The 56,404-nt window shown below is 68.5% G+C and carries 50 protein-coding genes, 3 tRNA genes and 1 other RNA gene (2 of these 54 running past the window's edge); 29 read left to right on the plus strand and 25 right to left on the minus strand.

Features of this window, described 5'->3' with window-relative positions:
- A protein-coding gene (locus tag RWQ91_RS01665; protein ID WP_314502191.1) for an ATP-binding cassette domain-containing protein crosses the window boundary here: on the plus strand, positions 1-760 show its 3' portion. It extends 29 nt beyond the left edge of the window; the window shows 760 of its 789 coding nt (coding positions 30-789); its start codon lies beyond the left edge, outside the window; the stop codon is at positions 758-760.
- A 61-nt stretch (positions 761-821) separates the two neighbouring features.
- Positions 822-894, plus strand: a tRNA-Asn gene (locus RWQ91_RS01670).
- 57 nt (positions 895-951) lie between these two features.
- Here the strand turns inward: RWQ91_RS01670 and def are convergent.
- On the minus strand, positions 952-1,518 hold the full coding sequence (gene def, locus RWQ91_RS01675; RefSeq protein WP_314502193.1) for a peptide deformylase: 567 nt from the start codon (positions 1,516-1,518) through the stop codon (positions 952-954).
- A 45-nt stretch (positions 1,519-1,563) separates the two neighbouring features.
- On the opposite strand from def, the gene RWQ91_RS01680 reads away from it, so the two are divergent.
- Entirely contained in the window at positions 1,564-2,649 is a 1,086-nt protein-coding gene (locus RWQ91_RS01680; protein ID WP_399545847.1) for a DMT family transporter, read from the plus strand.
- Positions 2,650-2,652: 3 nt separating this feature from the next.
- On the opposite strand, the gene RWQ91_RS01685 is transcribed toward RWQ91_RS01680, so the two are convergent.
- Positions 2,653-2,937 carry a hypothetical protein gene (locus tag RWQ91_RS01685; RefSeq protein WP_314502195.1) on the minus strand — a complete coding sequence of 95 codons (285 nt, stop codon included), beginning with the start codon at positions 2,935-2,937 and terminating at the stop codon, positions 2,653-2,655.
- Between the two features lie 58 nt (positions 2,938-2,995).
- Between RWQ91_RS01685 and RWQ91_RS01690 the strand changes: the two genes are divergently transcribed.
- A tRNA-Ile gene (locus tag RWQ91_RS01690) sits at positions 2,996-3,069 on the plus strand.
- 198 nt (positions 3,070-3,267) lie between these two features.
- Here RWQ91_RS01690 and RWQ91_RS01695 read toward each other — a convergent pair.
- The gene (locus RWQ91_RS01695) at positions 3,268-5,286 is read right to left on the minus strand and encodes a DUF262 domain-containing protein (RefSeq protein ID WP_314502196.1); all 2,019 of its coding nucleotides are present in this window, start codon (positions 5,284-5,286) and stop codon (positions 3,268-3,270) included.
- A gap of 139 nt (positions 5,287-5,425) precedes the next feature.
- Between RWQ91_RS01695 and RWQ91_RS01700 the strand changes: the two genes are divergently transcribed.
- Positions 5,426-6,199, plus strand: coding sequence for a hypothetical protein (locus tag RWQ91_RS01700; RefSeq protein WP_314502902.1), 774 nt, complete (start codon positions 5,426-5,428; stop codon positions 6,197-6,199).
- A 198-nt stretch (positions 6,200-6,397) separates the two neighbouring features.
- Positions 6,398-6,901, plus strand: coding sequence for a DUF3145 domain-containing protein (locus RWQ91_RS01705; RefSeq protein WP_314502198.1), 504 nt, complete (start codon positions 6,398-6,400; stop codon positions 6,899-6,901).
- 194 nt (positions 6,902-7,095) lie between these two features.
- Here RWQ91_RS01705 and RWQ91_RS01710 read toward each other — a convergent pair whose 3' ends face one another.
- From RWQ91_RS01710 to aceE, 6 genes are all read right to left on the minus strand, one after another.
- Complete coding sequence (locus tag RWQ91_RS01710) at positions 7,096-8,334, minus strand: beta-ketoacyl-[acyl-carrier-protein] synthase family protein (RefSeq protein WP_314502199.1); 1,239 nt, start codon at positions 8,332-8,334, stop codon at positions 7,096-7,098.
- A gap of 91 nt (positions 8,335-8,425) precedes the next feature.
- On the minus strand, positions 8,426-8,674 hold the full coding sequence (locus RWQ91_RS01715; protein ID WP_091706648.1) for an acyl carrier protein: 249 nt from the start codon (positions 8,672-8,674) through the stop codon (positions 8,426-8,428).
- Between the two features lie 67 nt (positions 8,675-8,741).
- Complete coding sequence (locus tag RWQ91_RS01720) at positions 8,742-9,743, minus strand: beta-ketoacyl-ACP synthase III (RefSeq protein ID WP_314502203.1); 1,002 nt, start codon at positions 9,741-9,743, stop codon at positions 8,742-8,744.
- Positions 9,744-9,757: 14 nt separating this feature from the next.
- Positions 9,758-10,672 (minus strand): ACP S-malonyltransferase, encoded by a 915-nt coding sequence (locus RWQ91_RS01725; protein WP_314502205.1) that lies wholly within the window; start codon positions 10,670-10,672, stop codon positions 9,758-9,760.
- 85 nt (positions 10,673-10,757) lie between these two features.
- Entirely contained in the window at positions 10,758-11,954 is a 1,197-nt protein-coding gene (locus tag RWQ91_RS01730; protein ID WP_314502207.1) for a helix-turn-helix domain-containing protein, read from the minus strand.
- A 29-nt stretch (positions 11,955-11,983) separates the two neighbouring features.
- Positions 11,984-14,710, minus strand: coding sequence for a pyruvate dehydrogenase (acetyl-transferring), homodimeric type (gene aceE / locus RWQ91_RS01735; protein ID WP_314502209.1), 2,727 nt, complete (start codon positions 14,708-14,710; stop codon positions 11,984-11,986).
- Positions 14,711-14,859: 149 nt separating this feature from the next.
- On the opposite strand from aceE, the gene RWQ91_RS01740 reads away from it, so the two are divergent.
- The 5 genes from RWQ91_RS01740 to rnpB all read left to right on the plus strand — a co-directional run bounded on the left by RWQ91_RS01740 (position 14,860) and on the right by rnpB (position 18,281).
- A tRNA-Val gene (locus RWQ91_RS01740) sits at positions 14,860-14,932 on the plus strand.
- A gap of 37 nt (positions 14,933-14,969) precedes the next feature.
- Positions 14,970-15,701, plus strand: a complete 732-nt coding sequence (locus RWQ91_RS01745) for a C4-type zinc ribbon domain-containing protein (protein ID WP_314502210.1) — start codon at positions 14,970-14,972, stop codon at positions 15,699-15,701.
- Positions 15,698-16,141, plus strand: a complete 444-nt coding sequence (locus RWQ91_RS01750; RefSeq protein ID WP_314502212.1) for a reverse transcriptase-like protein — start codon at positions 15,698-15,700, stop codon at positions 16,139-16,141. Before RWQ91_RS01745 ends, RWQ91_RS01750 begins: the two co-directional genes overlap by 4 nt.
- Positions 16,128-17,858: a bifunctional 3'-5' exonuclease/DNA polymerase gene (locus RWQ91_RS01755; RefSeq protein WP_314502214.1), complete on the plus strand. Its 1,731-nt coding sequence runs from the start codon at positions 16,128-16,130 to the stop codon at positions 17,856-17,858. The genes RWQ91_RS01750 and RWQ91_RS01755 overlap by 14 nt, the downstream gene beginning before the upstream one ends.
- Before the next feature lie 56 nt (positions 17,859-17,914).
- Positions 17,915-18,281: RNase P RNA component class A (gene rnpB, locus RWQ91_RS01760), an RNA gene on the plus strand.
- A 12-nt stretch (positions 18,282-18,293) separates the two neighbouring features.
- Here the strand turns inward: rnpB and ppgK are convergent.
- Positions 18,294-19,055: a polyphosphate--glucose phosphotransferase gene (gene ppgK / locus RWQ91_RS01765; protein WP_314502215.1), complete on the minus strand. Its 762-nt coding sequence runs from the start codon at positions 19,053-19,055 to the stop codon at positions 18,294-18,296.
- A 91-nt stretch (positions 19,056-19,146) separates the two neighbouring features.
- Here ppgK and RWQ91_RS01770 point away from each other — a divergent pair, with 91 nt between their 5' ends.
- Genes RWQ91_RS01770 through RWQ91_RS01780 form a run of 3 tightly spaced genes read left to right on the plus strand, consistent with a single transcriptional unit; the run spans position 19,147 to position 23,765 of the window.
- Positions 19,147-19,374 (plus strand): SPOR domain-containing protein, encoded by a 228-nt coding sequence (locus RWQ91_RS01770; RefSeq protein WP_314502216.1) that lies wholly within the window; start codon positions 19,147-19,149, stop codon positions 19,372-19,374.
- A 33-nt stretch (positions 19,375-19,407) separates the two neighbouring features.
- Entirely contained in the window at positions 19,408-20,745 is a 1,338-nt protein-coding gene (glnA, locus tag RWQ91_RS01775) for a type I glutamate--ammonia ligase (protein WP_314502218.1), read from the plus strand.
- Positions 20,746-20,762: 17 nt separating this feature from the next.
- Complete coding sequence (locus RWQ91_RS01780; protein WP_314502220.1) at positions 20,763-23,765, plus strand: bifunctional [glutamine synthetase] adenylyltransferase/[glutamine synthetase]-adenylyl-L-tyrosine phosphorylase; 3,003 nt, start codon at positions 20,763-20,765, stop codon at positions 23,763-23,765.
- A 1,117-nt stretch (positions 23,766-24,882) separates the two neighbouring features.
- On the opposite strand, the gene RWQ91_RS01785 is transcribed toward RWQ91_RS01780, so the two are convergent.
- The 5 genes from RWQ91_RS01785 to RWQ91_RS01805 form a co-directional block, all read right to left on the minus strand.
- Entirely contained in the window at positions 24,883-25,323 is a 441-nt protein-coding gene (locus RWQ91_RS01785) for a hypothetical protein (protein ID WP_314502222.1), read from the minus strand.
- A gap of 630 nt (positions 25,324-25,953) precedes the next feature.
- On the minus strand, positions 25,954-27,540 hold the full coding sequence (locus tag RWQ91_RS01790; protein ID WP_314502224.1) for a multicopper oxidase domain-containing protein: 1,587 nt from the start codon (positions 27,538-27,540) through the stop codon (positions 25,954-25,956).
- Positions 27,533-27,763, minus strand: a complete 231-nt coding sequence (locus RWQ91_RS01795; RefSeq protein ID WP_314502227.1) for a hypothetical protein — start codon at positions 27,761-27,763, stop codon at positions 27,533-27,535. The genes RWQ91_RS01790 and RWQ91_RS01795 overlap by 8 nt, the downstream gene beginning before the upstream one ends.
- Positions 27,764-27,825: 62 nt before the next feature.
- Complete coding sequence (locus tag RWQ91_RS01800) at positions 27,826-28,254, minus strand: hypothetical protein (protein WP_314502229.1); 429 nt, start codon at positions 28,252-28,254, stop codon at positions 27,826-27,828.
- Between the two features lie 21 nt (positions 28,255-28,275).
- Complete coding sequence (locus RWQ91_RS01805; RefSeq protein WP_314502231.1) at positions 28,276-28,698, minus strand: hypothetical protein; 423 nt, start codon at positions 28,696-28,698, stop codon at positions 28,276-28,278.
- A 155-nt stretch (positions 28,699-28,853) separates the two neighbouring features.
- Between RWQ91_RS01805 and RWQ91_RS01810 the strand changes: the two genes are divergently transcribed.
- From RWQ91_RS01810 to RWQ91_RS01825, 4 genes are all read left to right on the plus strand, one after another.
- A complete protein-coding gene (locus tag RWQ91_RS01810) occupies positions 28,854-30,059 on the plus strand; it encodes a sensor histidine kinase (RefSeq protein WP_314502233.1) in 1,206 nt (401 codons plus the stop codon).
- Positions 30,056-30,760, plus strand: a complete 705-nt coding sequence (locus tag RWQ91_RS01815; protein ID WP_314502235.1) for a response regulator transcription factor — start codon at positions 30,056-30,058, stop codon at positions 30,758-30,760. Before RWQ91_RS01810 ends, RWQ91_RS01815 begins: the two co-directional genes overlap by 4 nt.
- Positions 30,761-30,805: 45 nt before the next feature.
- Positions 30,806-31,718, plus strand: a protein-coding gene (locus RWQ91_RS01820; RefSeq protein ID WP_314502237.1) for an IS5 family transposase whose coding sequence is annotated in 2 segments (ribosomal slippage) — positions 30,806-31,177 and positions 31,179-31,718 — 912 coding nt in all. Because the reading frame shifts where the segments join, the coding sequence is not laid out codon by codon here.
- 338 nt (positions 31,719-32,056) lie between these two features.
- Positions 32,057-32,413, plus strand: coding sequence for a hypothetical protein (locus tag RWQ91_RS01825; protein WP_314502239.1), 357 nt, complete (start codon positions 32,057-32,059; stop codon positions 32,411-32,413).
- A 324-nt stretch (positions 32,414-32,737) separates the two neighbouring features.
- Here the strand turns inward: RWQ91_RS01825 and glnA (RWQ91_RS01830) are convergent, their stop codons facing one another.
- On the minus strand, positions 32,738-34,162 hold the full coding sequence (gene glnA, locus RWQ91_RS01830) for a type I glutamate--ammonia ligase (RefSeq protein ID WP_314502241.1): 1,425 nt from the start codon (positions 34,160-34,162) through the stop codon (positions 32,738-32,740).
- 146 nt (positions 34,163-34,308) lie between these two features.
- Here glnA (RWQ91_RS01830) and RWQ91_RS01835 point away from each other — a divergent pair, with 146 nt between their 5' ends.
- A complete protein-coding gene (locus tag RWQ91_RS01835) occupies positions 34,309-34,710 on the plus strand; it encodes an RDD family protein (protein WP_314502243.1) in 402 nt (133 codons plus the stop codon).
- Positions 34,711-34,729: 19 nt separating this feature from the next.
- Here the strand turns inward: RWQ91_RS01835 and RWQ91_RS01840 are convergent, their stop codons facing one another.
- Positions 34,730-35,440, minus strand: a complete 711-nt coding sequence (locus tag RWQ91_RS01840; protein WP_314502245.1) for a DUF4191 family protein — start codon at positions 35,438-35,440, stop codon at positions 34,730-34,732.
- A 123-nt stretch (positions 35,441-35,563) separates the two neighbouring features.
- Here RWQ91_RS01840 and RWQ91_RS01845 point away from each other — a divergent pair, with 123 nt between their 5' ends.
- Positions 35,564-36,886 (plus strand): hypothetical protein, encoded by a 1,323-nt coding sequence (locus tag RWQ91_RS01845; protein ID WP_314502247.1) that lies wholly within the window; start codon positions 35,564-35,566, stop codon positions 36,884-36,886.
- A gap of 5 nt (positions 36,887-36,891) precedes the next feature.
- On the opposite strand, the gene sucB is transcribed toward RWQ91_RS01845, so the two are convergent.
- The 3 genes from sucB to RWQ91_RS01860 all read right to left on the minus strand — a co-directional run bounded on the left by sucB (position 36,892) and on the right by RWQ91_RS01860 (position 41,690).
- Positions 36,892-38,694, minus strand: coding sequence for a 2-oxoglutarate dehydrogenase, E2 component, dihydrolipoamide succinyltransferase (sucB, locus tag RWQ91_RS01850; RefSeq protein ID WP_314502249.1), 1,803 nt, complete (start codon positions 38,692-38,694; stop codon positions 36,892-36,894).
- A gap of 108 nt (positions 38,695-38,802) precedes the next feature.
- Positions 38,803-40,176, minus strand: coding sequence for a dihydrolipoyl dehydrogenase (gene lpdA / locus RWQ91_RS01855; RefSeq protein ID WP_314502251.1), 1,374 nt, complete (start codon positions 40,174-40,176; stop codon positions 38,803-38,805).
- Complete coding sequence (locus RWQ91_RS01860; RefSeq protein ID WP_314502253.1) at positions 40,176-41,690, minus strand: leucyl aminopeptidase; 1,515 nt, start codon at positions 41,688-41,690, stop codon at positions 40,176-40,178. Before RWQ91_RS01860 ends, lpdA begins: the two co-directional genes overlap by 1 nt.
- Before the next feature lie 93 nt (positions 41,691-41,783).
- Here RWQ91_RS01860 and RWQ91_RS01865 point away from each other — a divergent pair, with 93 nt between their 5' ends.
- The 3 genes from RWQ91_RS01865 (at position 41,784) to RWQ91_RS01875 (ending at position 45,053) form a co-directional block, all read left to right on the plus strand.
- Positions 41,784-42,707 (plus strand): PAC2 family protein, encoded by a 924-nt coding sequence (locus tag RWQ91_RS01865; RefSeq protein WP_314502255.1) that lies wholly within the window; start codon positions 41,784-41,786, stop codon positions 42,705-42,707.
- A gap of 217 nt (positions 42,708-42,924) precedes the next feature.
- A complete protein-coding gene (locus RWQ91_RS01870; RefSeq protein ID WP_314502257.1) occupies positions 42,925-44,358 on the plus strand; it encodes an RNA polymerase sigma factor in 1,434 nt (477 codons plus the stop codon).
- Positions 44,358-45,053 (plus strand): coenzyme F420-0:L-glutamate ligase, encoded by a 696-nt coding sequence (locus RWQ91_RS01875; RefSeq protein WP_314502259.1) that lies wholly within the window; start codon positions 44,358-44,360, stop codon positions 45,051-45,053. Before RWQ91_RS01870 ends, RWQ91_RS01875 begins: the two co-directional genes overlap by 1 nt.
- 86 nt (positions 45,054-45,139) lie before the next feature.
- On the opposite strand, the gene RWQ91_RS01880 is transcribed toward RWQ91_RS01875, so the two are convergent.
- Positions 45,140-46,162: a sugar-transfer associated ATP-grasp domain-containing protein gene (locus tag RWQ91_RS01880; protein WP_314502261.1), complete on the minus strand. Its 1,023-nt coding sequence runs from the start codon at positions 46,160-46,162 to the stop codon at positions 45,140-45,142.
- 70 nt (positions 46,163-46,232) lie between these two features.
- On the opposite strand from RWQ91_RS01880, the gene RWQ91_RS01885 reads away from it, so the two are divergent.
- The gene (locus RWQ91_RS01885) at positions 46,233-46,961 is read left to right on the plus strand and encodes an alanine racemase C-terminal domain-containing protein (protein WP_314502263.1); all 729 of its coding nucleotides are present in this window, start codon (positions 46,233-46,235) and stop codon (positions 46,959-46,961) included.
- Complete coding sequence (locus tag RWQ91_RS01890) at positions 46,958-47,986, plus strand: alanine racemase (RefSeq protein ID WP_314502265.1); 1,029 nt, start codon at positions 46,958-46,960, stop codon at positions 47,984-47,986. Before RWQ91_RS01885 ends, RWQ91_RS01890 begins: the two co-directional genes overlap by 4 nt.
- Here RWQ91_RS01890 and RWQ91_RS01895 read toward each other — a convergent pair whose 3' ends face one another.
- The gene (locus RWQ91_RS01895) at positions 47,987-48,208 is read right to left on the minus strand and encodes a hypothetical protein (RefSeq protein WP_314502266.1); all 222 of its coding nucleotides are present in this window, start codon (positions 48,206-48,208) and stop codon (positions 47,987-47,989) included.
- 180 nt (positions 48,209-48,388) lie between these two features.
- Between RWQ91_RS01895 and RWQ91_RS01900 the strand changes: the two genes are divergently transcribed.
- A complete protein-coding gene (locus RWQ91_RS01900; RefSeq protein ID WP_314502268.1) occupies positions 48,389-50,467 on the plus strand; it encodes a DNA topoisomerase IV subunit B in 2,079 nt (692 codons plus the stop codon).
- A gap of 21 nt (positions 50,468-50,488) precedes the next feature.
- Here RWQ91_RS01900 and RWQ91_RS01905 read toward each other — a convergent pair whose 3' ends face one another.
- Positions 50,489-52,939, minus strand: coding sequence for a DNA topoisomerase IV subunit A (locus tag RWQ91_RS01905; RefSeq protein ID WP_314502270.1), 2,451 nt, complete (start codon positions 52,937-52,939; stop codon positions 50,489-50,491).
- A 77-nt stretch (positions 52,940-53,016) separates the two neighbouring features.
- Between RWQ91_RS01905 and RWQ91_RS01910 the strand changes: the two genes are divergently transcribed.
- Positions 53,017-54,141 carry an alkaline phosphatase family protein gene (locus tag RWQ91_RS01910; RefSeq protein ID WP_314502271.1) on the plus strand — a complete coding sequence of 375 codons (1,125 nt, stop codon included), beginning with the start codon at positions 53,017-53,019 and terminating at the stop codon, positions 54,139-54,141.
- Between the two features lie 6 nt (positions 54,142-54,147).
- Here the strand turns inward: RWQ91_RS01910 and sepH are convergent, their stop codons facing one another.
- Positions 54,148-55,182 (minus strand): septation protein SepH, encoded by a 1,035-nt coding sequence (gene sepH / locus RWQ91_RS01915; protein ID WP_314502273.1) that lies wholly within the window; start codon positions 55,180-55,182, stop codon positions 54,148-54,150.
- A 210-nt stretch (positions 55,183-55,392) separates the two neighbouring features.
- On the opposite strand from sepH, the gene RWQ91_RS01920 reads away from it, so the two are divergent.
- Positions 55,393-55,686: a DUF4193 domain-containing protein gene (locus RWQ91_RS01920; RefSeq protein WP_314502275.1), complete on the plus strand. Its 294-nt coding sequence runs from the start codon at positions 55,393-55,395 to the stop codon at positions 55,684-55,686.
- On the opposite strand, the gene RWQ91_RS01925 is transcribed toward RWQ91_RS01920, so the two are convergent.
- Positions 55,661-56,158, minus strand: coding sequence for a DUF3093 domain-containing protein (locus RWQ91_RS01925; RefSeq protein ID WP_314502277.1), 498 nt, complete (start codon positions 56,156-56,158; stop codon positions 55,661-55,663). The two genes, RWQ91_RS01920 and RWQ91_RS01925, sit on opposite strands and share 26 nt — an antisense overlap.
- Before the next feature lie 12 nt (positions 56,159-56,170).
- Here RWQ91_RS01925 and dut point away from each other — a divergent pair, with 12 nt between their 5' ends.
- On the plus strand, positions 56,171-56,404 hold the 5' portion of the coding sequence (gene dut, locus RWQ91_RS01930) for a dUTP diphosphatase (RefSeq protein ID WP_314502279.1). It continues 219 nt past the right edge of the window; 234 of the gene's 453 nt are visible here — the first part of the coding sequence; its start codon is at positions 56,171-56,173; its stop codon lies beyond the right edge, outside the window.

The raw sequence follows: 56,404 nt of genomic DNA on the forward strand, positions 1-56,404 counted from the left end.
GATCCGTTCCACCGACCTGTCCATCGCGCGTGCGACGCGGGGTGGACCCGACCTGCGGGTGATCGACGGGGTGTCCTTCGATCTGCCGCACGCCGGCACTCTGGCGGTCATGGGCCCGACCGGCTCGGGCAAGTCGAGCCTGCTGGCGGTCCTGGCGGGGGCCGACGAGCCCGGCCTGGGCGTGGTGGGCGGCAGTGCACACGTCGAGGGGATCGCGGTTCGTCATCCCGGCCGCGCCCATCGCACGCTGACCTACCTCACCGGCTACGTCTCGCAGTCCGCCGGCGCCCGGCTGCCCGCCCGTCTCACCGTCGCCGACGTGATCGGGGAACCGATCACGAGCCGCGACCGGCGCGTGAATCAGCGCGCGCTCGCCGTCCGGGTGGCGACCCTGCTGGACGAGCTCATGCTGCCGCTGGGCGCATCGGCGAAGTACCCCTATGAGCTGAGCGCCGGGATGCGCCAGCGCGTCGTCCTGGCCAGGGCGCTCGTCCTGCAGCCTCGCGTGCTCATCGCAGACGAGCCGTTCTCCAACATGGACATCGAGGTTCGCCGCGCGGCCCGCGATGCCATCCTCCGGCGGCGCGAGGACTACGGGATGTCGGCCGTGCTCGCGACCAACGAGGCCGAGGTCGTGCGCGATCTTTCGGCCGATGTGCTGGTTCTGCGCAGCGGTCACGCGATCGCATACGGCCACGGGACGGCCGACCTGCTGTGGACTCCGAGCGCCGAGGCCGACCGCGGACTGATGGCCTCCTGAGGTCACGAGCACGGCGAACGATTTGCTAAGCTATTCGGGTTGCCTGCTCCGGCGGGCATTTTCCTCGGTAGCTCAATTGGCAGAGCAATCGGCTGTTAACCGATAGGTTCTTGGTTCGAGTCCAAGCCGGGGAGCGAACGGCCCTGGACTCCACTCCGGGGCCGTTCTTCATGCGGCAGGGGAGTGTGCCCTCAGGCGTCGATGTCGTCGACGCCCGGCATCCACGACGCCCCTGGTCTGCCCCAGCCGCGTTTGCGGGCGATCTTCTGCACCGTCTTCCAGTCGCCGTCGTCCAGCCGGTCGACGTACAGCACTCCGTCGAGGTGGTCGAACTCGTGCTGCAGGATGCGGGCACGCCATCCGTCGACCTCGACGCGTACCGGGGCACCGTCCAGGTCGACGCCGGTCACGACCGCCCGGTCGGATCGCCGCAAGGCGAAGCGTTCGCCGGGAAAGGACAGGCAGCCCTCCGACTCCTCATCGGGGTCCGGGTCGCCGGGCTCGAGCGGGATCATCCACAGCTGAGGATTGATGAGGACACCTCGCCACGGCGATCCGTCATCGTCGGGGTAGCTGAACGTGAAGATGCGCAGCGGCACACCCACCTGCGGTGCGGCGAGGCCGACGCCGGGAGCGGCATCCATCGTCTCGAACATGTCCGAAACCAGCCGGCGGACATCGTCCGTGATCTCGTCCACGACAGCGGCGGGTGCGTGCAGCACCGGGTCACCCATGATGCGAATCGGCAGAACGGCCACGCCTTCAGCCTATCGAGAGGCCCGTGCGGTTAGTGTCGAACAGTGCTGTGGCTGAGCGGAGAGATCGACAACATCCAGGACGTCGGCGACGTCCTGGTCGGTGTCTTCGAGAACCCGAAGCTGCTGATCGGCATCCCGCTCGCCCTGCTCGGCGCGGTGTTCATGTCCTTCGGCGCCCAGTACCAGCACCGGGGAGTCACGAAGGTCGAGCGGCTGTCCGGAGGCGCGTCCTCCGGCGGGCTCACACTCGCACAACTGGGCCGCCTTCTCACGCGGCCTTCCTGGGTCGTCGGCTCACTCATGCTCGGCCTCGCGATCATCTGTCAGCTGGGTGCTCTGGCCGTCGCACCGCTCATCGTCGTGCAGCCCCTCGGCGCCATCGCGCTCGTGATCACGACCCTCTTGAATGCGCGCATCAGCGGCCATCGCCCCACCAAGAAGTCCATCCGGGCCATCGTCGAATGCGTCGGCGGGATCTTCATCTTCGTGACGATCGCCGCGTTGGTCGCGACCGACGAGCCGGTCTCCACGCGTCAGCTCATCACGATCCTCATCATCCTGGCGGTGGTCACGGTGGTCTTCGGCGCTCTGTGGCTCTGGCTGCGCAAGCGGATGACCGCGCTGTTCTACATCATCGGCGCCGGCGTCATGTACGGGTTCGTGGCGACGCTGGCGAAGGTCGTCATCAGCCGCATCCAGAGCGGCGACTTCGAGTGGCTCACCTTCGTCTGTCTCGTCGCACTGCTTCTGGCTGCCGCCGTCGGCGCGTATTTCGTGCAGACGGCGTACTCCTCGGGACCGCCGGACCTCGTGATCGCCGGGCTGACGGTCATCGACCCCATCGTCGCGATCGTGATCGGCTTGACGGTGCTCGGTGAGGCGGCCAACGCGCCGCTCTGGGCGTACATCGGCTTCGCCATCGCGGGAGTGATCGCCGTCATCGGAGTGTGGGATCTCGCGCGCAACCATCCGCAGATCGTGAGCGACAGCCGGGAGCTTCCGATCGCCCGCGGCAGTGAGCCGGTCGACCCGAGTGCACCGAAGACGAATTCGACCCGCATCACCGAGGCCGTCTCGAAGGTCTGGCCCGAACCGCCCATCCGCGACGAGGACCTGCGCAGCGGCCGCTGACGGTCACCGCCCGACGTCGATCACGATCCGTCCGTCGCGAAGGCGTCCCGAACCGTCAGGCGACGGCGCGGGAGCGGGCATCTCCACCTGCGCTTCCCAGTCAGCGCGCGCCTCGTCGGCCGAGGGTCGCCAGACCACATCGAATCCCGCGCCGATTCCGCTGAGCGAGCCGCCGCCGCCGTCCAGCTGCCGACGCAGATTGTCCCGTTTCAGACGCGGGGCGAGGCACACGCCGACGACGGCGAGAGCGACGAGAGCTGTCGCAACGAGCCAGGCGAGCGGATCCACATCGGCATTCTGCCACGCACCGGATGAGCGTTCCCGGTTGGGTAGGCTCGTTCGTCGAGGGGCGGTGGCCAAGCTGGTCAAGGCAGCGGGCTCATAACCCGACGATCGTGGGTTCAAGTCCCACCCGCCCCACGCATCGAAGGGTCGCCCGAAGGGTGGCCCTTCGATGCGTGCGACAAGTGCAGCGCGTGAACCGTAGGCGGGCCCACGCCTCCAGAGGCTCCGCCCGCCGCGAAGCGGCGAGTGGAGAGGCGGTGGGGACAAGTCCCACCCGCCCCACGCATCGAAGGGTCGCCCGAAGGGTGGCCCTTCTGTGCGTGCGAAGACCTTCTACTTCATGGCGTCGCCGATGTACGAGTACTTGACGAAGACCTCCGCGGCGAACCCGGCCTCCTCCAGCACGTCCTGCACGGCGGTGAGCATGTAGCGGGAGTCCCAGCCCATGTAGAGGAAATGCGCTTCGTCGAGCGCATCCCACTGTCCGTTCCACGACTGGGCGGGATACACCGGCCCCCCGCGTCGATCGTTGAAGGCGAGCAGCGCCGGTCGGGCGTCGGTCCACATGCGCCGGAAGATGCGATTGAACAGCGCCTTGACGTCGTGGACCTCCCAGTGCTCACCGCGGTACTCGACGTAGGAGAACTCGCGCTGCCAGCCCGGCGGCCATCCGCGCCGACGCCGTGCATCCAGGATCGGCGTGAGGCCGTCGTCGTCGATCTGCGAGTCGCCCGGGCGCGGCCACACGCGGACGAATTCGGCCGTCAGGGCTGCGGTCCGATCCACGATCGCCGCGGTGTCCCAGGCGGGGAACTCGGTCAGGGCCGAGGTCATCGACACGCGGCTCTGCCCGTAGAGGACCCGCTTCTGCGCGAAGGACTGGTCCCACGCGCGCTCGGCGAGGGGCTGTTCGACCAGTGTGAGGTTGCCGAGCGTCTGTGCCAGCGCACGGTGGCTGTTCTGCTCATCCTCGGTGTACTGCGCCCACGCCCGGACGCCGTCACCGCTCCAGGCGTCTCCGGGTGCCGTGGGGAAGATGTGGTCTACGTCGAGTTCGTCCGCAGGATCCGCTCCGGCAAGGCGGCCCAGCACCTGGCGCGGGTGGGGGAGCTCGCCGTACTTCAGGGCCACACGGACCCGTTCATCTGATGGCGTGATGCGGCCCAGCGCGAGGCGCAGCTCGTCCGTGCCTTCCTCGCGTGCCCGGCAGAGGCGAGCCACGAGACTCTCCGTGGGCGTGCCCACGACAGTGCGTCGCAGCAGCAGCGACTGCACGTCAGCGATCGTGGCCAGGAACTGCCGGAAGTCGATCGCACCGCGCGTGTGGTCGCGGTACACCCGCATCATGAGCGGATGGACCGCTCCGCCGAAGAGATTGAGGAAGGCGAGTTCGCGTGCGGCCACGAGGTCGTCCGCATGCGCGGGGTCCAGCAGCACGCGGTAGATCTCCGAGTACTCCTTCCACTCGGCCGCATAGGCGCGAAGGTCGTCGGGCTCGAGTCGCGGGAACTCCGATCGGAACGCCTCGTACACCCCCCGGCCGCCCGTCACGGCGACCTCGCGCCCGGTGCGCATCACCAGGTAGTGCCGCCAGAACCTCTGGATCGCTTCACCGGTGTTCTGCTCGATCGGAACCCAGAACGACTGCTCGATCTCGCTCTGCTCCGCATGGCTGAGTCCCATGAGGACGTAGTTGTGGATCAGTTCGTGATCTCTGAGCGGTTCGCCGGTGGAGTTCAGGCTCTCGAAGATCTGCTGGGCGTTCGCCCCGGCCCCGAGCGTGATCGACACATGTTCGAGCTTCTGCAGCCCCGCCCAGATCTGCGGCGCTTCGGAACGGGAGATCTGGCTTCGGAAGAAGGCGTAGTTGTCATCGAACCGCGACTCGCGAAGGCCCTCGACAGAGGACAGGCGGTCAAGGACGACGCTCTCGAAGACGTCCGCCCAGCCCCGGTGGGGCCGCAGCTTGGTGCGCGTGCGATCGCCCCTGCGCACCAGGACGCGCTCGAGCTCGGCCGCGAGGGCCGGGTCGTCGCTTCTGACGGTGTGGTGCAGCGCTGCGACCAGCAGCATGAGCGTCGTGAGCCGTTGCTGGCCGTCGATGAGAACCAGCTCGGTCCCCTCGCCGCGGCCGCTGACGGAGGACAGGATCGACCCGAGGAAGTGCATGTGACGGTGATCGGAGTCCGCGACGGCGCGCACGTCCGAGAGCAGCTGCTCGCAGGCTCCGATGTCCCACCGGTACTGCCGTTGATAGACGGGTACGACCACAGTGAGATCGCCCGAGAGCCAGGACATCGTGTTGACGGCCGTGGCATCGACGTTCGTCGCATCGCGTCGGTCGGCGGTCATCCCTCTAGCTTATGCAGGTACCGACCGCTCGCTTCTTCACCGCGGCGGAGCCCGGGAACCCCCGAGGGCCCGCGGGTAGGCTTGCCTTCGTCGAGCCTGTTAAAACGTGCTGGCTCCCTACGAAAGGCTGATCCACCTCATGGGTTACATCAAGTCCGCCGCTCTCGAAGAGACCGGCTACGTCGTCCTCGACCGCTACAACCAGGAGCTCGATCCCCAGGAGTGGCTGGATATCGAATACAACGACTGGAAGTCCTCCGGCGACACCAGATTCGCCCCGCTCGCCAGCGCCTTCGGCGAGATCGAGTGCAACGGCTTCTGGAACCACAAGCCGCCGCGCACCGACAAGGACGGGGTCTGGATCGACTCCCAGGTCGAGAAGGCTCCGAACCTCACGCGGCGCGCGATGGAGCCCGGTGCGAACGTCGGTCGCTGCCGCGTGATCGAGCTGCAGCCGACGCCCTACGGCGAGTGCCTCTACAACCTGCATCAGGACGACAACAACCGCCTCAACCCGGACGGCACCGGCTGGGTGGTCCGGGGATTCTTCAATCTGACGGATGATCAGGACAGCTTCTTCGTCCTCCGCGAGAACCGCACCGATCCCGCCGGCGAGGTGCGCATCGCCCTCCCCGCCGGGGCGCAGCTGATCATCGACACGCAGCGGCTCTGGCACGCGGCCACGCACGTGGGGGAGGCGCCGCGCTACTGCCTGATCACGTCGTGGACCTCGGGCCCGGAGCTGGATGCCTACATCGAGAAGTACAACGGCGTGAACCACGTCGAGAGCGTCGACGTTGCGCAGGAGGTCCTCGACGCCGGATATGCCGAGCAGGCGCGGAGGGATGCCGCGCGCGCCGCCTACTACGCCGCCAAGGGCCAGGTCGAAGTGCAGGCGATGAGCGAGGCCTGATCCGACCGCAGACGCCACGCGAAGAGGGCCCGGCCACGTCCGCCGGGTCCTCTTCGCCTGCCCGCCGGAGACACACCGAATCACACGCTTGTCATTCGGCGGTCGGGTGGGCGATAATGAGTCGCACAATCGCATAGCCGCCATGGCGCTCCGGTTCAGGTCGTTGGGGAAGACGCACCTGACGAAACGGAAGAGATCATGGCTTCAGCACACGCGCGTGGAGTGATCTTCATTCACTCCGCGCCACGAGCATTGTGCCCACACCTCGAGTGGGCGGTGGGTCGCGCCCTCGGTCACGCGGTCAGCTTCGACTGGACGGAGCAGCCGGTGCTCTCCGGCAGCCGGCGCGCCGAGTTCTACTGGGAGGGGCCCGCGGGCACGGGCGCCGCTCTGGCGACGGCGATCCGCGGCTGGGAGCACCTGCGCTTCGAGGTGACGGAGGATCCGTCCCCGCGCAGCGACGGCGGTCGGTGGCTGCACACGCCCGGCCTCGGCATCCACTACGCGCAGACGGACACCGCCGGCAATGTCGTGGTCGGGGAGGACCGCATCCGCTACGCGATGGAGCTCGCCGCCGGAGACCCCGTCGAACTGCACCATGAGCTGCAGGTCGCCCTCGGTGCCGCATGGGACGAAGAGCTCGAGCCGTTCCGGCACGCCAGTGACGACGCATCCGTGGTGTGGCTCCATAAAGTCGGATGAGGCGAAGCCGGATGACGCGTCGCCGGACTGCGCTGTCAGCCCCGCACAACTCCACAGACTCAGGCGCCTCGAGGCGCGACTAACGGCAGTCGGAGACACCAAGGTCCCGGATGTCGAGAAACCGTTTCATCGCCTGACACGACAGACGCCCCGCGGTGGCTTCCCGCGGGGCGTCTTCGTCGTCTCTGCCGGCGTCAGGCGGTGGCGAAGGCGACGACCGCGTTGTGGCCGCCGAACCCGAACGAGTTGCTGATCGCCAGCTGCGGCCCATCGCCGAGCGGGATGGGGTCGCCCGAGATCCGCAGCGGGATGTCGGGATCCTGCGTGGTGAGGTTGATCGTGGGGGGTGCTTGACCGTCGCGCAGCGCGAGGATGGTGAAGATCGCCTCCAGCGCCCCGGTGCCCCCCAGCAGGTGCCCGGTCGAGCCCTTCGTCGCCGAGACGGGGATCTCGTGCACCCGGTCTCCGAACACGCTCAGCAGCGCCCGGTACTCGGCGATGTCGCCGGTCGGGGTGGACGTGGCGTGCGCATTGATGTGGGTGACGTCCTCGACCGAGGCGCCCGCCGCCTCGAGTGCCATCCGCACCGCACGGGACGCGCCGAGGCCTTCGGGCTCAGGAGCGGTGATGTGGTACGAATCCGCGGTCACTCCGCCACCGACCACCGCGGCGTAGATCTTGGCGCCCCGAGCACGGGCGTGCTCCTCGGTCTCCAGAACGAGGGCCGCAGCGCCCTCTCCCATGACGAAGCCGTCGCGATCGACGCTGTAGGGCCGTGAGGCGTGCGAGGGATCGTCGTTGCGCTTGGAGAGTGCCTGCATGGAGGCGAACGACGCGATCGTGATCGGGTGGATCGCCGATTCCGTGCCGCCCGCGATGACGACGTCCGCCAACCCCAGACGCAAATGCTCCAAGGCGTTGACGATCGATTCGGTGCTGGACGCACAGGCCGATGCGACGGTGCGCGCGTACGCTCGCGCCCCCAGGTGCATCGAGACGGCCGCGGCGGCGGCATTGGGCATGAGCATCGGAACCGTCATCGGCATGACTCGCCGGGGGCCCTTCTCACGCAGCGTGTCCCACGCGTCCAGCAGCGTCCAGACCCCGCCGATGCCTGTCGCGAAGTCGACCCCGAACCGCTCGGGCTCGACGTCGGGCGCCCCGGCATCGGCCCAGGCTTCACGCGCGGCGACGAGGGCGAACTGCGACGCCGGGTCCAGGCGCTTGGCCTCCGGCCGCTCGAGCACCGTTTCAGGCCTGACGAGCGCTTCGGCGGCGAAGGTCACCGGCAGCTCGTACTGCGCAACCCATTCGTGCTCGAGGGAGCGGGCACCCGAGGTGCCTGCGAGCAGGGCGGTCCAGCTCTCGGCTGCGGTCCCGCCGATGGGGGATGACGCGCCGATGCCGGTGACGACGATGCGGGAGTTGCTCATGTGTTCGAAAGATCCTCGTGAGTGTGCCGGTGGGGGCCGCAGCCCCCACCGGAGGGCAGGGGCACGCTCGCCCCCACCGGAAGGGAGGCGCTCAGGCCTGGTTCGACGTGATGAAGGTGACGGCGTCGCCGACCGTCTTGAGGTTCTTGACCTCGTCGTCGGGGATGGTGACGCCGAACTTCTCCTCGGCATTGACGACGATCGTCATCATCGAGATCGAGTCGATGTCGAGGTCGTCCGTGAACGACTTCTCGAGCGCGACCTCGTCGGCCGAGATCCCCGTCTCGTCGGTGATGAGCTCGGCGAGTCCCGCGAGGACCTCGTCGTTGCTGAATGCCATGGTTTCTCCTGTTCTTCGGGGTGGCCCCGTCGGGGCCCTGATCAGTCTAGAGTCGGGGTTCGCGGCGTCAGGGAAGCACGACGACCTGCGCGCCGAACACAAGGCCCGCCCCGAAGCCGATCTGCAGGGCCAGCCCGCCGCTCAGTTCGGGGTGCTCTTCGAGCAGCCGGTGCGTCGCAAGCGGAATGGATGCCGCCGACGTGTTGCCGGTCGTCTCGATGTCGCGGCCGATCACCACCGTGTCGGGGAGCTTCAGCTGCTTGGCGAACTCGTCGATGATGCGCATGTTCGCCTGGTGCGGCACGAACGCCGCGAGGTCCGACGCCTCGACCCCCGCCGCCTCCAGCGCCTGGCGCGCGACCTTGACCATCTCCCACACCGCCCAGCGGAAGACCGTGGGTCCTTCCTGTCGGAGGGTCGGCCAGGGGACCTCTCCGTCGCGGAACTGGGTCAGCGTGCCGTTCATGCCGACGGCCTCGGCCTTCGACCCGTCCGAGCCCCAGATGGTCGGCCCGATGCCGGGCGTGTCGCTCGGGCCGATGACGACGGCCCCGGCGCCGTCGCCGAGCAGGAACGAGATGCTGCGGTCGGTGGGATCCACGATGTCGCTGAGCTTCTCCGCGCCCACCACGACGACGTAGTGAGCCGCGCCGGCCCGGATGAGCGCATCAGCCTGCGCGACGCCGTACGCGAAGCCGGCGCAGGCGGCGTTCAGGTCGAACGCAGCCGCGGGGTTCGATCCGATACGGTCGGCCACGATCGCAGCCACCGAGGGAGTCTGCTTGGGGTTGCTCACCGTCGCGATGATCACGGCGTCGACCTGCTGGGGCAGCACACCCGACTTCGCGATCGCCTCCGCTGCGGCATCCGTCGCCAGATCGATCGCGGTCGTGCCGGTCAGAGCGCGCGTGCGGGTGATGATGCCGGTGCGCTGCCGGATCCACTCGTCGCTGGAGTCGATCGGGCCGATCAGGTCGTCGTTCGGGACGGAGACCTCTCCGCGAGCCGCCCCATAGGCGTAGATGCGCGTGTGTGCCGGCCCGGTGGGCTGGATGAGGGTACGAGCCATGCGGGGATCTCCGGTCATGCAGCGACGCCGCTCAGAAGGGCCTGAGCGGCGGAGAGGTCATCGGGGGATTTGACGGCGACGCTGGGGACTCCGCGCAGGGCGCGCTTGGCCAGGCCCGTCAGGGTGCCGGCGGGGGAGAGCTCGACGATGCCGCTCACGCCCGCTGCCGCGAAGGATGCCATGCACAGATCCCAGCGCACCGGCGAGGCCACCTGGTCGACCAGCTGATCCATGAACTGCGCACCCGACTCGACGCTCGCACCGTCGCGGTTCGACCAGATCGGAACCGCCGGGTCGGAAGCGGACACCGTCGACGCCGCGTGACGCAGCACCTCGACGGCGGAGCGCATGTAGCGGGTGTGGAATGCTCCGGCCACCTGCAGGGGGATCACCCGGCTGCCCGCGGGCGGCTGAGCCGAAAGCGCCTGAAGCGCCGGCAGCGACCCTGCGGCGACGATCTGGCCGCCGCCGTTGTAGTTCGCCGGGGTGAGATCGAGCTCCTCCAACCGCGCGAGGACGACTGCCTCGTCTCCGCCGATAACGGCACTCATGCCCGTCGGCTCGGCAGCGGCGGCCTCGGACATCGCACGCCCGCGGATGCCGACGAGCCGCAGCGCGTCCTCGTCGGTGATGATGCCCGCCGCCGCTGCGGCGGCGACCTCCCCGACAGAGTGTCCTGCGACGCCGCCGACGGCGCTGCGGTCCGGGAGCGCGTTCCACGACAAGAGGCTGGCGGCGACGATGAGCGGCTGGGCCACCTGGGTGTCGCGGATGCGGTCGGCGTCCCACTCGGTGCCGGCGGCCATCAGATCCACCCCGGCCCACTCTGAGTAGGCCGCCAGACGCTCCGGCGCACCGTCGATCTCGAGCCACGGGGTCAGGAAGCCGGGGGTCTGCGAACCCTGCCCGGGGAAGACGGCGATCATCACCGTTCCATCCTGTCAAGGATCAGGCGCGAGCCTCTGGCGATCTCGTCACAAGAATCGGCGAATGCTTTGTGCGCGCCGCACACACTCACGCGGGGCTGCGTCGCAGTGACGGCACCCGACGGCGTGTCGAGTCGGTGCCGATCGAACCGAGGATGAGCGCCGTCTGCAGGATGAGCGCTTCCCTCGGGCCGGTCGCATCCCAGCCGATGACGTCCGATACGCGTTTGAGGCGATAGCGGACGGTGTTGGGGTGGACGAAGAGCTCCCGCGCGGTCGCTTCGAGTGAGCGGCCGTTGTCGAGGTAGCTCCACAGCGTGGTGACCAGGTCGGCGCTGTGCGACTGCAGCGGGCGGTAGATGCGCTCCACGAGCGTCTGCTTGGCCAGCGGGTCGCCCGCCAGGGCGCGCTCGGGCAGCAGGTCGTCCGCCTCGACGGGCCGAGGGGCGTTGCGCCAGGCGCGCGCCACGGCGAAGCCGGCCAGCGATGCCCGGGCGCTCTGACTGGCGTCCACGAGGGCAGGAACCGCGGGGCCGAGCACGAGGAACCCCGGTCCGAAACCCGGTTCGAGGCGGTTCGCGATCTCGGGGAACGGCAGTTCGGGCTCGTCATCCGGACGCCCGGGCAGCTCGGCGCGCCCGAGCACCAGCACGAGCCGCGAACCCTGCACGCCGATGAGCACATCGACGCCGAGCTTGCGGGCGCTGCGACGCAGCTGGTCGACGTCGAACTGCGGCGGAGTCGTGCCCACGAGCACCGCCACCTCACCGTGGCCGTGCCATCCGAGGGCGGCGATCCTGCTCGGCAGCTCTTCGTCGGCCTCGCCCGTGAGGATCGAGTCGACCACGAGGGCCTCCAGCCGGGCATCCCACAGTCCGCGCGCCTCAGCCGCCCGGGCGTAGACATCGGCGGCGGCGAAGGCCACGTCGCGGGAGTACAGCAGGATGCCCTCGCGCAGGTCGTCGCCTTTGCCCACGAGGCGCTCCTCCGTGACCTCGACGGTGACGCGGATGAGCTGGAGCGTCTGCGTGAGACTCACGCTGCGCAGCAGCTCACGCGGGGCCGCGGCGAAGATGTCCGCGGCGATCCACGGTGTCGAGGTCGGGTCGTCGTACCACTGGATGAAGGAGGAGATACCGGCCTGCGCGACCAGCCCGACCGCCGACCGACGTGCGGGCGGCATCTCGGCGTACCACGGGAGGGTGTCCTCGAGGCGCTTGATCGTCGCGCTCGCCAGATCTCCCGAGATCCGCCGCAGCCATGCGAGGGTCTCGGTCTTGTCCATCTGCGAGGGGTGGGACGCCATCTGTGGGGTCAGCTCTCGCCGCCCGCGTTGCCGCTCGTACCCGCGGTCACATCGTGCAGACGGTACTTCTCGATCGCCTGTGCCGCGAGCGAGCGGTCGACCGCTCCCTCCTCGGCGAGTGCCTGCAGCGTGCGGACCACCATCGACGGGCCGTCGATCTTGAAGAACCGCCGAGCCGCCGCGCGCGTGTCCGAGAAGCCGAAACCGTCCGCGCCGAGCGACGCGAAGCGCTGCGGAACCCACTGACGGATCTGGTCCTGCACGGCGTGCATGTAATCGCTCACCGCGATGACCGGACCCTGGGCGTCCTTCAGCTTGTCCGTGACGTACGGCGTCCTGGGCTCCTGGTCGGGGTGCAGGAAGTTGTGCTCGTCGGCGGCGAGTCCATCACGGCGCAGTTCGGTCCACGACGTGACCGACCACACGTCGGCGCTCACGCCCCAGTCCTCGCGGAGCAGCTTCTGCGCCTCGAGCGCCCACGGCACACCGACGCCCGAGGCGAGCAGCTGGGCGCGCGGCCCGTCGCCCGAATCGGCGGAGATGTGATGGATGCCGCGCACGATGCCGTCGACGTCCACACCGGCCGGCTCCGCGGGCTGCACGAGCGGCTCGTTGTACACCGTCAGGTAGTACATGACGTTGGGATCCGGGTGCGTGCCGCCGTACATGCGGTCAAGGCCCGCCCGCACGATGTGCGCGATCTCGTAGCCGAAGGCCGGGTCGTACGACACCGTCGCCGGGTTGGTCGAGGCCAGCAGGTGGGAGTGTCCGTCCGCGTGCTGCAGCCCCTCTCCGGTGAGCGTGGTGCGTCCGGCGGTGGCGCCGATGATGAAGCCGCGTGCCATCTGGTCGCCGGCGGCCCACTGCGCGTCGCCCGTGCGCTGGAAGCCGAACATCGAGTAGAAGATGTAGACCGGGATGAGCGGCTCGCCGTGCGTCGCGTACGACGTGCCGACGCCCGTGAAGGCGGCGAGGGCACCCGCCTCGTTGATGCCCACGTGCAGGATCTGGCCCTGGGGGCTCTCCTTGTACGCCAGCAGCAGTTCGCGGTCGACGGACGTGTAGTGCTGACCGTTCGGGTTGTAGATCTTCGCCGTCGGGAAGAAGGCGTCCATTCCGAAAGTGCGCGCCTCGTCGGGGATGATCGGCACGATGCGGTGCCCGAAGCCCTTCGACCGCAGCAGATCCTTCAGGAGTCGGACGAACGCCATGGTGGTGGCGATCTCCTGCGTTCCGGAGCCCTTCTTGGGCTGCGAGTAGGCGGAGTCGTCGGGCAGCTCGAGCCCGACGTGGGTTGAGCGGCGCTCGGGCAGGAAGCCGCCGAGTGCGCGGCGGCGCTCCATCAGGTACTGGATGGTCTCGTCCTGCTGACCCGGGTTGTAGTACGGCGGTAGGTACGGGTTCTGTTCGAGCTGAGCGTCGGAGATCGGAACGTGCATCTCATCGCGGAAGTGCTTGAGGTCCTCGAGCGTCATCTTCTTCATCTGGTGCGTCGCGTTGCGCCCCTCGAAGTGCTTGCCGAGCCCGTAGCCCTTGATCGTCTTGGCGATGATCACGGTCGGCTGACCCTTGTGCTCGACAGCCGCCTTGTACGCCGCGTAGACCTTGCGGTAGTCGTGGCCGCCGCGCTTGAGGCTCCAGATCTGGTCGTCGCTGTAATCCTTGACCAGGGCGCGGGTGCGCTCGTCGCGACCGAAGAAGTTCTCGCGCACATACGCGCCGTCCTCGGTCTTGTACGTCTGGTAGTCGCCGTCCGGAGTGACGTTCATGAGGTTCAGCAGGGCGCCGTCCGTGTCGCGCGAGAGCAGTTCGTCCCACTCGCGGCCCCACACCACCTTGATCACGTTCCAGCCGGCGCCGCGGAAGAAGCTCTCCAGCTCCTGGATGATCTTGCCGTTGCCGCGCACCGGGCCGTCCAGGCGCTGCAGGTTGGCGTTGACGACGAAGGTCAGGTTGTCCAGGCCCTCGTTCGCAGCGACCTGCAGCTGACCGCGGCTCTCCACCTCGTCCATCTCGCCGTCGCCCAGGAACGCCCAGACGTGCGCGTCCGAGACGTCCTTGATCCCACGGTTGGTCAGGTACTTGTTCGTCATCGCCTGGTAGATGGCGTTGATCGGGCCGAGCCCCATCGAGACCGTCGGAAACTGCCAGAAGTCCGGCATCAGCCGCGGATGCGGGTAGGAGGGGATGCCGTTCGGCGCGGCGGACTTCTCCTGGCGGAAGCCGTCGAGCTGGTCTTCGCTGAGGCGACCCTCCAGGAAGGCTCGGGCGTAGGTGCCGGGGGAGGCGTGCCCCTGGATGAAGATCTGGTCTCCGCCCGAGGGGTGATCGGCGCCGCGGAAGAAGTGGTTGAACCCCACTTCGTACAGGGACGCGGACGAGGCATACGTCGAGATGTGGCCGCCGACACCGATTCCCGGACGCTGCGCGCGGTGCACGGTGACCGCGGCGTTCCAGCGGATCCACGCGCGGTAGCGGCGCTCGATCTCCTCGTCGCCGGGGAAGTCCGGCTCGTTCTCGGGAGCGATGGTGTTGATGTAATCGGTGGTCGGCACCATCGGCACGCCGAGGTGAAGATCCTTCGAGCGCTTGAGCAGGCTCAGCATGATCTCGCGGCCGCGGCCGTGGCCCTTCGCGGCGACGAGCTGCTCGAGCGACTCCTGCCACTCCGCCGTCTCGTCGGGATCGCTGTCAAGGGGGCCCTGGGAGTACGGATCCTGGTCGTGGACAGTCACGGAAGACCTTTCGTCGTCTGGCAGATCGTGCCAGGTAATCGCCTGTGATGCGGCGCAGGCTTTGTTCGGCATGCACAACGCACCAGCATCCAGCCTAGCGAGTCCCTGCCCGCGCGACGCCGCTGCGGTGCGTTCTAGACTGAGGCCGAGGGCCTTTAGCTCAGCTGGTAGAGCGCCACGTTTACACCGTGGATGTCGTCGGTTCGATCCCGGCAGGGCCCACGCATCCGCGTCGGGGGGCCCGGGGTAGGTTGGACGCGTGAAAGCAAGCCCCGCGGATCAGCGCCGCCTCCTGGAAGTCGCCGAACTCGACACCCGCATCCGACAGGCGGACGCCGCTCGCCGCAACCCGCCTCAGGCGGCGCGCGTGCAGGCACTTCTCGCCCAGCGTCAGACCTTCGCGCAGGAACTGGCGACCAGGCTGGGCGCCCGCGATGATCTGCGCGCGGAGATGGCGCGCATCGAATCGGACGTGGCGATGGTCGACGCGCGGCGCGCGCGTGATGCGGAGCGGCTGAACTCGACCAGCAACATGAAGGAAGCGCAGGGGCTCGAGAGCGAGCTCGCTTCGCTCGCACGACGCAAGAGCGATCTCGAGGACGCCGAGCTCGAGGTGATGGAACGGCTCGAGCAGGCCGACGCGGCCGTGGCGGAGCAGGAGTCGGTGATGGGGCAGACCAACGCCGAGGGCGCCGCCCTGAGCGCGGAGGCCAAGCGCGTCGTGGCCGAGGCTTCGGCCGCGTTCGAGGCTGCGACCCGCGACCGTGCGGCTGTGGCCGAGACGGTCGCCGGCGACCTGCTGGCCTTCTACGACCGCGTTTCGGCGCGCAGTTCCGGTGCAGCGCTGCTGCGACGCGGGACGTGCGAGGGATGCCGCATGGTGCTGGCCGGGACCGATCTGCAGGCCGCCCGACTCGCCGCCGAGGACGAAGTCATCACCTGCCCCGAATGCGGCTGCATCCTCGTGCGCACGGAGGAGTCGGGTCTGTGACCCGCCGGCTCATCGTCGAAGCCGACGGTGGCTCGCGCGGAAACCCCGGCGTCGCGGCAGGGGGCGCGGTGGTGATCGACGCGGCATCCGGAGCCGTGCTCAGTGAGGTCGGGGTCTACGTCGGCGTCGCCAGCAACAACGTGGCCGAGTATCACGGCCTGCTCGCAGGACTCGAGGCCGCGCTGGAGCGCGATCCCGCGGCATCCCTTCACGTCCGCCTCGACTCGAAGCTCGTCGTCGAGCAGATGACCGGTCGGTGGAAGATCAAGCATCCCGACATGCAGGTGCTCGCCGGCCGCGCACGCTCGCTCATCGGGGAACGGGACGTCTCCTTCGAGTGGGTTCCGCGCCTCGAGAACAGGCGAGCGGACGCCGCGGCGAACGAATCGATGGATCGCCGCGAGAGCTTCCGGCGGGACATCGACGGTGGACAGGCCTGACGGCGCGAGCTGGATCGTCCTCGGCAAGGAAGACGCGGGGACGGTCGCGGTGATCCTCGGACCGGACGGGACCGAGCGCGAGCGGATGACGCTGCGCGCGGCGGAGTTGCCCGGCTGGGTCGGCGCTGTCGAGAGCCACTCGCCGGTGCGATGGGTGTGGAATGACACACCACGGTGGTACGCGGACCTGCTTTCGGCCGGCGTCCGCGTCGGCCGATGCCACGATCTGCGCCTGTGTCACGCGATCCTCCGCGACTCCGCGCTCGTCGCCGGCGACGCGGCGGTCAGGAGGCCATCAGGCTGGGACGTCGACCCCTTCCTGGCCGAAACGGCATCGGCGCCGACGCTGTTCGACCTCGGTGGGACGGAGACCACCGCCGGACCGCCTGCCGACATCGACGAGTGTGTGAGCGAGTTCGCCCGCCAGCGCGCGGCGGTCGAGGAGTCACCCGCAGCCGGACGGCTGCGCCTGCTGACCGCCGCCGAATCAGCCGGCGCTCTGATCGCCGTCGAACTCCGCACGGCCGGGCTTCCGTGGGATGCCGCCGCCCATGACGCGATTCTGATCGACGTGCTCGGCGAGCGGCCCGCGACCGGCGGACCGCCGGCGAAGCTGGAGGACGCCGCGCGGCGCGTGCGCGAGGCGCTGGGAGACGCCGGTGCGAGCCTGGATTCGCAGCCGAAGCTCCTGCGCTCGCTGCACCGGGCCGGAGTGCTGGCCGAGTCCACGAGCCGCTGGGAGCTGGCGCGGTACCGGCATCCGGTGGTCGAGCCGCTGCTGGAGTACAAGAAGCTGTCGCGGCTGCTCTCGGCCAACGGCTGGTCGTGGCTGGACGAGTGGGTGCACGACGGCAGATTCCGCCCCGTCTACGTGCCCGGCGGAGTGGTGACGGGCCGGTGGGCCTCCTCCGGCGGCGGCGCGCTGCAGATCCCGCGCCAGCTGCGCGCAGCAGTGCGCGCCGATCCCGGCTGGCGTCTCGTGATCGCCGACGTCGCCCAGCTGGAGCCGCGTGTGCTGGCAGCGATGTCCCGCGACACCGCCCTGGCGGACGCGGCGCGCGGCAGGGATCTCTACGCCGGCATCGTCGACACCGGGGCGGTCGCCGAACGCGCCGAGGCGAAGGTCGCGATGCTCGGCGCGATGTACGGCGCGACCACAGGGGAGAGCGGCCGCCTTGTTCCCCGCCTGCGTCGTACGTTCCCCCGGGCCATGCGGCTCGTCGACGAGGCTGCCCGCACGGGCGAGAACGGGGGAGTGGTCACCACCTGGCTCGGACGGAGTTCTCCGGCTCCTTCCGCCACCTGGCACGACGCCCAGTCGCAGGCCAGCGATGTCGCGGCATCCGACGCGGATGAGATGCGCGCGCGCCGATGGGCGCGCGACCGCGGCCGGTTTACGCGGAACTTCATCGTTCAGGGCACCGCCGCCGAATGGGCGCTCGCGTGGATGGGCGACCTCCGAGGACGGCTGGCGGCCATGCCGGGGGTCGTCGCGAGCACCGGTGCGCCGCGCTCGGGAGTCGTGTTCGCGAGAGCACCGCATCTGGCCTTCTTCCTCCACGACGAGGTCATGGTGCATGTCCCCGCCGGGCACGCGGAGGCCGTCGCCGAGGCGGTGCGCGAGGCGGCCGCAGCCGCAGGCCGCCTCCTGTTCGGGGACTTCCCGATCGACTTCCCGCTCGAGCTGCGCGTCGTGCAGACGGCGGACAAGGGCTGAGCGGGCATGCGCAGAGGGTGATCCCGGGGCGACCGGGTTAGACTCGGCGACGCGAGTGGGTCGGCTGGACGGTCGCGTCGCTGCGGTTCACCGCAGCGCCGAGGAACGTCCGGGCTCCACAGGGCAGGGCGGTGGGTAACACCCACCCGGAGTGATCCGCGAGACAGTGCCACAGAGAACAGACCGCCACGGCTTCGGCCGCGGTAAGGGTGAAACGGCGGTGTAAGAGACCACCGGGGTCGTGGTGACACGACCCGCAAGGTAAACCTCGCCCGGAGCAAGGTCAGACAGAGGATGTTGACGCGGCCCGCCGAGTCCTCGGGTAGACCGCATGAGCGGCACGGCAACGTGTCGCCGAGAGAGATGACCGTCCACGGGGCTCACGCCCCCGGACAGAACCCGGCGTACAGGCCGGCCCATTCGCCCTCTCGAGGATCAGTCGAGGGCCAAGGCGGCGGCCCCGATGATCCCGGCGTTGTTGCGGTGCACCGCCGGGAGTATCGGCGTGTTCAGCTTCAGCAGCGGCAGGAACGAATCGGCGTGCTTGGAGACGCCGCCGCCGACGATGAACAGATCGGGCGTGAAGAGGAATTCGACGTGGCTGTAGTACACCTGCAGCCGCTTGGCCCACGCTGTCCAATCCAGCGCTTCGCGCTCCATCGCCGAGTAGGCCGCCCAAGCCTCGAAGTCGTTCTTGTGGCCAGCGCGCTGAAGGTGACCGAGCTCGGAGTTGGGCACCAGCACGCCGTTGTAGATCATCGCGGACCCGATTCCGGTCCCGAGCGTGGTCAGGATCGTCAGACCCTGGATGCCGCGCGCTGCGCCGTAGCGCATCTCGGCGACGCCGGCGACGTCGGCGTCGTTGGCGAAGTGGATGTCGCGTCCGAGCCCGTCCTCGAAGAACTTCTCGGCCTCGAAGCCGATCCACTTCTTCGAGACGTTCGCAGCCGAGAGGGTGCGCCCGGACTTCACGATGGCGGGGAAGGCCACGCCCAGCGGGATCGCGTCCTCGAGCACCTCGAGCTTCTCCAGAACCTTCAGGACGGCTGCCAGGACGTCCTTCGGCTCGGCTCCCTGCGGGGTCGCGACCTTGATGCGGTCGCTGAGCAGCGTCCCCGCTTCCAGATCGACGATCGCCGCCTTGATGCCTGTTCCGCCGATGTCCACACCGACAGCGCGAGTCTTGTCCGTAGCCATGGGCCCAGCCTATCCAGGAGCGCGCGGGCGATCAGTAGGATCGAGCGAGTGAACCCGTCGAACGATTCGGGGATCGCGGGAGGAGCGGGAAGTGACCGGCGACAGCGAGAAGTACTGGTACAACCTCACGACCGGCGAGGTGGAGCGCGGCTTCGTGTCGCCCCACGTCGATCGCGCCGGCCCTTTCGAGACCGCTGAAGAGGCGGCGCGGGCTCCCGAGATCATCCGCGAACGCTCCCGGGCATGGGCTGACGAGGAGCGACGCGACGCCGCGCCGCGCTCGGCGGAGCCCGCAACGCCCGCAGACGACGAGAACTAGACCGGCCGCTCGGCCGGCACCGGAGGGGAATCGATGGACAAGCAGCGTGACTTCGTACTGCGAACGATCGAGGAGCGCGGCGTCAAGTTCGTCCGCCTCTGGTTCACCGACGTCATCGGCACCCTCAAGTCCGTGGCGATCGCCCCGGCCGAGGTCGAAGGCGCCTTCGCAGAGGGTCTCGGCTTCGACGGCTCGGCCATCGAGGGGCTGACCCGCTCGTACGAGTCGGATCTGCTGGCCCATCCCGACCCGACGACCTTCCAGATCCTGCCCTGGCGGGGCGAGATCGACCCGACGGCGCGCATGTTCTGCGACATCACGACGCCGGACGGTCAGCCCGCCGTCGCCGATCCCCGCCACGTCCTCAAGCGGTCGCTCGCCAAAGCCGCCGACGCCGGATTCACGTTCTACACGCACCCCGAGATCGAGTTCTACCTGTTGAAGTCCTCCTCGTTCGGCCCCGAGGGTCCCGAGCCGGTCGACTCGGCGGGCTACTTCGACAATGTGCCCGGAGGCACCGCCCACGACTTCCGCCGCCGTTCGGTGCGCATGCTGGAAGACCTCGGCATCTCGGTCGAGTTCAGCCATCACGAGGGCGGTCCCGGCCAGAACGAGATCGACCTGCGATATGCCGATGCCCTTGCCACTGCCGACAACATCATGACGTTCCGCACCGTCATCAAAGAGGTCGCGATCGAGCAGGGCGTCTACGCGACCTTCATGCCCAAGCCGCTCGGCGGCAAGCCCGGAAGCGGCATGCACACCCACATGTCTTTGTTCGAGGGGGATGTGAACGCGTTCTACGAGGAGGGCGCGACCTACCAGCTGTCGCAGACCGGCCGCCATTTCATCGCGGGCCTGCTGCGCCATGCGGCTGAGATCTCGGCGGTCACCAACCAGTTCGTCAACTCGTACAAGCGCCTGTGGGGCGGCGACGAGGCTCCGAGTTTCATCACCTGGGGCCACAACAACCGCTCGGCGCTCGTGCGCGTCCCGATGTACAAGCCGAACAAGGGGCAGTCCTCCCGGGTCGAGTACCGCGCCCTCGACTCGGCCGCCAACCCCTACCTGGCCTACGCGCTGATGCTCGCCGCGGGCCTCAAGGGCATCGAGGAGGGCTACGAGCTGCCCCCCGAGGCCGAGGACAACGTGTGGTCGCTGACGGATGCCGAGCGTCGCGCTCTCGGCTACGCCCCGCTGCCGGCCAGCCTGGATCACGCCCTCGAGTACATGGAGGAGTCGGAGCTCGTGGCCGAGACGCTCGGCGAACAGGTCTTCAATTACGTGCTGCTCAACAAGCGCAAGGAGTGGCAGGAGTACCGCTCGCAGGTCACGCACTTCGAGCTGAAGAGCAACCTCGAGATGCTCTGAGCTCGCCCCGCGAGACGATGTCCACGAGCGAACGGTCGCAAGCCCTCACCCATCTCGCGCGGATCGGGTTCAGCCGCCTGGCCGAGGCGGAGGCCGAGCTCCTCGAGCTGCAGTCGCTGCTCGGTCTGCAGCGCGAGGAACTGACCGGTCCGGCGTCCCGGGCCGCCGATCCGGACGCCGCGGTCTCGGCGCTCACCCGGATCGCCCGCAGGGATGCGGCATCCGTCCGCGCTCTTCGCGATGACCAGACCGGATGGCGCTCGCTGTGGGCGCTGCTGGGGGCCTCGACCGGATTCGCGGACTTCTACCTGCGCCATCCCGAGGAGCTCGCCCATCTCGCCGGTGCCGGAACGGCCCTGCCGACTCCCGATGAGCTGCGCAGCGCGCTGCTGGCCTCGGTCGGAGCCGTCGACGGGTTCGCGGACGACGGCACGGAAGCCGCGTGGGTGGCGCTGCGGGTGCGGTACCGGCAGCTGATCGCGGCGATCGCGGCGTACGACCTCCTGAGCTCGTCCCCGGTGGACGAGCTCGCACGCGTGGCGGCGCGGCTCGCCGACGCCGCGGGCGCCGCGCTCGAGGCGTCGTTGTGCGTCGCGCGCACGCGAGTGGCAGGTGGCGCGCCCGGAGCGGGGCTGTTCCCGCGTGAGGAAGTGGCGGCGACCCGTCTCGCCGTCATCGGGATGGGCAAGGCGGGCGCTCGCGAGCTCAATTACGTGAGCGATGTGGATGTCATCTTCGTGGCGGGCGCCGCTGAGGGCGCGGCCGAGGAGATCGGGGAGAGCCGGATCGTCGATATCGCGACTCGCCTCGCCGTCCAGACGATGCGGGGGATCGCCGGGGTCGAGGTGGAGCCGCCGCTGTGGGAGGTCGATGCGAACCTCCGTCCGGAGGGCAAGCAGGGGGCGCTGGTGCGCACCCTGGATTCGCATCTGTCGTACTACGACCGATGGGCCAAGAGCTGGGAGTTCCAGGCGCTCCTGAAAGCACGACCGATCGCCGGAGACGCCGCGCTCGGCGCGGCCTACGTCGACGCGGTGCAGCCGAAGATCTGGACCAGCGCCGCACGCGAGAACTTCGTCGACAGCGTGCAGCGCATGCGGGAGCGGGTCACCGAGCACATTCCGGCCGCCGAAGTGGCGTACCAGCTGAAACTCGGACCGGGCGGCATCCGGGACATCGAGTTCACCGTGCAGCTGCTCCAGCTCGTGCACGGACTGTCGGACGACCGCATCCGGCAGCGCGGGACGCTCGAGGCACTCGACGCCCTCGTCGAGCAGGGATACATCGGCAGAGCGGAGGCGGGGACCTTCTCGCACGACTACCGAGTGCTGCGCGTGCTCGAGCATCGCATGCAGCTGCGCAATCTGCGCCGGACCCACCTCATGCCTTCCCGCCCCGATGAGCTGCGCGTCCTTGCCCGGGCCTCGGGCATCGCCGAATCCGGCGAGAAGATCTGGCAGCGGTGGGAGACCGTCAAGCGCGAAGTCCGCGACATCCACGTGCGCCTGTTCTATCGTCCGCTGCTGTCGGCCGTCGCAGCGCTGCCCGAGGAGGGCCGCACGCTCTCGCCCGCGCAGGCGCACGACCGACTTGCCGCCATCGGCTTCACCGACCCGATCGGCGCCCTCCGCCACATCGCCGCGCTCACGAGCGGGCTGAGCCGCGGCGCCACGATCCAGCGGCACCTGATGCCGATCATGATCCGCTGGTTCGCGGACGGCGTCGATCCCGACTACGGGCTGCTCGCGTTCCGGCGCATCAGCGAGCGACTCGGCAGCACGCCGTGGTTCCTGCGCATGTTGCGCGATTCCTCCGGGGCAGCCGAGAACCTCACCCGTGTGCTGTCCAGCTCGCGCTACGTCGGCGAGCTCATGGAATGGATTCCCGAATCCGCCGCCTGGCTGGACGATCCCGAGCTGCTCCGGCCCCGGACCGGCCGGGCGCTGCAGGATGAAGCCCGCGCGATCGAGTCGCGGCACGCGGCGATCGACGATGCCATGCGATCGGTGCGGGCGCTCCGCCGCCGTGAACTGCTGCGGATCGCGATGTCGGCGATCCTCGGCACCTCCACGATCGAGGAGATCGCGAACGCCCTCACGACGGTGACCGAAGTCACGATCCAGGCGACGCTGCGGGCGGTGCGACGCGACATCGTGCCGGCGGAGGATGCCGCACTGGATTTCTCCGTGATCGCGATGGGCCGGTTCGGTGGCAGTGAGCTCGGGTTCGGGTCGGATGCCGACGTGATGTACGTGTACCGCCCCAACGGCGTGGACGCGCAGCGGGCGCACGAGCTGTCCCTGCAGATCGTGGCCGGCCTGCGCAGGCATTCCGAGGATCACCGGGTTCCTCTCGATCTGGATGCGGGACTGCGGCCCGAGGGCCGCAACGGGCCCATGGCCCGCTCGCTCGCCGCGTACGGCGAGTACTACCGACGGTGGTCGCTTTCGTGGGAAGCCCAGGCGCTCCTGCGCGCACGCGGTGTCGCCGGAAGCGTCAAGCTGATCGGGGCCTTCACCGCTCTCGCCGACGACGTGCGCTATCCGGCAACCGTGGATCCGCAGGGACTGCGCGAGATCAAGCGCATCAAGGCCCGCGTCGAGAACGAACGACTGCCGCAGGGCGCAGACCCCGCGCGTCACCTCAAGCTCGGGCCGGGGTCGCTCAGCGATGTCGAGTGGCTCGTGCAGCTGCTGCAGCTCGAGCACGCGCACCGGGTGCCCGGAATGCGCACGACCTCGACGATCGACGCCCTGCGGGCCGCTCAGGATGCCGGGATCGTGGCCGAGACCGCCGCCGACCGGCTGACCGAGGCCTGGCGCCTGGCCAGCAGGCTCCGCTCGGCCAACACGCTGCTGTCGGGCCAGACCAGCGACGTGCTGCCCACCGACCGCAAGAAGCTGGACGGCATCGGCCGCCTGCTCGGTTACCCGCCACGGTCTGCGACTCAGGTCGAGGAGGACTACCTGGGAACCACCCGCCGCGCGCGGCGCGTGTTCGAGAAGCTCTTCTACGGCTGATCCGGTTTCAGACGCCGGAAGGGCCCCGGTTGCCCGGGGCCCTTCTTTGCGCAGTGCGCGTCAGACGCCGAAGTACAGCTCGAACTAATTGACGGTCGATGCTCATCCGTGTGGACAGGTCAATTGTGCGGAATTCCGCGGGTTTTCGGGGGACGGTCGATGCGGCTCGATGCCGGTCGATGGCATTTTGCGGACTGTTTGCGGACGGCCACCGGATTCCGACGTGCAGTCTCTGGACGGCAGACGCGGACAGCCGGTGACCGTTAGCGGCGCGGATCGTACCGCTGGCCCGCGAACCCTTGCTCGTCCAGATGAGCTAGTAGAGCGAGATAAGCGGTGCGTTCCGTCGCCTCGTCGGGTCCGAGCCGGGCCACACGCCACTCGCCGTAAAGGACATGCGCCTCCATCTCCCGCCGATACACATGTAGCGGGTCCGCTGGAGTGTCGGTAAGACCCTGCTCATCGAGATGCTCTTGAAGTTTTCTCAGGGCCAACCACGCCGCCCCGGCGTCACCGCCGCCAGATTGACAGGCAGCCTCGGCGTACTCCCAGTAACCACGAAGTTCTCTGGTCCGGTCGCGTAGCGGTTGGGGCTCTCGTGGATGCTCGCTGTGGTGGTGGACGCGAAGCTAACCCCAGGCGAAGCGCGGATCTTGGTCAGTAGTCCAGTCGCACAACGCGCATGCGATTGGCGTGGCGCGCACCGCTGGCAACTCCGGTATTGCAGGCCACTCCTCATTCGTCATGTGCTGAGCGTAGGGTCAGCTGCCCGCCCGTCGTCGGCGGGGCATCCCGGCGTGCGCGTGTCGGTAACGTGACCGACTCGCGCCGGTCGTACCGTCGACCCATCGCGCACCCGCTCGATAGATAACTGAATAGAAAGGGCCTCCGATGAATAAGGGACCCGTTTCAATCCAACTGCTGGCCGAAATCAACGCGTTGGTGCAACAACCGTTGGTCCAGTTCTTGGTGCTCTGGCTTCTTCTCAAGCTCGCCAGTTAGAACGCTACTCCCTGCCGGGCCCATAACCCGGCAGGGAGTCTCTGTCCTAAAGCATCCGCAGGTGGAGAGTCCATCGTCATATCGAACAAGGTAGCGGCGTCTCAGCCGGGCCTACTTACGTGGTCTTCTGTTCCGCAAGCGCGGCTTCTCGTTCCGCTTTCTCTGGGAGCAGGATCTGATGCCCATTCTCGTAGCCCGCACACGACGCCGTCGTATCAGGTGAAAGACCCAGCGCCAGGCGGATCTCCTGAGCCGCAGTCGACGCAGCAGTGGCGTCCGGGAAGACGACGTTTCGGAACTGCTCATAGGATGAGGCGTTCTTCATCGCGCTGAGGGGACCCACGTCGGCGAGACTCGCGTCACGAACGATGATGACCTCAGGTGCCACAGCTGAAGGCCATAGGAAGTACGGGTCATCGAACAGCAACACAGAGTTATACCTGGCATCGAGGGCAACGCCCGCAGCAGCTTTCGCCTGATCCAGGTCAGGACCGGTGCCATTCGCATAGGCGTCATCCCAGCCGGCGAACCCGTCGGCCACGGCTTTCGCGCTCACGTTGGTGGGGCAGATGATCTGTAAGTAGCGTTCTCCAGCTTCGGCATCGCTCAGCTGAATCGGTCCCGAATCGATAGAAGGACTGGGACTGGGCGTCGGGCTGGGACTGGGACCTGGCGTTGTGGGAGCGGACTGGGGAGCAGGACCCGCGGTGCACCCCGCTGCCCCAATAGCGATCATCACCGAAAGCGTGAACGCGGCCAGTTTTTCACAGTCCCCCCCAAGACGCAGCGCGGTTCTGCGCGTGTGCGCCCAGTGTGGCACAGCGCTCAGCCACACCGCCGTGGATTAATTCCGCGGTCGATCCACCGCGAACGACGGCGGAATGGCGATCACCAACTAGGGCGTGTCTCCCAAATGGCCTAGCCAGGTGAGGATTGCGCTGAGATTGACGGCGGCCCGTAGGTGATGGCGAGTCTGTCGTAGCGAGTGGCGAGCCCTCTCCAGGCGGCGGCTTAGAAGCCGGGTGACCTGCCGCCCCGGTGCCCGCGGCGTTTGCGGGCAACGATCTGGTTGCTCTTCTCCGGTCCGGGCTGCGCAGCGCGATCCAAAAAGTCGAGCTTCCGATTGGCGGTGATGGTCCGCCAAGCGGTGTCTCCCGCTTGAAGGCCGAGGGCAGACGGGGCCGTCTCAGACGACCTCGAAGTTGGCCATCATCATCATGTCCTCATGTTCGAGGTTGTGGCAGTGGAAGACGTACTTCCCGCGGTAGCCGTCGAAGCGGATCAGGAGTTCTGCCCTGCCGCCGTTGTCGAGGTTCACGGTGTCCTTCCAGCCCTGGTTGTAGCGGCCGGGATCGTCGTTGCCGTCGCGTCCGATGACTTGGAAAGGGGCGAGGTGGATGTGGAACGGATGCTCGACGTTCTGCGCGCGAATGGTCCACTTCTCGGTCGCGCCGAGCTGTGGGCGCGCGACGATGGTGTCAGGCGTGAACGGCTGGCTATTCACAGTCCACAGCGTCATGCCGTGGGCTTGGGCTCCCCCGCGAGCGAAGACGAACTCCCGCTCGACGCTCACGTCGTCTTCCGAGAGCGATTCTAGGGCGGCGAGACGGTCCGGTACGACGCTCGTGTCAGCTTCATTGCGGGTGACGACGAACCGCATTACCTGGGAGGTGCCGCCGCTGCCGTTCTCGTTCACCATCGTGATCTGATCGCCGACGTTGTGGCCGGAGAAGTCCACGATCACGTCGAATCGCTCTGCTTGGGCGATGTCGATCGCGTCGTGCTCGACGGGGGCTGCGAGCAGTCCCTGGTCGCTGCCGATCTGGGTGAAGCCGGGTCCGCCGTCGAGACGGAGGCGGTAGCGGCGAGCGTTGGAGGCGTTGAGGATGCGGAACCGGTACTTCGTGTCGGACACTTCCAGCACCGGCCAAGGGGCGCCGTTGACGAGAATGCAGTCGCCGAGGACGCCGCTCATGTAGTCGTCGGTGACCCCAGGAGTGCCGGTCAGGGTGGGGTCGACCGAGGGGTAGAGAAACGAGCCGTCGGCGGCGAAGGAGCGATCGAGAATCATCAGCGGGATGTCCCGATCGCCGGAGGGAAGGCCGAGGGAGTCCTCGGTGTCGTCGTGGATGAGATGGAAGCCCGCCAGGCCGCGGTAGACCTGCGGGCCTGTGAAGTCCATCCGGTGGTCGTGGTACCACAACGTCGCGGCGGCCTGCTCCATGTCGTAGACATATTCCTTGCTGCCGATCACGCTCGTCCCGCCGTGCCCTGAGTGTCCGCCCGCACCGCTGGCCGGCAGGATAAGGTCGGTCGGATACCCGTCGTGCTCGGGTGCCGTCTTGCCTCCGTGCAGGTGCACGGACACAGGCACCGGCAGCTCGTTGAAATGGGTTACGACGGTGCGGCGGCCGCTGCGGGAGACGATGGTCGGGCCGGGAAGGATGCCGTTGTATCCCCATACCTCGGTCGTGAGCCCGGCGAGGATCGCGGCCTGCCCGATCTTCTGCGTGATCTCGTAGTAGTCGGTGGTCCCGTCGCGGCGGACTGGTTCGAGGACGGGCGGGATCGGCAGGCGAGCGCGGAATGCCTCGGGAAGTGGCGCCTCGCTGTCGAGCACGCGTCCCGCGCTTCCCTGAATGCTGTTGTTGGAGCCACCGCTGTCGATATTGCACGCGGCCAGCAGGTTCGACAAGGCGACACCGGCCACCGTTGCCCCGCCGATCTTCAGCACCGTACGGCGGGAAAGGTCGCCGCGGCGAGGCTCACTCATCGATCGCCTTCTCCGATTTGCGCTTCGTACTCCGGTTGTAGGTCAGGACGGCGATGACCGCTCCGAGCACAGCGAAGACGGGCATGAGGAAGCCGAGCACGATGCCGAGGCCGATCGGGATGGTCCCGTTGCTAAGGAAGGCGGTCGCCAGGAGGTCTTGGACAATGAGTGCGAGCAGCACTCCACCGATGACACCGAGCGCGCCGATTCCAACTTTTCGCATTGCATTCCTTTTCATTGGTTGCCTCTCCGCGGACCTGGACCGTGGGGGAGAGAGACGGGTTGTCAGGGCTGTTTGGTCGGGGACTTCCGTGCGCGTCGCGTGAGGTAGCCGTGGTCGATCACGAGTGCGATGACCATGCCCGCGACAGCGAGCGAGAGGGTGACCGCGCCCACGAGAAGCGCGAGGACCAGCGGAAGGTCGCCGGGCGCGATGAATCGGGCAAGGAGGCCGACGAGGAGACCGCCGATCAGGCCGAGAATCCCGACGCCGACCTTGCGTATGGGGGTTGTCGTTCGGTCGGTGTTCCCAGCAGGGGCTGCCCGGGCGAAGAACGACTGCTCTGGCGCGCCGAGGGACGCGGGAACTGGCGGCTGAGGCCACACGACGCGGGCCTTCAGATCCCGGATGGCTGCGTCAGTGCGTGCCTCATCGGCTTCGGTGCGCTCATCCGAGTCGTGCGGATCGCCAGGCTCGTGGGGCGTGTTGGTCATGAGTCTGCCTTCCGGCTCGGCTCAGCGGGACTTGACGGCATCGCGGGACCGGGCGCCTCGGACGCGCTGGAGCAGGAGCGCCATTCCACCGGCGGCCAGACCCCAGATCGCGTTGGTCAGCAAGACCGGGATGATTGCGATGGGCATGGCGAGCGGGCCCTGGAGCTCCCCGGTGAGGATCGGGGAGAGGATGCCGCTGAGGATGATGGAGAACACCGCGTAGGCGAGCCCGGTGAACAACAAGGTCAGCACGGGATGGGCGGTCTTGCTCAGACCGACGACCACGATCCAGACGGCCGAGATGACGAGGGTGATGATGATCGGCACCGCGGGAGAGTCGCTGACATCGAGCTGATACTCGACGATGCTCACAAGTGGCCGGACCAGCGCGAGCGCCCCGAGGCCGAGGATGAGGGGCCATTGAAGTGACTTGATTGTGTTCATGCCAGCAACGCTAGAAACGCGCTCGCGTCATCACATCGGCCTCCGCTCTCGACCTGTGTCGCCCCCGGTCTCGTCTTCTGTACGTCGAGAAGCGACACCGGGCATCGCCTGGAGGCTCATGACTGAGAGCCCTGTCTGCTCGTACCCTTGGTGGTATGGCTGAACGATCTTCGGCGCCCCCGCGTGGGCCGGTGGGCGATGGTCGCCGCGCTGGGCATGTGGCGGCGTGGGTCATCGACACGCTGCTGGGAACGGCGGTCGCACTCGCGCTCACCCTCATCATCGCTACGGGTTCGGGTGGCGCTAAGCCGCCCGATGTCATCGCGTACCTGTTCGCGGCTGGCTTCGGCGCTCTGATGCTGCTACGCCGGAGGATGCCGCGGACAGTGCTCGTGCTCAGCGTGCTCGGGCTGTTCGCCTACTACACCCTCGACTATCCGCCGATCGGCGTCGCCGTCCCGGTGCTGGCCGCCCTGTTCTCCGCAGCCGAGGCCGGACTGACGCTGTGGTCGACAGGAGCAGCAATTGTCGTTTTCGGCGTATCCATGTTCTACCGGGTCTACGACGGCGCAGAGGCGCTCGGGTTCCTTCTCGGCTACGAGTCCGTCTCCAACCTCGCTCTGTTCGCCGCGGCGATCGCGCTCGGATACAGCGTTCGAGCCCGCCGCCTCCGGGCGGCACAGCAGGCCGAAATCGCCCGCCTCGCCGAGGCGCAACTCGCTCGCGAGGCGGAGCTGCGGATACAGAGCGAACGTGAGCGCATCTCCCGCGAACTGCACGACACGGTGGGTCACACCATGTCGGTCATCTCCCTCCACGCAGGGGTAGGGGCCGAAGCCGTCGGGCAAGATGACCGCGCGGTCAGCGACGCCCTCGAACGCATCCGGTCGGCCAGCACACGATCGCTCCGAGAATTGCGCTCGATGGTGCGCATCCTGCGCTCGACCTCCGACCGCGACGAGACACGGGGCATCCACTCGCTCTCGGCCGTGCAAGAGCTCGCGGATGCGGCCAGAGGTGCCGGCGTCGAGGTGACGACCGATATCACCACGAGCCCTTCGGAGTTGTCTGCTCCGGTCGACGCGGCGGCCTACCGGGTAATCCAGGAATCGATCACCAACGTCGTCCGTCACGCGGGTGCCACCCACGCCCAAGTGAAGGTCAACATCCGTGACGGCCGACTTCACATCAGCGTCACCGACAACGGGCGAGGAGCGGCCGGCGATGATGGTGCAACGGGAGGGTATGGAATGACTGGCATGAGCGAACGAGTCAGGCTGCTCGGCGGATCATTGACCACCCGCTCCTTCGCAGGCGCCGGGTTCGCCGTTGAAGCCACCATCCGCGCGAGGCTGCCATGATCCGCGTCGTACTGGTCGATGACCAGGAACTCGTCCGAACCGGCTTACGCACCCTCGCCGAGCACGACGGCGATATCGAGGTCGTCGCAGAGGCCGACAACGGCAGCGCCGGCCTCAGCGCGGTCCGCGAGCACAAGCCGGATGTTGTGCTCATGGATATCCGCATGCCGCAGATGGACGGTATCTCCGCGACGCGGGCGATCGTGGCCGACCGCTCCCTCGCAAACGTGCGGGTCGTGGTGCTGACCACTTTCGATGAGGACGAGAACGTGCTGGCGGCGATCCGGGCAGGCTCAGCCGGTTACCTCCTCAAAGACATCGCCCCCGCCGAGCTGCGGAGCGCGATCCGCACCGTCGCATCCGGTGACGCTCTGCTATCGCCCGCGATCACGCGAAAAGTCATAGGCACGCTGGCGGGACGCCCGACCACCAGCACGCGCCCGGCGCTGCTCGACTCGCTCACCGACCGCGAACGCGAAGTCCTCACCCGGATCGGCATGGGCGAATCGAACGACGAAATCGGCGCCAGCCTCCACATCAGCCCTGCAACCGCGCGCACCTATGTCAGCCGGCTCCTGTCCAAGCTCTCTGCACGCGACCGTTCGCAGTTGGTGATCCTTAGCTACGAATCGGGACTCATCAGCCCCGGTGAAACCGCCCCGATCGTGTTCTCGGGTACTTCGAGAATTCTCGACAACTAGGGCGTCTATCCCGTACGGAGCGTGAGGCTCGGGCAGTCTGATCGGGTGAGGCCAAATTCGCGATTGAGGGTGTTCACCGACGAGCAGTGGAAGCGGCTCGAGCCGCTCCTGCCGTCGAACGAAGGGCGGCGTGGGCATCCGTTCGGTGACAACCGCCGCGTGGTCGAGGGCATCGCCTACCGGTACCGGACGGGGATCCCATGGCGTGATCTGCCGCGCGAAGCGTTCGGGCCGTGGCAGACGGTTTGGAAGCGTCACCGCCGCTACGCCGGGGATGGCACCTGGGACCGTGTTCTCGCGCGGATCCTCGCCGACGCCGACGCTGTCGGAAAGATTGATTGGTCGGTGTCGGTGGACGCCACGATCGTGCGTGCGCACCAGCACGCGACGAACACCACCCGCCCCGAGCAGGACACAGGGGGCAGGATCGAATCACAAGAATCTGGCGTGGCACGAGGTTGAACCACCTGGGCACGGGATCGGCCGGTCCCGCGGCGGGCTGACCACGAAGATTCATCAGGTCGTCGATGGGCGTGGCCCGCCGCTGGCTTTGGTGATTACCGGCGGTCAGCGCAACGACGGCGCGATGCTCGCCCACGTCCTCGCCGAGATCCACGTTCCCCGGCTCGGCCCGGGACGACCACGCACCCGACCCGACGCGATCATTGCCGACCGGGCGTACACCTCCGGCGTGACCCGGACCGAGCTGCGTCGTCGCGGCATCAGAGCCGTCATCCCGGAGAAGAGCGACCAGATCGTCGCCCGCAAACGCCGCGGGCACCGGGGCGGCAGGCCACCCGGCTTCGACGCCGCCGCCTACCGTGGCCGCAACGTCGTGGAGCGTTCCTTTGCACTCGCCAAGCAATGGAGAGGGCTCGCCACTCGCTACGACAAACTCGCCATCACTTACCGGGCCGCCGTCACCCTCTACGCAATCCTCACCTGGCTAGGCGATTAAGGAGACACGCCCTAGATAGCCTGGCACATAGGCCGTAATCACCATCGTCGGCGCTTGCGCGGGGCGTCCCGGATTCACCAATCGCCCGGATGCGCTCGGAATTCGTCATCCGCCGCCAGCGACCAGGCGGATTCCTTCGACGTGCCGACATCGGACCACCCGCATTCGCAGACTATGACGACAGAGAAGCGCGTCCGGTTGTAGCGGATCATCCGCGGGCGGATCGTCGCGGGTCTGCATCTTTTAAGGCGTCGAGATCGTCAGCGGCAGCTGCAACGCTCGCCCTCAGTCGCTGGATCGTTGTCCAGCTGGGGGATAGGAGCGCATCCGCTGTGGTGGTGGCGGCTTCCGCGATCGATCTGCGCGCAGACCGAAACCGGTCGTCGCTCCGCCGGTCCATCGCGACCGCGCGTTCCAGGCAGTTCGACGCCGCGCCCAGATGGACAAGCACGAACCCGATCCCGGTCCCGACTGATCTGGCGTTGCAGTTGCAGATCGTCCCGACGACGTATGAAACGGATTATCTGGTCGTCAGCTTCTACGGCGAAGCTGTCACGCCTGCGCGCCTGGATGTCCATTTCAAACGTGCCGCCGCGACGGTCGCGGACCTGCCAGACGGGTTCCGCCTGCACGACCTGCGGCATTTCTTCGCGTTGATGCTGATCGCGGCGGGACTGGATATTACGACGGTCTAGGCGCGACTGCGACACGCGTCAGCGAAGACGACGCTGGACGTGTACGGGCATCTCTGGCCGAACCGCGACGACTCGACGCGGGACGCGATCTCCGCGGTGATACGAGGCCCGGAACCCGCGACCATAGCGCCGGTTCGCCAACTTCCGTGGGCGGCGTCAGGACGCTAGTCCGGAAGTGAAAAGGGACATCCCCCGACCGAGTAGCGGTCGGGGGATGTCCCATTTTCGGACTGTTGCTGGACCTGGCGCGAATCTTTTGCGGACTGTCCGCGGACTGTTGCCTAAACGCCCGCAGAAAATCCCAGGCGAAGTGGTATTTCTCGACTACACGCCGAAGTACAGCTCGAATTCGAACGGGTGCGGGCGTGCGGCGATCGGCTTGATCTCGTTCTCGATCTTGTACTCGATCCACGTCTCGATCAGTTCGGGCGTGAACACTCCGCCGGCAAGGAGGAACTCGTTGTCGGCCGCGAGGGCGTCCAGCGAATCCAGCAGCGAGTTCGGAACCTGCGGGATGTTCTTGGCCTCCTCGGGGGGAAGCTCGTACAGATCCTTGTCCACGGGCTCGTGCGGCTCGATGCGGTTCTTGATGCCGTCCAGGCCCGCCATCAGCTGCGCGGCGAAGGCGAGGTACGGGTTGCCGGACGCGTCGGGGGCGCGGAACTCGAGACGCTTGGCCTTGGGGTTCGACCCGGTGATCGGGATGCGGATCGCCGCCGAGCGGTTACCGGCCGAGTACACCAGGTTGACCGGGGCCTCGTAGCCCTTGACCAGGCGCTTGTAGGAGTTGATCGTCGGGTTGGTGAACGCCAGCACCGCCGGCGCGTGCGCCAGAAGACCGCCGATGTACCAGCGGGCGATGTCGCTCAGACCGCCGTAGCCCGCCTCGTCGTAGAAGAGGGGCTTGCCCTCGAGCCACAGCGACTGATGCACGTGCATTCCCGAGCCGTTGTCGCCGAAGAGCGGCTTGGGCATGAAGGTGGCGACCTTGCCCCACTGCTCGGAGGTGTTCTTGACGATGTACTTGAACTTCAGGATGTCGTCGGCGGCATGCACCATCGTGTCGAAGCGATAGTTGATCTCCTGCTGTCCGCCCGTGCCGACCTCGTGGTGCGAGCGCTCGAGGATGAAGCCGGCTTCGATGAGCTTGAGAGTGATGTCATCGCGCAGGTCGGCCGTCTTGTCGACCGGGCTCACCGGGAAGTACCCGCCCTTGTACGGGGTCTTGTTGGCGAGGTTGCCGCCCTCTTCGACCCGGCCGGAGTTCCACGCGCCCTCTTCGGAATCGACGCTGTAGAAGCTCGAGTTCTGCTTCACCTCGAAGCGCACGTCGTCGAAGATGTAGAACTCCGCTTCGGGTGCGAAGAACGCGGTGTCGGCGATGCCGGTGGAGGCGAGGTACTTCTCGGCCTTCTTCGCGACCTGGCGCGGGTCCTTGTGGTAGATCTCGCCCGTGCGCGGGTTGTAGATGTCGAAGATCATGATGAGGGTCTTCGCCTCGCGGAACTGGTCGACGTAGGCCGTCGACACGTCCGGGATCAGCTGCATGTCGGATTCGTGGATGTTCGCGAACCCGCGGATCGAGGAGCCGTCGAAGAGCTGACCGACGGTGAAGAACTCCTCGTCGACCGTCGAGGCCGGGATGTTGAAGTGCTGCTGCACACCAGGGAGGTCCGTGAAACGGATGTCGAGGAACTTGACGTCCTCGTCCTTGATGAACTTGAGCACCTCGGATGAATCTTTGAACATGAAGGCTCCAGAGTTAGGGCATCGGGACTGCCGCCCGCATGCGGGCTTCCACGAACCGTACCGGGAGGGCGTTGCCCGGCAGTGACACCATTGTTTCGGGCATGTTACGCGACCTCGGCCACCGTCGCGATGGTTACGCTTGACCGATGCCCGATCAGCTACCCCCCGGCGCCTATCCCGGCGAACGCCTCGGCCTGCCCGAGAGCGGATCGGGCAGTCTGGCGAAGCTCGGACGCCGCGTGTGGGCCATCGTGATCGACTGGACCTGCGCGGTCATCATCTCGATCTCGTTCTTCGATTACGCGCCACTGGCGACGACGCTGGTGTTCGTCGTGGTGCAGTGCGCCTTCATCCCCACGATCGGCGGCAGCCCGGGTCATCGCCTCCTCGGCATGCGGGTTCAGCGGATGCCGATCGGCTGGCCGGGCTTGTGGCGACCGATCGTACGGTCGGTCCTGCTCGCCCTGGTCATTCCCGCCGTGATCTGGGATGCCGACAACAGGGGAGTGCACGACAAGGCGGCCGGCACGGTGCTCGTCCGGTCCTGACGCCACTCGGCCTGCCGCGCTACCGCGGACGCGGAGCGCGGGCTTTCGTGGGGTCGATCCCCTTCGGAATCGGCAACGAGGCGAGCGACTGCGAAACCGAACTGAGCCGCTTGATCACCGCTGCCATCGTGGCGCGGTCGATCTTCTTGGGCAGGGCCTTGATCGAGGACGCCAGCTTCGCGATGGGCACTTCGTCGTCGCCGTGGCCGACGTAGAACACCGTCACGGGCACACCGGTCGCGACCCGCTGAGCCTTCGAGCGCTCGTCGTTGACCAGACGGGTGAGACGGCCGCGCGCGCCCTCACCGACGATGACGACGCCACCCCGGCCCACGGCACGGTAGACGGCTTCCTGGGTCTTGGGGTTCACACCGACGGGCATGTCACTGGACTGCCAGTTGCGCCCCAGAGAGGTCGAAAGGACATGACCGGCCGCGCCCGGCATCCCGTCGATCTGCTTGTACATCGCACTGGTCGACAGCCGCGTCATCGTCATCAAGCAGGCGAGGACGCCCAGCATGAGGCCGGTCACGGCCCAGAGGATGATGCTCCACAGCGCCACGGGCGGCAGCAGGAAGCCGATGCCCACACCCAGCGCGATCGACGAGACCATGATCGCGACCAGCAACCAGGGAAGCCACCGGTACGCCTTCTGCGTGAAGGTGAACAGAGTGCGGATCTGCGAGAAGAATCCGGGGCGCTTCTCGGGCGCGGTACTGCGTGCTGCCATGCCGACAGCCTACCTTTCCGAGTCGCCCTCGCCGCCTCCTGCACAGGCGCCTGCGGCTGTGCCCCGTCCACAACTCCCGCGGTGTCGATGACGCTCGGCGAGCCGCGGGACCAAGGTCGAGGGGTGGCGAACGGTGCGGAGAGCTGGCTGCAGGCCGGGTGCCGGGTGATCCGCAGGGTGGCGGGTGAGGGGGAAGCGCCATGGCCCGGCGCTCTGGTCGCCGTGGCCGACGGCGAGACCGCCCTTGCCGTCGATGCGGCGCTGCTCGGACCGGAATGGCTCGGCTGGGGCGCCGATCCGGAGGGTCACCTCGTCGCCCCGACGGACGTGATGCGTCGTCCGGACGGCCATGATGCCCTGCTGCCGGTCTGCACCGAGCGCCTCGGGGACTTCTTGCGGCGGCGCGTGGAGGGGTCGGATCTGGCCAGCGGTGAGGCCGTGACAGTGGCGGTGAGTCTGCTGCGCGGAATCGCCCAGATCCCCTCGGAAATGCCCGAGCCGCAGGGCACGTGGTGGCTCACCGAATCAGGACGCCCCGTGCTCGCCACGCGAACGCAGATCGACGATGCGGCACCCGAGGAGGGTGCGATCGCCCAGACCGCACTGCACCTTCGCCACCTCGCCGCTGCGGTCCCCGAGATGGCACACGTCCTGGAGGAAGCGGCCGTCGTGGTGCGGGACGGGCGGAGGCGGGGGCGCGAGACGGAGCGCCTGGAGGCCGAGGTCTTCGCCGTCGCCGAACCCCTCGAGCTGGCCACGACGACGTTCGGCCCGAAGCGTGTGCGCGCTCGCATGAGCATCGCCCAGACCACTGACGTTCCCGAAGCAGAAGCCGCGCCGGCCCCGTGGCCGCTCTCGATGGCCCGGTACGTCGATGCCGATCTTTCCGATCTGGTGTCGCGGGCGACCACATCGGTGTGGCGGGGAATGCGGGCACGAGGCGAGGGCCGCGGGCGACCGTGGGCGATCGCCGCAACGCTGGCCGCCGTCGTGCTCGTCGGCGGCCTCGTCTGGCCCGCCGGCGGCAATGGTCCTGCCACGGCGGAGACACCCGTTGGTGCCGACGGCACTCCGGCGCCGGCATCCACCGCTCCGACGTCACAGCCGGCGGCTCCGGCAGAAGGGGCAGCGGCCCCGCCGTCTTCGTGGAGCGGGAGAGACGACCTCAGCGTCGTGACGACCGACCTGCTCGCCGCCCGCACCGCCTGTGGAGCTGAGGCCGTGTGTCTCGCGGAGGTCGTCGAGTCGCCCGGGGTTCAGCTCCCGGGCGGAGTCATCGATCTGCCCGCTGAGGATCTCGCCATCACTCTGCTCGACGAGTTCGGCGGCGCGGCGGTGCTGCGCGCCGAGTCGGTGAGCGGCGCGTCAGCCGCTCAACTGGTCGTCATCGTGCGCGTCGGCGACACGTGGCTGCTGCGGGACGTGCACGACGTCCCGCAGCAGTGACGGTCTCAGATTCCCAGCTGGCCCTCGAACGAGGCGTCCTCGAGGCGCTTCTTCACCGTGGTGAGGAAGCGCGCCGCGTCGGCGCCGTCCACGATCCGGTGGTCGTACGACAGCGCCAGGTAGACATAGGAGCGGATCGCGATCGCATCCTTGCCGTCGATGCTCACGAGTCCGGGCCGCTTGACGACGATGCCGGTGCCGAGGATCGCGGACTGCGGCAGGAATACGACGGGAGTGTCGAACAGCGCTCCGCGCGATCCGGTGTTGGTGAGCGTGAACGTCCCGCCCGCCAGCTCGTCGGGCTTGAGCTTGTTGCTGCGCGTCCGGGCCGCCAGATCTGCGATCTCGTGCGCGATCTGAGCCAGATTCTTGGATGCCGCATCTCGCAGCACCGGGGTCAGCAGCCCGCGCTCGGTGTCCACGGCGATCGACAGGTTCTCCGAGGCCGGGTAGACGATCTGGTCGCCGTCCACCGTCGCGTTGATGACCGGGTTCGACTGGAGCGCCTCGGCGGCGGCCAGGGCGAAGAACGGCAGGAACGAGAGCTTGTCGCCGGTCTTGGACTGGAAGTCACCCTTGACCGCGTCACGGTAGGTCGCGAGTCGGGTCACGTCGACCTCGACGACGGTCGTCAGCTGTGCGGTGGCCTGCATCGACGCCACGGCGCGCTCGGCGAGGACCTTGCGCAGGCGTGACATGGGCTGCGTCGTGCCGCGCAGCGGTGAGATCTCCACCGCAACGGGAGCAGCCGCTGCCGGAGCGGGCGCCTCCGCCGGAGCGGCCGCCGTCTCCGCCGCCTTCAGGACGTCTTCCTTGCGGATCCGGCCACCGACGCCGGTCCCGGTCACTGTGGACAGGTCGACGCCCTGCTGCTGAGCAAGCCGGCGGACGAGCGGCGTCACATAGGCCGTCACGTCGGAGTCGTCCGCGGCAGCGGGAGCAGTGGCGGGGGCGGCCGGTGCTGCCTCGGCAGGTGCCGGAGCCGGTGCCGCCGGGGCAGGTGCCGGTGCCGGTGCTGCCGGTGCGGGGGCCGGAGCCTCCTGCGCGGGCGCGGGTGCGGCGGGCTCGGGGGCGGGGGTCTCGGCCGGCGTGGAAGCAGGCTGTGCGGGCGCTTCCTCCTGCGCGGCCGGGGCCGGAGCCTCGGCAGCGGGGGCCGGCGCGCTGTCGCCGATCCGCGCGAGGGCGGAACCGACGGCGACCGTCTCGTCCTCCTGGACGAGGATCTCCTGCAGCACTCCGGCGAAGGGCGACGGGATCTCGGTGTCGACCTTGTCGGTCGAGATCTCCAGCAGCGCCTCGTCCACCTCGACCGTGTCGCCGACGCTCTTGAGCCAACGGGTCACGGTGCCTTCAGTGACGCTCTCACCCAACTCGGGAAGCACGACGTCCTTGCCGCCCGAGGACGCTGCGGCGGGCGCGCTGGAAGCACTCGCGACCGGCTCCGGCGCAGGCTGCTCAGCCGGGGCGGGGGCGGGCGCGCTCGGCTCGGGCTCGGCCTGCGATTCGGCCGGCGGCTGCTCCGCCGGGGCCTGGCTCTCCGAAGGGGACTGATCGGATGCCGGAGCGGATCCGGGCTCGCCGATCTTGGCAAGAACGGCGCCGACTTCGACCGTTTCGTCCTCCTGGACGAGGATCTCCTCGATCACTCCGCTGATCGGCGAGGGGATCTCGGTGTCGACCTTGTCGGTGGAGATCTCCAGCAGTCCTTCATCCGCCTCTACGGTGTCGCCGACCTTCTTGAGCCAGCGGGTTACCGTTCCCTCGGTGACGCTCTCGCCGAGCGCGGGGAGGACTACGGAAGTGCTCATGTGCATGACTCCTTCAGAATGCCGATGTCGTTTCTAGCTTAGTGATGCCGCTGTCGTGAAGATGCGGCTGTGATCGCGCGTCCGCGGACGGTGTCAACACGCATCGGGTCACAGGGTGTGCAGCGGCTTGCCTGCCAGCGCGAGGAACGCTTCGCCGAGCGCTTCGCTCTGCGTCGGATGCGCGTGCACGAACGGAGCGATGTCCTCGGGATGCGCTTCCCACCCCACGGCCAGCTGACCCTCGGTGATCAGTTCGCCGACACGGTCGCCGACGAGATGGACGCCGAGAACGGGGCCCTCCTTCGCCCGGACGATCTTGACGAGCCCGGAGGTGCCGATGATCTCGCTCTTCCCGTTGCCGGCGAGGTTGTACTCGTACGACACGACCCCAGCGGCACCGTGCGCGTCGATGGCCTGCGCCTCGGTCAGTCCGACGGAGGCCACCTCGGGGTGGCTGTAGGTGACCTTCGGGATGTGCAGGTCGGGGACGAGGACCGGATTCAGCCCCGCGATCTCCTCGGCCGCGAAGATGCCCTGCTGGAATCCGCGATGAGCCAGCTGCAGTCCCGGCACGATGTCGCCGACAGCCCAGACGTGGTCAGCGGAGGTGCGAAGGCGCTCGTCAGTGGTGACATAGCCACGATCGAGAGTGACGCCGTTCTCCTCGTACCCGAGCCCGCTGGTGACCGGACCTCGGCCGACGGCGACCAGAAGGTAGTCCGCCTCGAGCGTCGTGCCGTTCTCGAGCGAAACCGTCACCGCGTCGGAGGTCTGCGTCACACCGGCGAATCGCACGCCGAGCGAGTACGCGATCCCGCGGCGGCGGAACGCCCGCTCCAGGGCCTTGCTCATGGCCGCGTCCTCGTTGGGGACGAGGTGATCCAGGGCCTCGACGATCGTCACATCCACGCCGAAGGAGCGCCAGACGCTGGCGAACTCCACGCCGATCACCCCGCCGCCGAGGACGATGACGCGCTCGGGGATCTCGGACAGCTCCAGGGCGTGCTCACTCGTGAGGATCCGGCCGCCGATCTCCACGCCGGGCAGCGTGCGGCTGTAGGAGCCTGTTGCCAGGATGACATCCGCGCCCCGGTACAGGTCGTCGCCGACCCGGACCGCCGGGCCCGCCTCGAGGACACCGGCGCCCGAGACGACCGTGATGCCGCGCGCTTTGATCAGGCCCTCGAGCCCCTTGTACTTCTTCGCCACGATCCCTTCGCGGTAGGCACGGACGCCATCGGGATCGACGCCGTCCAGCGTCGCGCGGACGCCGATGGATGCGGCATCCCGAGCCACGTCCGCCACCTCGGCAGCATGCAGGAGCGCTTTGGTGGGGATGCAGCCGCGATGAAGACAGGTGCCGCCGACCTTGTCCTTCTCCACGAGCGCGACGGACTTGCCCAGCTCGGCCGCCCGCAGGGCAGCGGCGTAGCCGCCGCTGCCGCCGCCGAGGACGACGATGTCGAACGTGTGATCAGTCATTAAATCTCCTCACCATCCGGGGCTCCGCCCACGCCCCCGGCGACGAACCGGATCAGCGACCGGACGGTCGCTCCCGTCGGCCCCTTGTCGGTGAACCCGTAGCCGCCGCCCTTGTTCATGCCCACACCGGCGATGTCCAGATGCACCCAGGGGATGCGCGGGGCTTCGGGTTCGTCCGACACGCGGCCGACGAAGTGGCGCAGGAACAGTCCGGCGAACAGCGATCCACCGGCGGGGTCGCCGATCTTCGCGTTCTGCAGGTCGGCGATGGGGGAGTCCAGCTCGTCGACCATATGGGCCGGCAGCGGCAGGTGCCAGGCGAGCTCGCCGGTCTCGGCGGAAGCATCCAGGTATCGCGCGACGGCGGCATCCTCGCCCATGACCCCGGCGTGGCGCGTGCCGAGCGCGATCGTGATGGCCCCCGTGAGCGTGGCGACATCGACGATGACATCGGGGCGCTCACGGCTGGCCGCCACGAGACCGTCGGCGAGGACGAGCCGGCCCTCGGCATCCGTGTTCAGCACCTCCACCGTCGTCCCGTCCAGCATGCGCAGGACATCGCCCGGCCGCGTCGCGCGACCCGAGGGCATGTTGTCCGCGATGCACAGCCACGCCGTCGCGCGCACCGGCAGCCCCAGCGTGGCCACGGCGCGCACGACGCTCAGCGCCGTCGCTGCACCGCACATGTCGTATTTCATGCCGACCATCGAGCTGGGCGGCTTGAGGGAGAGACCGCCGGTGTCGAACGTGATGCCTTTGCCCACGATCGCGACGTGACGCGTGGCCTCCGCGGGCGCGTAATCGACCCGCACGAGGCGGGGCGGGCGGTCCGATCCCTGACCCACTCCCAGGATGCCGCCGTATCCCGCCTCCCGCAGCGCCGTCTCATCGAGCACGTCGACGGTGACGGGAAGGCCGGCGACGGAGGCGACGGCCCGCTCAGCGAAGTCGGCCGGCCCGAGCCACTCCGCCGGGATCGAGACGAGATCCTTGACCAGGGCGACGGCGTCCGCGGCCGCGAGGACCGCGGCCACCTCGCCGTCGGCCGGCTCCGCGGCGCTGTGGACGATGACGTGGGCGGCCCGGGGCTTCGGGGCCTCGGTCTTGTACCCGTCGAAGCGGTAGCCGCCCAGCGTCGCGCCCTCCGCTGCCGCGCGCCACAGGGCGTCACCGTGCGTTGCTTCCGCGTCCGCCAGGACGGCGACGCCCACCGTCGTGAAGCCGGTGAGCAGACGGATGCCGGCGCCGACGGCGTCACGGATGGCGGCGGCATCCGGATCCGCGCCGGTTCCGACGACCGCGAGCGGAAGCGATGTGCTCTCAGGGGCGAAGACCCGCTGGTATGCGGACGGCGCCCCGCTGAACCCGACGGCCGTCAGGGCCTCGCGCAGGCCCGGCCAGGCGGCCAGTTCCTCCGAGTCGGCCCGATCGAGCGGCGGCACCGCGAGCAGGATCGCATCGGCGTCTGATTCTCGAAGGGGGGACGTGCGGACGACGAGGTCGGGAAACGACATGGACTCCATCCTAGGTACCGCTTCCCGGCCGTGTTCGCTGTGAGCGGGACGGCCACGACCTGTGCCGGTGGGCACGCCTCGTAGCATGGGGGCATGGCTCATTCGGCTCCGCTCTACGAGCGGGTGGCATCCGCGCCGCCGATTCCGCGGGGACTGCCGCTTGTGATCGCGCTCACCGGCTTCACGGATGCCGGCAGCGCGGTCAGCCGTCTGGTCGACTACTTCCGCGACGACCTCGATCCGACGCCGGTCGCCGTGTTCTCGAACGACGTGCTGCTGGATTACCGCGCCCGGCGTCCGCTCATCTCCTTCGAGCAGGACCACCTGACGGACTACCGCCCGCCGCGCCTCGAGCTGTCCTTCGCCCACGACTCGCTGGGCCAGCCCTTCCTTCTGCTCGCCGGCTACGAGCCCGACTTCTGCTGGGACGCTTTCTCGGAAGCGGTCCTGGATTTCGCGGCGGCGTACGACGTGCTCTCCGTGACGTGGGTGCACTCGATTCCGATGCCGGTTCCGCACACCCGGCCCATCGGGACGACCGTCAGCGGAACGCGCGGCGAGCTGACCGAGGCGCACTCGGTCTGGCAGCCCCACACGCAGGTCCCGGCCACGGCCGGTCATCTGCTGGAGTACCGATTCGCTGAAGCCGGGGCGCAGGTGGCGGGCTTCGTCCTGCTCATCCCTCACTACCTGGGCGACACCGAGTACCCGGCGGCCGCGCTCGCCGGCCTGGACAGCCTGACCGTGGCGACCGGACTCGTGTTCGCCGGAGACGAGCTGCGCGAGGAGAACCGCACGTACCTGGCCAAAGTGGAGGAGCAGGTCGCCGGCAGTGAGGAACTGTCCCGGATGGTGCAGGGTCTGGAGGAGCGCTACGACTCCTACATGGCCGGGTCGACGCTGGCCACGCCGATGATCCACACGGGCGATCTGCCCAGCGCGGATGAGCTCGCGGCGGAGCTCGAGCGGTTCCTGGCGAATCGACCCACCGGCGACGACGAGAAGCGCGGCGCCTGAGCATCCCGGAATGCCCGCCTCGTTCCCGGCGTTGTATCAAGTGTGACGGCCGCGCACGTCCGATGTGCGCGGCGAATGTGCGACAATAGATGACCTGACCCGTTGTCAACCGGTTCTGCGAGGTTTCTCAGCAGAGCGGGGACTTGACAAGGGTCTTACTAGTGTCCGAAATCGACCGGGGGGCGTGCGACACGCGCTCGACGGTGAAAGGCGAACCGTGACCTCAGGCACGAAGACCAAGACCCGCGCGACCAGCGCGGAGGACACCGCGGTGGACGCTTCCGCGGAGGAGTCCGCGACCACGACAGCGAAGACGACGGCGACGAAGCCGGCCGCCCGAACGACCGCGGCCAAGGCGCCCGCTGCGAAGTCGACCGCGACCAAGACCGCGGCGACGAAGGCGAAGGCTCCTGCGAAGGCGCGCGCCACCAAGGCGACCGAGGACGACACCGAGGACCTGCCGGAGGACGCCGAGCTGGAGGACGTCGTCGAGCTGGACGACGTCGTGGTCGAGCTCGACGTGGCCGAGGAGGACGAGAAGCCCAAGGCCCCGCGCGGCAGGGCGAAGGCCGCACCGGCGGCGGAGCCCGACGCCGAGGCGTCCGAGGCCGAAGAGGAGGACGACGACGAGGAGGAGACCAAGCCCGCGTTCTCCGAGCCGCTTCCCACCGGAGCGATCGTCATCTCCTCGAGCGATGACGACGAGGTCCCGGTCTACTCCACGATGATCACCGGCGCGACCGCCGACCCGGTCAAGGACTACCTGAAGCAGATCGGCAAGGTGCCGCTGCTGAACGCGGCCGAAGAGGTCGAGCTCGCGATGCGCATCGAGGCGGGTCTGTTCGCCGAAGAGAAGCTGTCGCACATGACGCCGGCCGAGAAGTCCAACCAGACCGGCCTGGATCTGCAGTGGGTCGCCCGTGACGGTCAGCGCGCCAAGAGCCACCTGCTGGGGGCCAACCTGCGCCTGGTGGTCTCGCTCGCGAAGCGCTACACCGGTCGCGGCATGCAGTTCCTGGACCTGATCCAGGAGGGCAACCTCGGTCTGATCCGCGCCGTCGAGAAGTTCGACTACACCAAGGGCTTCAAGTTCTCGACGTACGCGACGTGGTGGATCCGTCAGGCGATCACGCGCGCGATGGCCGACCAGGCGCGGACGATCCGCATCCCCGTCCACATGGTGGAGGTCATCAACAAGCTGGCCCGCGTGCAGCGTCAGATGCTGCAGGACCTGGGCCGCGAGCCCACGCCCGAGGAGCTCAGCCGCGAGCTGGACATGACCCCCGAGAAGGTCATCGAGGTGCAGAAGTACGGGCGCGAGCCGATCTCCCTGCACACGCCGCTCGGCGAAGACGGCGACAGCGAGTTCGGCGACCTCATCGAGGACACCGAAGCCGTTGTCCCCGCCGATGCCGTCGGGTTCACGATGCTGCAGCGCCAGCTCGAGTCGCTCCTGGACTCGCTGTCCGAGCGCGAGGCGGGCGTCATCCGGATGCGCTTCGGCCTCGGCGACGGTCAGCCCAAGACGCTCGACCAGATCGGCGACACCTTCGGGGTCACGCGCGAGCGGATCCGCCAGATCGAGTCCAAGACGATGGCCAAGCTCCGCCACCCGTCGCGGTCGCAGTCGCTGCGGGATTACCTCGAGTGATGTCGGAGGCCAACGCCGGCAAGGCGCTGACCGTCGACGTCGAAGGGTCGACCTACTCGCGCATCCCCATCCGCACGCGGGTCGTGATGCCCGGGGACGACCTCGACGCCTTCATCCGCGAGTACGCGACGGAGGTCGTGGCGCCCGGCGACATCTTCTTCGTCACCGAGAAGATCGTCGCGATCACTCAGGGACGCTCGTATGCGCTCGATGAGATCCACCCACGCAAGCTCGCTCTGTTCCTGTCCAAGTACGTGACGAGGACGCCGTACGGCATCGGCCTCGGCATGCCCGAGACGATGGAGATGGCGCTGCGGGAGTGCGGAACGCCCCGCATCCTCTTCGCCGCGGCCGTGTCGGCAGTCACGAAGGCTTTCGGGCGCAAGGGCGATTTCTACCGGATCGCGGGTGACAGGGCCCGCGCGATCGACGGGCCGACCAGCGGCACCATTCCGCCGTACAACAACGCCGTGGTCCTCGGACCGGAGCGTCCGCGCGAAGTCGCCCGGCACCTGAAGGACATGCTCGGCGGAACAGCCGAGGTGGCGGTCGTGGACATCAACGACCTCGGCGGCAACATCCTCGGCTCGACGCTCGACAAGGCCGGGGAGAAGCGCCTCGTCGCCATCCTGAAGGACAATCCCCTGGGTCAGGGTCACCAGTCCACGCCGCTCGGCGTGGTCAGGCCTGCTTAGGTCTCGATACGCTCGCAAGCTCGCTACTCGACCTAGACACGCAGCCGCATCAACGCGGGCTGCGCTCGCATTGATCCGCCTCGTGTCTAAAACCCGATCGCCGCGCGATAGCGGGCCTTGTGACCGGTGCGGATGCCGGTGACGCTGGGCTTGTTCTCGTACACGCCCGCGCCCCAGTTGCCCTCCACCAGCACGGGGCCGTCCGAGGTCACCACGACATCCCAGCCGACGTACTGCACCTGGGGGACGACGCGCGCCACACGGTCGACGAAGGCGCGCACCTCGTCCATCATCGGCAGCTGGAACTCGCCGACCACGAAGCCCGAATCCGGATGCCGCACGTGCACGTGCCCGTGGGAGTCGTAGCCCGGCCCCACGGCGTGGCCGTCCTCATCGAGCATCGTGTAGAAGCCGCCGAAGGTCATCTGGTCGCTCACGGCGCCCCTGCCGAACTTCTGGGCCATCGCGAGGATGTGGGTGCGCTCGCCGTCGAAGAATGCGGTGATCCGGGTGGTGTTGACCGTCCCCGGGCAGACCGCTGCGAGGTCGGGATGCTGGACGATGACCTCTTCGATGAGCATCTCGCCGCGCTCGAGCAGACCTCGATGGAACGCGTCCCAGTCCGCCACGTCGGCGGCGTGATAGCGGTGCACGCCGGTGCCGGCCTGGCCCACGGGCTCCTTGGTGACGATGGTGCCGTGGCGCTCGGCGAATGCGCGCACGTCGAGGGCATTGCCGTCCTTCACCACCATCCACTCGCGGTGCAGGTGCTCGCTGAACACCCGGTCGAATTCCACCTTGTCCTGGAAGATGTGGCGGAAATCCGGGTGATCGAATCGCTGCGAGAGCTGGTTGGACACCGGATGCGTCATGTACGTCGCCCGCTCCGCGGGGCTGAGGATCGCGAAGTCGTAGTCGATGTAGTCCTGGAAGCCGACGTTGCGGAAACCCGCCTGCCACAGCATGTCCACGACGATCGCGGGCGTCCACTTTCCGTGCTGGGCGGAGGATTCCTTCGCGCGCTCCAGGACGGACCCGACGTCGATGCGTCGGGCGCGGCCGGCGAGATAGCGCAGGCGGGGCGCGAGGCCGAGGCCGTTCTGAGGCATGCGTGCTCCGGGGTGGGACGTTGACGGGCGGGAGGTCGACGGGCGATGCGCCCCGGTTAGTCTAGATGCCGTGACCTTCGGCATCCCTGGGCGCGCAGCGTCCGGTTCGGTTCCCTCGGCGCGCACCGCCCCCCTCGCGCGGATCTCACGTTCCGCTCTCGAGCTCAATCTGCGGGCGGTGCTCTCCAGCTCCGCTGACGGCATCGTCGATGTTCGCGCGGACGCCTGGGGTCACGGCCTGGAGTTCGTCGCGACCATGGCCCTGTCCGAGGGCGCGCAGGCCCTCATGGTGGACGAGACCGGGGTGGCGCGGCTGGCCGGCGCCGTCGAGCCGGCGCGACTCGTCTCCGCGGGGGCGTCCGCCGATTCGCAGGCGGTGTACGGTCTCACGCCCGGATTCGCGCCGGTGCTGAGCCTCGTGGGAGTCGTGCTCAGCTGCAAGGTCCTGCGCGCGGGCGAGGGCGTCTCGTACGGTTACACGCACCGGGCGACCCGCGACACGGTGGTCGCCCTGGTCACCGGAGGATACGCGCAGGGCGTGGTCCGATCACTCGGCAACGCCGCCACCGTGCGGGTCGGCCAGGAGCGGCATCCGATCGTCGGACGGGTGGCGATGGACGTGTGCGTGATCGACGTCGGTCCGCTCGGCGCGGTGGACCGCGGCGACGAGGTCGTGTTCTTCGGCGATCCGGTCTCCGACGCACCGGCCGTCGCGGAATGGGCTGCGGCGACGGGGCTGCAGGCGGCCGAACTGGTCACGGCCGTCGGGTTGCGCAACGACCGGGAGTACGTGAGATGAACGGCCCCGAGTTGAGGGTCGACCTGGACGACTTCGCCGCCAACCTCACGGTCGTCCGGGCACGGGTGGCCCCGGCCCGCCTGATGCTCGTCGTGAAGGACGACGCCTACGGCCACGGCATCGAGCGGATCGTCCGCCGAGCGGTCGCCGAGGGGCTCGAGTGCTTCGGGTCCTTCGACGTGCGCGAAGCGCTGCGGGCCCGCCAGGCCGCGGGTCCCACCGCTCGGATCCTGTCCTGGTCGACGGTCGGGCGCGACGACATCGCGCGCGCGCTGTCAGCCGACATCGATCTCGGAGTCGGCGATGCCGGCTTCCTCGAGGACATCGCCGCCGTGGCGGAAGAGGTGGAAGCGGTGGGCCGCGTCCACCTGAAGATCGACACGGGCCTGCACCGCAACGGCGTCCGCCCGGAGGAGTGGGAGAACGTGCTGAGCCGCGCGGCCGTGCTGCAGCGACAGGGGCGCATCCGCGTCGTCGGAGTCTGGAGTCACCTGGCCGAGGCGAGCGATGACGAGGACGACGCGGCGCGCGCGGTCTTCGACACAGCGGTCGCGACAGCGGAAGCCGCGGGGTTCGTCCTCGAGGCGCGTCATCTGGCCGCGAGCGCCGCGGCGTTCGCGCGCCCGGAGTTCCGTTGCGACCTGGTTCGGATCGGGGCGTTCTGCTACGGCGTGCGGCCCGCGGGAGGACCCTCCGAGCTCGATCTCGGCATCCGCCCGATCGCTGCTCTGGTCGCGCCGGTCACCCATGTCGGGGAACACGACGTGACCGTGGGCGTGGGATCGCTGCACGGCCTGCCCTCGGCGATCGCGACCCGAGCCCACCGGAACCTCGAGTTCGCCCGGATCGACCTGGCGCACTCGAGGGTGACGGCGTGGCCGCACGCCGCCGTGGGCGATCACGTCACCGTGTTCGGGCCGGAAACATCCTCGGCGACCGATCTCGCGGAGACGATCGGAACGGTCGGCGAGGAGATCCTCGTTCGGATCTCACCGCTCGTGCCGCGGGTCTACCGCGGCGAGTGATCAGACCGATTCGAGCAGGCGGGCCGTCTCGTCGTGCCAGCTGGTCGCGACCGAGCGCAGCTTCTCTTCGTACTTGCGGCCGTGGTGGGCGCAGAAGAGCAGTTCGCTGCCGTTGACCTCGGCGGCGATGTAGGCCTGGGCGCCGCAGGAGTCGCAGCGGTCCAGCGCCGTGAGGCGGTAGTCGAGAACGGCGGGCTCGGTGGGGGTGGATAGCGTGGTCATCTCGGGTCCTCCTCGTTAGCGTCGCTCGGATCTCGTCACCCTTGCGGGGTCATCACATACAACCACGCGATTGTTACCGCTATGCCGCGGTGGCATGACATTTCGCTCAGCGCGTACGCGGATCCCGTGCCCCGTGTCTGTGCATGGCAGCCGCGGACACCACGGATAATCTTGAGGATTGTGACCTCCGAGTATTCCGCCCATCACCTACAGGTGCTCGAAGGGCTCGAGGCGGTCCGCAAGCGCCCGGGCATGTACATCGGCTCGACCGATTCCCGCGGTCTCATGCACTGCGTGTGGGAGATCATCGACAACGCCGTCGACGAGGCCCTCGCGGGCAACGGCAAGCGCATCGACATCGTCCTGCACGCGGACGCGAGCGTCGAGGTGCATGACACGGGCCGGGGCATTCCGGTGGACATCGAGCCGCGGACCGGCCTGTCCGGCGTCGAGGTGGTGTTCACCAAGCTGCACGCCGGCGGAAAGTTCGGCGGCGGGTCGTACGCGGCCTCCGGTGGTCTGCACGGCGTGGGCGCCTCGGTCGTGAACGCACTCTCCGAGCGACTCGACGTCGAGGTCGACCGCGGCGGCAAGACGTGGGCGATGTCCTTCCACCGCGGCGAGCCGGGGATCTTCGCCGACAAGGGCGACCCCTCGCCCGACTCGCCGTTCACGCCCTTCGAGCTGCGCAGCGAGCTGAGGGTCACGGGCAAGGCGCCGCGCGGAGTCACGGGCACCCGCATCCGGTACTGGGCCGACCGGCAGATCTTCACGAAGGATGCCGCCTTCCAGCTCGAAGAGCTCGCCACGCGCGCCCGGCAGACCGCGTTCCTGGTTCCCGGTCTGGAGATCGTCGTCCGCGACCAGCGGCATGAGGAGCACAACGAGACGTCCTTCCGCTTCGACGGGGGCATCTCGGAGTTCGCCGAGTATCTTGCGACCGACGCGGCGATCACCGACACGTGGCGCCTGACCGGCAGCGGCACTTTCACCGAGACGGTTCCCGTGCTTCAGCCGACCGGAGCGATGGTGCCGACCGAGGTGGAGCGCGAGTGCCATGTCGACATCGCGGTTCGGTGGGGCACCGGCTACGACACCGTCACGCGTTCGTTCGTCAACATCATCGCCACGCCCAAGGGCGGCACCCACCAGCAGGGCTTCGACCAGGAACTGCTGCGCGTACTGCGCACGCAGGTCGAGCAGAACGCCCGCCGCCTCAAGGTCGGGAACGACAAGCTGGAGAAGGACGACGTGATGGCAGGGCTGACGACGGTGCTCACCGTGCGTCTGCCGGAGCCGCAGTTCGAGGGGCAGACCAAGGAGATCCTGGGCACCCCCGCCGTCCGCCAGATCGTCACCCAGGTGGTGCGCAAGGAGCTCGCCGCGCGCTTCTCCTCTCCCAAGCGCGACGACAAAGCCCAGACCGCGCTCCTGCTCGACAAGGTCGTCGCCGAGATGAAGGCCCGCATCTCGGCCCGCGCACACAAGGAGACCCAGCGGCGCAAGAACGCGCTGGAGTCCTCGTCCCTGCCCGCGAAACTCGTGGACTGCCGCTCGTCGGACGTCGCCCAGTCCGAGCTGTTCATCGTGGAGGGCGACTCCGCGCTCGGCACCGCCAAGCTCGCCCGCAACAGCGAGTTCCAGGCGCTGCTGCCGATCCGCGGCAAGATCCTGAACGTGCAGAAGGCGTCGGTGAGCGACATGCTGAGCAACGCCGAGTGCGCGTCGATCATCCAGGTCATCGGGGCCGGATCCGGACGCACGTTCGATCTCAGCGCCGCCCGGTACGGCAAGGTCATCCTGATGAGCGACGCCGACGTCGACGGCGCGCACATCCGCACGCTGCTGCTCACGCTGTTCTTCCGCTACATGCGCCCCCTCATCGACGACGGCCGGGTCTATGCCGCCGTGCCGCCGCTTCACCGGGTCATCGTGATGAACCCGGGAACCAAGCCGAACGAGACGATCTACACGTACAGCGAGAACGAGCTGCACGCGCTGCTGACCAAGGTGACGAAGTCCGGGCGCCGCTGGCACGAGCCGGTGCAGCGCTACAAGGGGCTCGGCGAGATGGATGCCGACCAGCTGGCGACCACCACGATGGATCGATCGGGCCGGATGCTGCGCCGCGTGCGACTGGAAGACGCGGAGATGGCCGGTGGCGTGTTCGAGCTGCTGATGGGCAACGAGGTCGCACCGCGACGCGAGTTCATCGTGGAGTCCTCGGACCGCCTGTCGCGCGAGGCGATCGACGCCTGAGGCCGGATCGCCGCGCCGGCGTCAGACCAGCGTGCCGCCGATCGAGCCGATCACGGCATCGAGCGGCTGGCCCGACGAGTCGCGCTTCGCCGTCGCCTCCGGCAGAGTGCGGGCCGCACCGTCCGGCCCGACCGCGCGGGCGTTCGCCGCTCCCACCCAGGCGAGGGACAGTCGATCCTCGCCCCTCAGGAACGCGTGCGCGCGCACGCCTCCGGTCGCGCGTCCCTTGCCCGGGAACTCCTCGAACCGCGACACCTTGATGCGCCCGGGATCCGTGCCCGGCAGCACGCCGTCGGTCCCCGAGATCGTCACCGCGATCAGATCGTCGCCCTGGACGGCGCCGAAGAAGACGGCGCTCGCCTTCGGGGACAGGTTGATTCCCGCCATGCCGCCCGCCGGCGCCCCCTGGGGCCGGACCGTGCCGGCCGAGAAGCGCAGCAGCTGGGCATCGCTGGCCACGAAGACCAGCTCCGCGGCATCCGGTGCCGAAGCCGCTCCGATGACGGCGTCACCCGGCTTGAGGCCGATGATCTCGACGTCGGGTTTGGGCGGCAGGGTGGCCGGCACGATGCGCTTGACGACGCCCTGGCGCGTGCCGAGGGCCAACGGCGTCGTGTCCTCGAAGCGGATCAGCGCGAGCACCCGCTCGTTCTTGTCGGTGATGCCGAGGTATTCGCGCAGGACGACTCCTGCGGCCAGCTGAACGGAAGCCGGCGGAACGGACGGCAGGTCCACGGGGGAGAACCGCAGCACCCGGCCAGCCGTGGTGACCGCGCCCAGTTCGCCCCGCGTCGTCGAAGCCGCCGTCGCCTGGGTCGCATCGTGCTTGCTGCGCCGGGCCGGAGCCGTCAGCTCCTGTCCTTCGTTGAGGTCCACGCGCACCGCGCGCCCCGTGGTGGAGAGCACCACGACGGTCGGTGCGTCCGCAATCTGCAGGTCGGGCGCGGGCGCGCCCCGCGTCGGCCGGGGAGCGGCAGGCTTGCCGTTCATCAGCAGCGTCCGCCGGGGCGTGCCGTACGCATCCGAGGCCGCGTCGAGCTCGCGCGCGACCTGAGCGCGGATGAGCGCCTCACTGCCCAGCAGCTGCTGCAGCTCTGCGATCTCTGCCTTGAGGGAATCGCGCTCGGTCTCGAGGTCGATGCGCGAGAACTTCGTCAAGCGCCGCAGACGCAGCTCGAGGATGTACTCCGCCTGCACTTCGCTCAGGTCGAAGACCTCGCGCAGGCGCGCCCGCGCCTGCTCGCTGTCGTCGGAGGTGCGGATGACCTGGATGACCTCGTCGATGTCGAGGATCGCGATCAGGAGACCCTCGACCAGGTGCAGGCGCTCCTCGCGCCGAGCGAGCCGGAAGCGGCTGCGGCGCGTGACGACCTGCACGCGGTGACCGAGGTAGACCTCGAGCAGCTCCTTGAGGCCGAGAGTCTGCGGCTGGCCCTCGACCAGCGCGACGTTGTTGATGCTGAACGAATCCTCCAGCGGCGTGAGCCGGTAGAGCTGATCGAGCACCGCCTGGGGATCGAAGCCGGTCTTGATGCCGATCACCAGGCGCAGTCCGTGGTTGCGGTCGGTCAGATCGGTCACGTCGGCGATGCCCGTGAGCTTCTTGGACTGGACGGCGTCCTTGATCTTCTCGATCACGCGCTCGGGGCCGACCTGGTACGGCAGCTCGGTGACGACCAGGCCCGTTCGCCTGGGTCCGAGGGACTCCACCGACACCCGGCCGCGGATCTTGAACGCGCCGCGACCCCGTGTATAGGCATCCTTCACGCCCTCGAGGCCCATGACGATCCCGCCCGAGGGGAAGTCGGGCCCGGGGACGAACTCCATGAGCTCTTCCACGGTGGCGTCCGGATGGTCGAGCAGATGGATCGCCGCTGCGACGACTTCGATGAGGTTGTGCGGCGCCATGTTCGTCGCCATGCCGACAGCGATGCCGGTCGCCCCGTTGACGAGCAGGTTCGGGTAGGCCGCCGGCAGCACGGCCGGCTGCTGGAACTGTCCGTCGTAGTTCGGGATGAAATCGACGACGTCCTCGTCGAGGTTCTCGGTGAGCGCCAGCGCCGCCGGGGCGAGCCGGGCCTCGGTGTATCGGGGGGCGGCCGGGCCGTCGTCGAGTGAGCCGAAGTTGCCGTGGCCGTCGACCAGCGGCACCCGCAGCGAGAACGACTGGGCGAGGCGGACGAGTGCGTCGTAGATCGGAGCGTCGCCGTGCGGATGCAGCTTGCCCATGACCTCGCCGACCACGCGAGCGCTCTTGACGTGCCCGCGGTCGGGGCGCAGGCCCATGTCGGCCATCTGGTAGAGGATGCGGCGCTGAACCGGCTTCAGCCCGTCGCGCGCGTCCGGGAGGGCCCGCGAATAGATCACCGAGTAGGCGTACTCGAGGAAGGATCCCTGCATCTCGGTGGAGACATCGACGTCTTCGATGCGCTCCTCGGCGGCGGGGGAGGAGTCGATGGGCGCTGCGGGCATGGCGATCCGGCTTCGGGTGACGACGTCTGCGGGGGTGTTCGGGAAGGTCGTCCCGCCGGTGTGCGAGACTGGCCCCGATGTCCCTCAGCCTACCCGCGGACCCGCCGCGAGCCCGGAGCCTCACCGGTGTCGTGCCGCAGATGCTGGCCGCTCTGGAAGGCCGGTCCGACTGGTTCTCTCCGGCTCGCAGCGCCATCGTGTTCGTGGTCGACGGGCTCGGCGCGCACAACCTCGCCGCCCGTTCCGGTCACGCCCGCTTCCTGGCCACCGCCGGCTCGCGCAAGGATGTCGCGCGGACCGTCTTCCCCTCGACGACGGCCTCGGCGCTGACGAGTCTGCTGACCGGAACGCCGCCCGGCGAACACGGCATCGTCGGGTATCGCGCGCTCGTGCCCGAGCGGGGCGAGGTGCTCAACCAGCTGCGCGGGTGGGACACCGACGGCCTCGATCCCTCGTTCCAGCGCGCGGCGCCTTTCACCGAGCGCCTCGCGTCGCAGGGTCGAGCGTCCTTCGTCGTGTCCAAGGGCGAGTACGCCGGCACCGGCTTCACCCACGCCACGATGCGCGGGGCGCAGTTCGTCGGGGCGGCCGACGTGGCCGAGCGCACCCGCATCGCCGCGGACCTGGCGGCGCGGCATCCGGGCTCGTTCGTGTACGTCTACGCGCCCGACCTCGACGCGATCGGTCACAAGCGCGGCTGGCAGTCCGATGAGTGGGTCGCGTCCCTCGAGCGGGTGGATGCCGCGGCACGCGTGCTCGCCGACGCCCTGGCTCCCGGCATCGGCGCGATCGTGACCGCCGACCACGGCATGGTGGATGTCCCTCGTCATCGGCACGTGCTGCTCACGGACGAAGACGCGCTGCTCGAAGGCGTGCACGACATCGGCGGTGAACCCCGCATGCTGCACCTGTATGCGGCGGCCGGCGAAGCGCCCGCGGTGCTCGAGCGCTGGCGCGCCGGGGAGTCCGGGCGGTCCTGGGTGCTCGGGCGGGACGAAGCCGTCGCCGCGGGGCTGTTCGGAACGGTCAGCCGCGAGGTGCTGCCTCGCATCGGGGATGTGCTCGTCTCGGCCCGCAGCGGGATCGCGTACTACGACGACCGGCTCGAAGACAAGGGCGCCCAGCGGATGGTGGGCCAGCACGGCTCTCTCACGGCCGAGGAGCGCAGCGTGCCGCTGATCCGCCTCGGCGCGTTCGGCTGAAGCCGCTCAGTCCTCCGTGCGGGCGCCGAAGACGATCTCGTCCCACGACGGCATCGACGTGCGGCCCTTGCGTCTGCCCGCCGCCTCGGCGACGGCCTCGCGCTCCCTGTCCGCGGAGGACTCTTGGCGCTGGTCGTGGGGCGTCTCGTCGTAGCCGGGCTCGAGGGCGTCGAACAGGGCGACCGGGGCGTGATTGCGGGAGGAAGCCGTTTCCTCGGCTCCCGGAAGCGGCTCGCGCTGCCCGCGGCGACGGCGCAGCGCCTCGAGCAGATCGGCGGTCTCGGACGAGGTCACCGCGGACGAGCTCGCCCGCTTCATCGCGGCCTCCTGCACGGCCGGTGCGACCGGTTCGTGCAGCTCCGGGCTCTCCAGATCGGCATCCGGCAGGCGTCGCGGGCCGAACGCGCCGCTGTCGAAGCGGGTGTCGTCCTTGGCGGGCGCGGACTCGAGTGCCCGCAGGCGCGGGATGAGTCCTTCCGGCAGGGAACCCTGGCGGGAGAGCTGGATCGCGTCGGCGTTCAACGGTGAAAGGGTGCTGCGGCGGGGGTCGAAACCCCACCGCGCGTCGTGCTCGACCTGGTTCGCCGCGAACTCGAGCTTGATCACCCAGCCCGTCGCCTCCTTCCAGCTCGTCCAGCGCTCGCCCGAGGCGCCCGCCTCGGCGAGCTTCGCGCGCACGGCTCCTCCGAAAGTGGGGTGGACGTCGGGATCCAGCTCGGCGCCCAGGAGCACCGGCACGGCAAGGGCCTGGCTCACGATGTGCTCGCGTTCGGCGAGCACCGGGCCCTCGAAGCGGGCGACGTCCTCGACGCGCGCGCCCAGCAGGGCCGCGACCTCCTCGGCGGACATGCCGGCGCGGATGTGCATCTGGATCTCGCGCGGACTCGGGCGCACGACCTGCGAGTCCGCATCACGGTCCTTGCGTGCCTTGCGAAGCTCGACGCGCAGCACGTCGTCGATGGCCAGTGAGAACCGGTCACCAGACTCGGTGACCAGCACGAGCACATCGTCTTCGGTTCCGATGACTTTGAGCTGCTCCATGCGAAACGCCCCTCCGATCCAGCGGTGTGCGCCCATGGTGTCACAGGGCCCGTCCCGCATCGGGAATATCCGACGCGCGCCGCGAGTTTCAGGGCAACGCAGGCCTGGATCGGATCGCGCATTTGCGAAATGGGTTCAGGTCGTGCAAACTATCGCCGCCCGACAGGGTCTGGCACCCCTGCTATTCCCCGGAAGTTGAGACGTTCACGCATGGCCACGGATTACGACGCCCCCCGCAAGACCGAAGACGACAGCGAGTCGATCGAGGCTCTCAAGGAGCGGGTGCCCGACAAACTGTCGGGCTCGGTCGACGTGGAGGACGCGGACAACCCCTCGGGGTTCGAGCTGCCCGGCGCGGATCTGTCGGACCTGGAGCTGGACGTCGTCGTGCTCCCGGCGCAGGAGGACGAGTTCACCTGCGTGAACTGCTTCCTGGTGAAGCACCGCTCCCAGCTCGACCACGACGGCGCCGACGGACCTATCTGCTCGGAGTGCGCCGCGTAGCCTGAGCGCGCCGGAGGGCCGCCGCGAAGCGGTCGGGAGTCCGCGTGGAAAGCACCCACGACGGCGCCGGATCGTCGAGGTCGGTGATCTCGACGATGACGATGCCGTCGATCCCGCCGCGGATCACGTGCCACGAACGCGGATGCAGGCCTGGGCCGCGCGCGTGACGGGCGTCATCACCGGTCAGCACCGTCGCCTCGCCCGTGTAGCCGACGTCGATGTGCGCGCGGCCGGCGATGAGGATGCCGTCGCGCACCTGCACGACCGGCGAACCGGCGATGAGCAGGGCGACGATCGCCACGCCCACGACCGCGCCGGCGACGAGAGCCACGGTGGTGTCGATCGGCGCGATCACCAGCGCCGCCATCGGCGCCGCCACGGCCGCGCTGACGATGACCCACAGCGACGGGCTCAGTCTCTCGCGGTAGAAGAGCGCCGATTGGCCTCGGACACCGCTCACTGTCTTCTGCATTACCCTCGTTGCGTGGCTGAAACTGTGGACGTCCTCATTATCGCCCCCGGCGTCCCCACGTATGCGCATCCGGGTGACGCGGGCGCCGACCTCGTCTCGGCCGAGGCGCTGCGCCTCGAGCCCGGCCAACGCGCGCTGGTCGCCACGGGCGTGCGGATCGCGCTTCCGGACGGCTATGTGGCCTTCGTGGTTCCGCGCAGCGGACTGGCCACCAGGCACGGCATCACGATCGTCAACAGCCCGGGC

Source organism: uncultured Microbacterium sp. (genome assembly GCF_963524805.1).
Taxonomy (GTDB): domain Bacteria; phylum Actinomycetota; class Actinomycetes; order Actinomycetales; family Microbacteriaceae; genus Microbacterium.

What these genes read in the sequence shown, in the direction of transcription:
- RWQ91_RS01695 (WP_314502196.1), bottom strand. Translation starts at nt 5,286, where the DNA reads ATGACCGCCGACCGACGCGATGCGACGAACGTCGATGCCACGGCCGTC.
- RWQ91_RS01700 (WP_314502902.1), top strand. Translation starts at nt 5,426, where the DNA reads ATGGGTTACATCAAGTCCGCCGCTCTCGAAGAGACCGGCTACGTCGTC.
- RWQ91_RS01705 (WP_314502198.1), top strand. Translation starts at nt 6,398, where the DNA reads ATGGCTTCAGCACACGCGCGTGGAGTGATCTTCATTCACTCCGCGCCA.
- RWQ91_RS01710 (WP_314502199.1), bottom strand. Translation starts at nt 8,334, where the DNA reads ATGAGCAACTCCCGCATCGTCGTCACCGGCATCGGCGCGTCATCCCCC.
- RWQ91_RS01715 (WP_091706648.1), bottom strand. Translation starts at nt 8,674, where the DNA reads ATGGCATTCAGCAACGACGAGGTCCTCGCGGGACTCGCCGAGCTCATC.
- RWQ91_RS01720 (WP_314502203.1), bottom strand. Translation starts at nt 9,743, where the DNA reads ATGGCTCGTACCCTCATCCAGCCCACCGGGCCGGCACACACGCGCATC.
- RWQ91_RS01730 (WP_314502207.1), bottom strand. Translation starts at nt 11,954, where the DNA reads ATGGACAAGACCGAGACCCTCGCATGGCTGCGGCGGATCTCGGGAGAT.
- ppgK (WP_314502215.1), bottom strand. Translation starts at nt 19,055, where the DNA reads ATGGCTACGGACAAGACTCGCGCTGTCGGTGTGGACATCGGCGGAACA.
- glnA (WP_314502218.1), top strand. Translation starts at nt 19,408, where the DNA reads ATGGACAAGCAGCGTGACTTCGTACTGCGAACGATCGAGGAGCGCGGC.
- RWQ91_RS01780 (WP_314502220.1), top strand. Translation starts at nt 20,763, where the DNA reads ATGTCCACGAGCGAACGGTCGCAAGCCCTCACCCATCTCGCGCGGATC.
- RWQ91_RS01790 (WP_314502224.1), bottom strand. Translation starts at nt 27,540, where the DNA reads ATGAGTGAGCCTCGCCGCGGCGACCTTTCCCGCCGTACGGTGCTGAAG.
- RWQ91_RS01795 (WP_314502227.1), bottom strand. Translation starts at nt 27,763, where the DNA reads ATGCGAAAAGTTGGAATCGGCGCGCTCGGTGTCATCGGTGGAGTGCTG.
- RWQ91_RS01800 (WP_314502229.1), bottom strand. Translation starts at nt 28,254, where the DNA reads ATGACCAACACGCCCCACGAGCCTGGCGATCCGCACGACTCGGATGAG.
- RWQ91_RS01805 (WP_314502231.1), bottom strand. Translation starts at nt 28,698, where the DNA reads ATGAACACAATCAAGTCACTTCAATGGCCCCTCATCCTCGGCCTCGGG.
- RWQ91_RS01810 (WP_314502233.1), top strand. Translation starts at nt 28,854, where the DNA reads ATGGCTGAACGATCTTCGGCGCCCCCGCGTGGGCCGGTGGGCGATGGT.
- RWQ91_RS01815 (WP_314502235.1), top strand. Translation starts at nt 30,056, where the DNA reads ATGATCCGCGTCGTACTGGTCGATGACCAGGAACTCGTCCGAACCGGC.
- glnA (WP_314502241.1), bottom strand. Translation starts at nt 34,162, where the DNA reads ATGTTCAAAGATTCATCCGAGGTGCTCAAGTTCATCAAGGACGAGGAC.
- RWQ91_RS01835 (WP_314502243.1), top strand. Translation starts at nt 34,309, where the DNA reads ATGCCCGATCAGCTACCCCCCGGCGCCTATCCCGGCGAACGCCTCGGC.
- RWQ91_RS01840 (WP_314502245.1), bottom strand. Translation starts at nt 35,440, where the DNA reads ATGGCAGCACGCAGTACCGCGCCCGAGAAGCGCCCCGGATTCTTCTCG.
- sucB (WP_314502249.1), bottom strand. Translation starts at nt 38,694, where the DNA reads ATGAGCACTTCCGTAGTCCTCCCCGCGCTCGGCGAGAGCGTCACCGAG.
- lpdA (WP_314502251.1), bottom strand. Translation starts at nt 40,176, where the DNA reads ATGACTGATCACACGTTCGACATCGTCGTCCTCGGCGGCGGCAGCGGC.
- RWQ91_RS01860 (WP_314502253.1), bottom strand. Translation starts at nt 41,690, where the DNA reads ATGTCGTTTCCCGACCTCGTCGTCCGCACGTCCCCCCTTCGAGAATCA.
- RWQ91_RS01865 (WP_314502255.1), top strand. Translation starts at nt 41,784, where the DNA reads ATGGCTCATTCGGCTCCGCTCTACGAGCGGGTGGCATCCGCGCCGCCG.
- RWQ91_RS01875 (WP_314502259.1), top strand. Translation starts at nt 44,358, where the DNA reads ATGTCGGAGGCCAACGCCGGCAAGGCGCTGACCGTCGACGTCGAAGGG.
- RWQ91_RS01880 (WP_314502261.1), bottom strand. Translation starts at nt 46,162, where the DNA reads ATGCCTCAGAACGGCCTCGGCCTCGCGCCCCGCCTGCGCTATCTCGCC.
- RWQ91_RS01890 (WP_314502265.1), top strand. Translation starts at nt 46,958, where the DNA reads ATGAACGGCCCCGAGTTGAGGGTCGACCTGGACGACTTCGCCGCCAAC.
- RWQ91_RS01895 (WP_314502266.1), bottom strand. Translation starts at nt 48,208, where the DNA reads ATGACCACGCTATCCACCCCCACCGAGCCCGCCGTTCTCGACTACCGC.
- RWQ91_RS01905 (WP_314502270.1), bottom strand. Translation starts at nt 52,939, where the DNA reads ATGCCCGCAGCGCCCATCGACTCCTCCCCCGCCGCCGAGGAGCGCATC.
- RWQ91_RS01910 (WP_314502271.1), top strand. Translation starts at nt 53,017, where the DNA reads ATGTCCCTCAGCCTACCCGCGGACCCGCCGCGAGCCCGGAGCCTCACC.
- sepH (WP_314502273.1), bottom strand. Translation starts at nt 55,182, where the DNA reads ATGGAGCAGCTCAAAGTCATCGGAACCGAAGACGATGTGCTCGTGCTG.
- RWQ91_RS01920 (WP_314502275.1), top strand. Translation starts at nt 55,393, where the DNA reads ATGGCCACGGATTACGACGCCCCCCGCAAGACCGAAGACGACAGCGAG.
- RWQ91_RS01925 (WP_314502277.1), bottom strand. Translation starts at nt 56,158, where the DNA reads ATGCAGAAGACAGTGAGCGGTGTCCGAGGCCAATCGGCGCTCTTCTAC.